A 53,929-nucleotide genomic window follows, 5' to 3' on the forward strand; every position below is an offset into this window, starting at 1 on the left:
AGGAGTACCGGGACTTCATCAGCCTGGAGGCGGGGGCCAGCGCGGCGCGGACGGTGGAACTCTCGGTGGTGCCGGGCCTGTTGCAGACCGCCGACTACGCCCGCGCGGTGACCCGGGCCGCCCTGGGCGGGCTGCCGGAGCCGAAGGTGGACGCGCTGGTCGAGGTGCGGATGGCCCGGCAGGCGGTGCTGCGGGCCGATCCCCCGCTGGAGCTGAGCGCCGTGCTGGACGAGGCGGTGCTGCGCCGGCAGATCGGCGGCCCGGGGGTGATGCGTCAGCAGCTGCGGCACCTGGTGGAGGTGGCGCAACTGCCCCAAGTCCACCTCCAGGTACTGCCGTTCACCGTGGGAGGTCATCTCGGCCTGACCGGACCGTTCGTCATCTTCTCATTTCCGAACATCGCCGATCTGGATGTGGTGGTACTCGACCATTTGACGAGTAGCCTCTATCTGGAGCGGAAGGAAGACCTTGAGGCGTACAGCGCCGCGTTCCGCACCATCCAGGCGCACGCCCTCCCGCCCCGTGACTCGTCGGATCTCATCACCTCACTCGCTGACGACGCGTAAGGAGGCACCTCGGTGTCCGCAACCCCCTTATCCCCCGGCGGACTTCCGCACAGCGTCCGGTGGCGGCGGAGCAGCCGCAGCACCGGAATGAACAACTGCGTGGAAATGGCCGCCCTGTCCGGCGGCCTGCTGGCCGTCCGCGACTCCAAGCGGGCGGACGGCCCGGCCGTGCTCTTCACCGGGCCGGCCTGGGGCGGCTTCCTCGCCGCCGTACGGACGGACGTGGCCGGGTGACGTCCTACCGCTGAACCGCCTCCGTGGCCCCGGCCGGAGCGGTCCGCAGGACCGCCTCGACGGCCCGGCCGATCTCCTCCCCCGTGAGATCCGCCCGAGCCGTCAGCCGCAGCCGGGAGATGCCGTCCGGCACCGACGGCGGACGGAAGCACCCCACGGAGAGTCCCTCCTCGCGGCAGTCGGCGGCCCAGCGCAGTGCCGCCGCGGCCGACGGGGCCCGCACCGACACCACGGCCGCGTCCGGCCTGGCCGCGGTCAGGCCGGAGGCGGTGAGCCGCCCGTACAGCTCGGCGGCCACCTCCCGGACCCGGTCCGCGCGCTGGGGCTCGCGCCGCAGCAGACGCAGGCTCGCCAGCGCCGCCCCCGCGGCGGCCGGGGCGAGCCCGGTGTCGAAGATGAAGGCGCGGGCGGTGTTGACCAGGTGCCGGATCACCCTGGCCGGCCCCAGCACCGCTCCGCCCTGACTGCCCAGCGACTTGGAGAGGGTCATCGTCGCGACCACCCCGGGCGCCCCCGCGAGCCCGGCGGCGTACAGGGCGCCCCGGCCCCCCTCGCCCAGCACCCCGAGCCCGTGCGCGTCGTCCACGACCAGGGCAGCGCCCGCCTCCCGGCAGGCGGCGGCGTACCCGGCGAGCGGGGCGGCGTCCCCGTCGACCGAGAAGACGGAGTCGGTCACCAGCAGGGCGCGGCCGAAGTGGCCGCCGAGGGCCTTGCGGACCTGCTCCACGTCACCGTGCGCGCTCACCTCGACCTCCGCCCGCGAGAGCCGGCAGCCGTCGACGATCGAGGCGTGGTTACCGGAGTCGGAGACGACCAGGGCGTCCCGGCCGCTCAGCGCGGTCACGGCGGCGAGGTTCGCGGCATAACCGGACGAAAGCACCAGAGCCGCCTCGAAACCGGCGAAGTCGGCCAGTTCCCGCTCCAGTTCGGTGTGCAGCTCCGTCGTCCCCGTGACCAGGCGCGATCCGGTGGCCCCGGCGCCCCAGCGCTCGGCCGCCGCACAGGCGCCGCGTACGGTCTCCGGGTGCCGGGAGAGGCCGAGGTAGTCGTTGCTGGCGAGGTCCAGGAGGGGCGAGTCGGCCGGGCGCGGGCGCAGGGTCCGCACCAGCCCCGCCTCCTCGCGCCGCCGCTCCGCGCCGTCGATCCAGGCGAAGACGTCCTCGTGCTGCGGGGTGGGCTGGGTCATCGGGGTCCTCGCGTCGCGTCTCACGATGTGTCTCGCGTTTTGTCGGCAGTCGACAGATCTGCTCGACCCTATCCGGACGTCGCCCGAGGGGCCGGTGTGGCGATCCACACACTCCCATCCGGCCATGTTGTCCGATCTCTCCTTGGCCGGGAGTGGTCGCGTGGGACAGGATCGGGCGCATGGACCTGCTGAACACCCTGGTGGACAAGGGGCTGCGGCGCGAGCTGCCGACCCGTGAAGAGGCGCTCGCCGTTCTGGCGACCTCCGACGACGAACTGCTCGACGTGGTGGCCGCGGCCGGCAAGGTGCGCCGCCAGTGGTTCGGGCGCCGCGTCAAGCTGAACTACCTGGTCAACCTGAAGTCGGGGCTCTGCCCCGAGGACTGCTCGTACTGCTCCCAGCGCCTGGGGTCGAAGGCCGAGATCCTCAAGTACACCTGGCTGAAGCCCGATGAGGCGTCCCAGGCCGCGGCGGCCGGGGTCGCCGGCGGCGCCAAGCGGGTCTGTCTCGTGGCGAGCGGCCGCGGTCCGACCGACCGCGACGTGGCCCGCGTCGGCGAGACCATCGCCGCCATCAAGGAGCAGAACGAGGGCGTGGAGGTGTGCGCCTGTCTGGGTCTGCTCTCCGACGGCCAGGCCGAGAAGCTGCGCGAGGCGGGCGCCGACGCCTACAACCACAACCTCAACACCTCCGAGGCCACGTACGGGCAGATCACCAAGACGCACACCTACGCCGACCGCGTCGACACCGTGCAGAAGGCCCACGCGGCGGGTCTGTCGGCCTGCTCCGGCCTGATCGCCGGTATGGGCGAGAGCGACGAGGACCTGGTCGACGTCGTCTTCTCGCTGCGCGAGCTGGACTCCGACTCCGTGCCGGTCAACTTCCTGATCCCCTTCGAGGGCACCCCGCTGGCCAAGGAGTGGAACCTCACCCCGCAGCGCTGCCTGCGGATCCTGGCGATGGTCCGGTTCGTCTGCCCGGACGTGGAGGTCCGCATCGCCGGCGGCCGCGAGGTGCACCTGCGCTCGTTGCAGCCGCTCGCGCTGCATGTGGCCAACTCCATCTTCCTCGGCGACTACCTCACCAGCGAGGGCCAGGCCGGCCAGGCCGACCTCGACATGATCGCGGACGCCGGCTTCGAGGTGGAGGGCGCCGGGACCACGACCCTGCCCGCCCACCGCGCGGACGCCGCCCAGGCCGCGGCCGCCGCCCACGCGGGCGGTGTGTGCGGCTCGGCCGCGGGCTCCGGCGGCTGCGGCCCGGCGGCGGACGCGCAGGCGCCCGGCTGCGGTTCGGCCTGCGGCGGCTGCGCGGGCCACGCCGAGGAGGCCCCGGCCGTGGCGCAGGCCCCCGCGCAGGCGGCGGCTCCGGCTCAGGCCGAGCCGGGCGAGGTGCGCTCGGACCTGGTGGCGGTGCGCCGCCGCGGCGCGGGGACGGATCTCGCCCCCAATGCGTGATCCGTACCCCCTGCACGACCCGCTCGACCCCGGCTCCGCCACGGCCGGCCTGCTGGCCCTGGACCGCCGGCACGTCTGGCACCCGTACGGACCGATGCCCGGGCGGCAGGAGGCCCTCGTGGTCTCCTCCGCCTCGGGGGTCCGGCTGCGCCTGGCCGCGCCGGCGCAGGGGCAGCGGGAGCTGGTCGACGGGATGTCCTCCTGGTGGTCGGCCATCCACGGCTACAACCACCCGGCGCTCAACGAGGCGGCCACCGCCCAGCTGGGCCGGATGTCGCACGTGATGTTCGGCGGGCTCACCCACGAGCCCGCCGTCCGGCTGGCCGCCCGGCTGGTCGAGATCACCCCGCCCGGGCTGGAGCACGTCTTCCTCGCCGATTCGGGATCGGTGTCCGTCGAGGTCGCCGTGAAGATGTGCCTGCAGTACTGGCGCTCGCTGGGGCGGACGGGCAAGACCCGGCTGCTGACCTGGCGCGGCGGCTACCACGGGGACACCTGGCAGCCGATGTCCGTGTGCGACCCCGAGGGCGGGATGCACGAGCTGTGGCAGGGCCACCTGCCGCGGCAGGTCTTCGCGGACCCGCCGCCCGGGGACTTCGACTCCCCCGTGGACCCCGCGTACACCGCCCACCTGCGCTCCCTGGTCGCCGCGCACGCGGACGAGCTGGCCGCGGTGATCGTGGAGCCGGTGGTGCAGGGCGCGGGCGGTATGCGCTTCCACAACCCGGGCTACCTGCGGGTGCTGCGCGAGCTGTGCGACGAGTACGGGGTGCTGCTGGTCCTCGACGAGATCGCGACCGGGTTCGGCCGTACCGGCGAGCTCTTCGCGGCCGGCCACGCCGGGATCACCCCGGACGTGATGTGCCTCGGCAAGGCCCTGACGGGCGGGTACCTCACGCTCGCCGCCACCTTGTGCACCGGGAAGGTCGCCGAGGGGATCTCGCGGGGCGAGGTGCCGGTGCTGGCGCACGGGCCCACCTTCATGGGCAACCCCCTCGCCGCCGCCGTGGCCCTGGCCTCCGTGGAGCTGCTGCTCGGCCAGGACTGGGCGGGCGAGGTCAAGCGCATCGAGACGGGCCTGCGCGAGGGCCTCGCGGCGGCCTCCGGGCTGCCGGGGGTGAAGGACGTACGGGTGCTGGGCGCCATCGGTGTGATCCAGCTCGACCACCCCGTGGACGTCTGGGCCGCGACCCGGGCCGCCGTCCGGGAGGGCGTGTGGCTGCGCCCGTTCCGCGACCTGGTCTACATGATGCCGCCGTTCGTCACCGGTGACGCCGATGTCGCCCGTATCTGCCGCGCGGCCGTGGCCGCGGCCCGGGAGGGATGAGATGTCCGTGATCGTCGTGTCCGGTACGGGCACGGAAATCGGCAAGACGGTGGTCACCTCGGCCGTCGCGGCGGCGGCCGTGGCCGCCGGGCACTCGGTGGCGGTGCTCAAGCCCGCGCAGACGGGCGTGGGGCCGGACGAGCCGGGCGACGCCGCCGAGGCCGTCCGTCTGGCCGGCCCGGCGGTGACGGCGCGGGAGCTGGCCCGCTACCCCGAGCCGCTCGCCCCCGACACGGCCGCCCGGCGCTCCGGGCTGCCGACGCTGGCCCCCGAGCGGATCGCGGAGGCGGCGCGGGAGCTGGCCGCGACGCACGACCTGGTTCTGGTGGAGGGCGCGGGCGGGCTGCTGGTCCGCTTCGACGAGGAGGGCCACACCCTGGCCGACGCGGCGCGGCTGCTGGCGGCGCCGGTGCTGGTGGTGGCCCCGGCGGGGCTCGGCACGCTCAACTCCACGGCCCTGACGGCGGAGGCCCTGAGCGCACGGGGGCTGCACGGGCTCGGGGTGGTGGTGGGCAGCTGGCCGGACTCCCCCGACCTGGCCTCCCGCTGCAACCTGGCCGACCTCCCGCAGGTCTCCGGCCTCCCCCTCCTGGGCGCCGTCCCCCAGGGCGCGGGCACCCTGCCCCCGCCCGCCTTCCGCGAGGCCGCTCCCACCTGGCTGGCCCCGGCGCTGGACGGCACGTGGTCGGCGGACGCCTTCCTGGCCGCCTGGCCGGCCTGACCCCGCCCGGCCCGGGGCCCGCACGGACGGGCGCCGGGCCGGGGAAGCGGTTCTCCGGCGGTTTCGCGGCACGGCGGGGTGGGGAACAGGCCCCGGAGGGTACACGTGTGTCCGCCCGTCAGCCCCCGATCCGCGCCCGGAGGCCGCCCATGCCCGCACCAGCGCCCGATCCCGTCCACCACCCCTGCTTCGCCCGGTTCTACGCCCGCGCCAGCGCGGCCGCCGAAAGCCACGCCGGGATGGCGGCCCTGCGCGAGGAGCTCCTGCGGGGGGTGTCCGGCCGCGTCATCGAGATCGGCGCCGGCAACGGCCTGAACTTCGCCCACTACCCGCGCTCCGTCTCCGAGGTCGTGGCCGTCGAACCGGAACGCACCCTGCGCCGCCTCGCGGCGTCCGCCGCGCTGCGCGCCGAGGTGCCGGTGGACCTCGTACCGGGGGTCGCCGAGGCCCTCCCGGTCAAGAGCGAGGCGTTCGACGCCGCGGTCGCCTCACTGGTGCTGTGCACGGTACGGAACCTGCCGCGCTCCCTCAGCGAACTGCACCGGGTACTCCGCCCCGGAGCCGAGCTGCGGTTCCTGGAGCACGGGGTGGCCCCCGGCCCCGGCATGGCCTGCGTGCAGCGGGCGCTCGACCGTACGGTGTGGCCGCGCCTGTTCGGCGGCTGCCACACCGCCCGGGACCCGCTCGCCGCGATCGAGGCGGCCGGCTTCCGGATCGTCTCGCACCGCTCCTTCCGCCTGCCCGAGCGCGGTCCGGCCCTCCCGACCTCGTACTGCGTCATCGGCTCGGCCCGGCGCTCCGACGACTGACGGGCAGCCGGAGCCTTTGCCTTTCCTTTACGATGAGGGGACAGGGCCCGCCCGGGCCCCTCGGAAGCCCTCCAGGCCCTCCGAGCCTCCCCCGGCCGAAAGGTGTGAGCGTCCGCCCATGGGCGAGCCTCCCAGTCCCACGCGACATCGCGCGACACCCGTCCCTCTGGCCGATCATGGGACGGAGGTGATCGACCGATGACCGAAGTGGTCCTGCTCGTCGTGGCGCTGCTGCTCTGCCTCGCCTGCGGGGTGTTCGTCGCCGCCGAGTTCTCGCTGACCACCGTCGAGCGCAGTGAGCTCGAAGGGGCCGTCGAGCGCGGCGAGCGCGGCGCGGACAGCGCGCTGGCGGCCGTCCGCAGCCTGACCTTCCAGCTCTCCGGCGCCCAGCTCGGCATCACCGTGACCGGCCTGGTCATCGGCATGCTCTCCAAGCCGTCGCTCGCCGCGCTGCTCACGGGCCCGTTCGAGGCCCTCGGCCTGCCGCCCTCCGCCGCCGCCTCCACCGCCCTGGTCCTCGCCACCGTCGTGTCGACCGTGGTGCTGATGGTCGTCGGCGAGCTGGTCCCCAAGAACTGGGCGATCTCCTCCCCGCTGGCCATCGCCAAGCGCGTGGCGACCATGCAGCGGGTGTTCAGCCGCGCTTTCAGGCCCCTGATCAGCCACCTCAACTCCACCGCCAACCACCTGGTCCGCCGGCTGGGCCTGGAGCCCGCCGAGGAGCTGGCCTCCGCGCGCAGCCCCGAGGAGCTGGTGGCCCTGGCCCGGCACTCCGCCAAGGCGGGCGCGCTGGAGAAGGACACGGCCGAGCTGTTCGTGCGGACCCTGAACCTGGCCGATCTGACCGCCGAGAACGTGATGACCCCGCGCGTGCAGGTCACCGCCCTCGACGTGCAGACCACCGCCGAGGACGTGGCCAACGCGACCATGGCCACCGGCCTGTCGCGCTTCCCCGTCTACCGGGGCAGCCTGGACACCGTCGTCGGGACGGTCCACATCAAGGACGTGCTGGCCCTGCCCGCCGAGGAGCGCCGCCACCACCCGGTGTCCCGGCTGCTGCGCGAGCCCCTCCTGGTGCCCGAGTCGCTGACCGTGGACCGGCTGCTGGACCGGCTCTCCGGCCGGCAGACGATGGCCGTGGTGATCGACGAGTACGGCGGCACGGCCGGCGTGGCCACCCTGGAGGACATCGTCGAGGAGGTCGTCGGCGAGGTGCGCGACGAGCACGACCCGCACGAGACCGCCGACCTGGCGCCCGCCGGAACGGACGAGTCCGGCCGCGCCCTGTACGCGGCCGACGGCGCGGCCCGCACCGACCAGCTCCGGCGGATCGGACTGCGCGTGCCGGAGGGCCCGTACGAGACCCTGGCCGGACTGATAGCCGCCGAGCTGGGCCGGATCCCGGCCGTCGGGGACGGGCTGGAGCTGGACGGCTGGCGCCTGGACGTGGTGGACGCGAGCGGCCGCCGCGCCGCGCGCGTGCTGCTGCACGCGCCCGCCGACCTGCCCGATACCGAGGACCCGGAGGGGGAGCGATGACCGCGGTACAGCTGCTGATCGGCCTGGCGACGCTGGTCGTCAACGCCTTCTTCGTCGGCGCGGAGTTCGCGCTGATCTCGGTCCGGCGCAGCCAGATCGAGCCGTATGCCGAGCAGGGCGACCGGCGGGCCCGCGCGGTCGTGTGGGGCCTGGAGCACGTGTCGGCGCTGATGGCGGCGGCCCAGCTGGGCATCACCCTGTGCACCCTGGTGCTGGGCGTGGTCGCCGAGCCGGCCATCGCCCACCTGCTGAGCCCGCTGCTCGATGCCGTCGGGGTGCCGTCCGGCGTGGCGCACGCGATCTCCTTCGTGGTCGCGCTGGCCCTGGCCACCTACCTGCACATGCTGTTCGGCGAGATGGTGCCCAAGAACGTCGCACTGGCGGAGCCGGTGCGCACCGCGCTGCTGCTGGGCCCGCCGCTGGTGGCGATGACCCATGCGCTGAGGCCCGTCATCTTCTCGGTCAACGCCTTCGCCAACACCCTCCTGAGGCTGTTGCGGGTCGACGCGAAGAGCGAGGTCGCGGCCACGTTCTCGGACGACGAGCTGGCCCGAATCGTCAAGGACTCCAGCGATGCCGGGCTGATCGACGGCCGGGCGAGCGCACGGCTGCACGACGCGCTGGAACTGGGGCGCCGGCCGGTCGCCGATGTGGTGCTGCCGGTGGACCGGGTGGTCACGGCCCGGCAGGGCATCACCGCCGCCGGACTGGAGCGGCTGTCGGCCCAGTCGGGCTACTCCCGCTTCCCGGTGGTCGACGGCCAGCGGCGGATCCTGGGCTACCTGCACGTCAAGGACGCCCTGGACGTGGTCGAGCGCGACGAGCCCTTTTCGGTGCGGGCGCTGCGCCCGATCGCCCAGGTACGGGCGGAGACCCCGCTGGACGACGTCCTGACCGCCATGCGGGCCGGTCGCACGCACCTGGCGGCGGTCCTCGGGGCGGGCGGGGCCATGACGGGGCTGGTGACGATGGAGGACGTGCTGCGCGAGCTCTTCGGCAAGCCGGCCTCGGCCTAGAGCCGAGCGCCTTCTCCCCGGCCCGGGCCGCACGGTCGGCGTACCGCCCGGTAGCATCGCTGGGCCATGGGGATGAATGTGTCGTACACCAGTTTCGTCGCGGTCGGTGATTCCTTCACGGAGGGGATGTCCGACCTGCTGCCCGACGGCTCCTACCGGGGCTGGGCCGACCTCCTCGCCACCCGGCTGGCGGCGCGGGAGCCGGGCTTCCGCTACGCGAACCTCGCGGTGCGCGGGAAGCTGATCGGGCAGATCGCCGAGGAGCAGGCCCCGGCCGCCGCGGCGATGAGCGCGGATGTGGTGACGCTGGTGGGCGGCCTGAACGACGCCCTGCGGCCCAAGGTGGACATGGGGCGGGTCCGGGGTCACCTGGAGGCCGCGGTGGAGCTGCTGGCGCCGTCCTGCGAGCGGCTCGTCCTGATGCGCTCGCCGGGCCGGAGCGGTCCGGTGATGGAACGGTTCCGGCCGCGCATGGAGGAGCTCTTCGGCATCCTCGAAGAGCTCTCCGCCCGCCACGGGGCCCTGCTGGTGGACCTGTACGGGGCCCCGGCGCTGGGTGATCCGCGGCTGTGGGACGCCGACCGGCTGCACCTGACGGGCGAGGGCCACCGGCGGGTGGCGGAGGCCGTCTGGCAGGCCCTGGGCCTGCCCGCCGAGGAGGACTGGGCGCGGGCGCTCCCGCCGGCCGCCGTCCCGGGGTGGGGCGTGCGGCGTACCGAGGACCTGCGCTTCGCGAAGCGGCACCTGCTGCCCTGGATCGGCCGCCGGCTGACGGGCCGCTCCTCGGGCGACGGCCGCCCGCCGAAGCGGCCGGAGCTTCTGCCGTACGGGACCCCGCCGCTCTTGTAGCAAGCCACAATTGCCTGCGGTGCCCCTACCTGCGCAAACGCACAGCTCCGGCCCCAGTAGAATCCCTACACGTGACAGCCAAGCCCCGCATCCCCAATGTCCTGGCCGGCCGCTACGCCTCCGCGGAGCTCGCCGTCCTGTGGTCCCCCGAGTACAAGGTGACGCTGGAGCGGCGGCTGTGGCTCGCCGTCCTGCGCGCCCAGAAGGACCTCGGCATCGAGGTCCCGGACGCCGCCCTCGCCGACTACGAGCGCGTCCTGGAGACCGTCGACCTCGCCTCCATCGCCGAGCGCGAGAAGGTCACCCGGCACGACGTGAAGGCCCGGATCGAGGAGTTCAACGCCCTCGCCGGCCACGAGCACGTCCACAAGGGCATGACCTCCCGCGACCTCACCGAGAACGTCGAGCAGCTGCAGATCCGGCTCTCGCTGGAGCTGGCCCGCGACCGCACCGTCGCCGTCCTGGCCCGCCTGGGCAAGCTCGCGGGCGAGCACGCCGAGCTGGTCATGGCCGGCCGCTCCCACAACGTCGCCGCGCAGGCCACCACCCTGGGCAAGCGCTTCGCGACCGCCGCCGACGAGCTGCTGGTCGCCTACGACCGCCTGGAGAACCTGCTCCAGCGCTACCCGCTGCGGGGGATCAAGGGCCCGGTCGGCACCGCCCAGGACATGCTCGACCTGCTGGGCGGCGACGCCGCCAAGCTGGCCGACCTGGAGCAGCGCATCGCCGCCCACCTCGGCTTCTCGCACGCCTTCACCTCGGTCGGCCAGGTCTACCCCCGCTCCCTCGACTACGACGTGGTCACCGCCCTGGTGCAGCTGGCCGCCGCCCCGTCGTCGATCGCGAAGACGATCCGCCTGATGGCCGGCCACGAGCTGGTGACCGAGGGCTTCAAGCCCGGCCAGGTCGGCTCCTCGGCGATGCCGCACAAGATGAACACCCGCTCCTGCGAGCGCGTGAACGGCCTCATGGTCATCCTGCGCGGCTACGCCTCGATGACGGGCGAGCTGGCCGGCGACCAGTGGAACGAGGGTGACGTCTCCTGCTCCGTCGTCCGCCGGGTGGCCCTGCCGGACGCCTTCTTCGCCTTCGACGGCCTGCTGGAGACCTTCCTGACGGTCCTCGACGAGTTCGGCGCCTTCCCGGCCGTCGTGGCCCGCGAGCTGGACCGCTACCTGCCGTTCCTCGCGACCACCAAGGTCCTGATGGGCGCGGTGCGCGCCGGTGTGGGCCGCGAGGCCGCGCACGAGGTCATCAAGGAGCACGCCGTCGCCTCCGCCCTGGCCATGCGCGAGCAGGGCGCCGAGCGCAACGAGCTCCTCGACAAGCTCGCGGCCGACGAGCGGATGCCGCTGGACCGCGCGCAGCTGGACGCCCTGATGGCCGACAAGCTGTCCTTCACGGGCGCCGCGGGCGACCAGGTCGCCGGCGTGGTCTCGCGCATCGAGGCCATCGCCAAGGAGCACCCGGAAGCCGCCGGCTACGCCCCCGGGTCGATCCTCTGACCCCCGAAGAGCTCGAAGCCGCCCGTGACCGCGTCCTCCCGGATGTGGTCGCGGGCGGTCTGCGCGTGCTGTTCTGCGGTATCAACCCGGGCCTCCTCTCCGCCGCGACGGGCCACCACTTCGCCCGCCCCGGCAACCGCTTCTGGCCGGTCCTGCACCTGTCCGGCTTCACGCCCCGGCGACTGGCCCCCGCCGAGCAGGAGGAGCTGCTCTCCTACGGCCTCGGCATCACCAACGTCGTCGCCCGGGCCACCGCCCGCGCCGACGAGCTCAGCGCCGAGGAGTTCCGCGAGGGCGGCCGGATCCTGACGGCCAAGGTGGAACGCCTGCGCCCCCAGTGGCTGGCCGTGGTCGGCATAACCGCGTACCGCACGGCCTTCGGCGAGAAGAAGGCCAACGTCGGCCCCCAGGAGCGCACCATCGGCGCCACCCGCGTCTGGGTCCTCCCCAACCCCAGCGGCCTCAACGCCCACTGGACGGCCGCCACCATGGCCGATGAGTTCGCCCGCCTCCGCGAGGCCGCGGAAGGTTCCCAGGGCTTCTAGGGCGGGTCGACCACGGTGACCACCGCCGTCAGCAGGTACGGGAACTCCTTGTCCCACTGCGCGACGTACGCCACCAGCCACTGCTCCCCGACCCGCCACAGGTGTACGTGGTCGGTGGTGTTGCATATCCCGTCCCAGGGCTCCGGTATCCCTTCCCCTTCGAGCTCCCGGTCCAGCAGGGAGCCCACCGCGAACACCTGCGGCTCCCCCCACCGGTCGGTCAGCGCCTGGGTCAGCGCCCCGTACTCGGCGGCGATCTGGTCGGCCGCCTCCTGTCGGCCCGAACCGTCGTCGTCCCAGAAGTCCCGGGTGCGGCCGAGCGTGACCAGGTGGTGTCCCGGGCCGCCGCCGTAGGCCGGCCCGTCTTCCGGCGCGGTCGGGAAGGCCGTGGCCCGGAGCCGGTCGATCGTGTCGAGATGCTCTGCCGTGGTCATGTCGTCAGTATCCCGGCGACCACTGACAACTGGCCCTGCGTCAGGCCGCCCTGCGCCGCACCGCCATCCAGCCGCCGGCCAGCGCGACACCGGCCCACAGCGCCAGGACGCCCAGCCCGCTCCACGGCCCCAGATGACCCCCGGCCTGGCTGTGCATCACCAACTGCCCCGCCCGGTCCGGCAGGAACTCGGCCACACCGCCGGAGGCAGCGCCGACGACGAAGGACACCATCAGGACGAAGGGTATGAGCAGGCTCAGCACGAGCGCTCCGCTGCGGAGCAGAGCGGTCAGCCCAGCCGCGAACAGGGCGATCAGAGTGAGGTAGAGGCCGCTGCCCACGATGGCCCGGTAGCTGCCCCGATCGCCGAGGTGGAGGGCGTACGGACCCATGAGGGCCTGGCCGGCGACGAAGGTGAGGAAGCCGGTGACCTGGCCCACGGCCAGAGCCAGTCCGCCGATCACCGCCATCTTCGACAGGTAGAACCGGGTACGGCTCGGCACGGCCGCGAGCGAGGTGCGCAGGGCGCCGTTGTGGAACTCGGCCGACAGGGCGGTCGCACCGAAGGCCATGGCGGCGATCTGACCGAAGAGGATGCCGTAGTAGGCGGCGAAGAGGGGGTCCTCCCCCAGGGCGCCCTTCTCGGCCCGGCCTATCGCGGCGGCGGCCAGCGCCTGGATGCCGACCGTCGCGGCCAGGATAAGGATCAGCGCGGTGGAACTGCCGCGCAGGGACCGTATCTTGATCCACTCCGAGTGCAGGACGGGGCGGGTGGGCAGAGCGGTGCTCATGGCGAAGCCTCCTTCGGGGTGGGGGGTCAGCGGGTGGCGGTGAACTGGGCGTGCTCGGCGGTCAGGTCGAGGTACGCCTGCTCCAGCGAGGCCCGCTCGTCGGAAAGTTCCAGCACGGGTATCCCCGCGCCGGCGGCGAGCCGGCCGAGCCGCTCGGCCTGTATGCCCTCGACGGTCCAGCCCCCGCCGTCGGCGCCGGCCAGCTCGAACCCCTCCCGGCCCAGGGCCTCCCGGAGCCGGGCCGGCTCGGAGGTGCGCAGCCGCACCCGCGGGGCGCTGCGGGCGTCGATGAACTCCTCCATCGAGGTGTCGGCCAGCAGCCGGCCGCGCCCGAGGACCACCAGGTGGTCGGCGAAGGCCGCGGTCTCCGACATCAGGTGGCTGGAGACCAGGACCGTGCGGCCGTCCGCGGCCAGGTCGCGCAGCAGCTCGCGGATCCAGACGATGCCCTCCGGATCGAGGCCGTTGGTGGGCTCGTCCAGCAGCAGGACCTCCGGGTCGCCGAGCAGGGCCGAGGCGATGCCCAGGCGTTGGCGCATGCCGAGGGAGAAGGAGCTGATCCGCCGCCCGGCCACCGAGGCGATGCCCGCCTGCTCCATGACCGCCTGTACCCGGCTCGCCGGAATCCGGGCGGCGGCAGCGAGCATCCGCAGGTGGTCCCGCGCGGTCCGTCCCCCATGGGCCGCCTGGGCGTCCAGGAGCGCTCCGACCCGGCGCAGCGGGTCGCGGAGTTCGCGGTAGCGCTGTCCGCCGACCGTGGCCGTGCCCGAGGTCGGGCGGTCCAGGCCGAGCAGCAGACGCATCGTCGTCGACTTCCCGGCCCCGTTGGGCCCGAGGAAGCCGGTGACCCGTCCGGGCAGGACGTCGAAAGTGAGGTGGTCGATGGCCGGTGAGGGGCCGTAGACCTTGGTCAGTTCGCGGAATTCGATGCTGTTCATGGCTCAAGACTCCTCGCCGGCCGCTCCCCCTCCCTCCCCCATGCGAGGGTGCCGTCTCCCCCGTACGGGGGAGACGCCCGGTCACCAGGCGCTGCCACGATGAGGTCATGTACCGACTCCTGCGTGCCCCGTTCCAACCGGTGACCTATTCCCGCTGGTTGCATCTGTGCGTACCCGTGCTGCTGCTGGCGGTGTGGATGTTCATAGGGCCCGGCACGCCGTGGATGCCGCTGCTGATCGTGGCGCCGTTCGGCTTCGTGCCCTGGGTGCGGATGGCCGAGGGGCTCCAGGCGCGGTTCCTGCTCGCCCCGTACGAGCGGGACGGGGCCGGGGGCACGATCAGCGCGGAGCCGTCCGCGCGCTGGGGTGACCGCTGGAGGACCCTCCTGTGGCTGGAGGTCAGGATGGTTCTCTCCTCGGTCGCCCTGTTCGCCACGGTTTGGCTGCCGGTCACCAGCGTCGACCTCATCGGGTTCGCCAGCGGGTACGGGCCCCGTGGTGGACCGGAGTGGCTGCTGCCGTCCACGATCAGCCCCTGGGCCGCGGCCCTCCTGGCACCCCTGCCCCTGCTCCTGCTCCTGGTGGTCGTGGTCCTGCTCGGGGAACTGGTCACCCTGCTGGCCGGCCGGCTGCTGGGGCCGTCGGCCGCCGAGCGGCTGTCGGCGCTGGAGGCGCGTACGGAGCAGCTGCTGGAGCGCAACCGCATCGCGCGGGAGCTGCACGACTCCATCGGGCACGCGCTGACCGTCGCCGTGGTCCAGGCGGGCGCCGCCCGGGCCGCCGGGGACCCGGAGTTCACCGACCGGGCGCTGAGCGCCATCGAGGAGACGGGGCGGGCCGCGCTGGAGGACCTGGAGCGGGTGCTGCTGGTGCTGCGGGAGTCCGCGCAGCCGGCCTCGCAGCGGCCGACGCTGGCGGAGGCGGACCGGCTGCTGGAGTCGGCCCGCGCCTCGGGGGCCCCGGTGGAGGCCGAGCTCAGGGGCCCGCTGGAGAAGCTGCCCGGCCCCGTCACCCGTGAGGGGTACCGGATCCTGCAGGAGGCGCTCACGAACGTACTGCGCCACTGCGGCCCCGTTCCGGTCCGGGTGCGGGTGGCGATGGCCGGGGGTCGGCTGGAGCTGGAGGTGACGAACCCGCTGCCGGAGCTGCCCCGCGTCAGTGCGGGCGGGGGAAGCGGGCTGCGCGGGATCCGGGAGCGGGCGTCACTGCTCGGCGGCGAGGCCGAAACCGGTCCGTACGAAGGCGGTTGGAGAGTGCTCGCGCGGCTTCCGCTGGAGCGAATACGCTGATCGGATGCCGGTTACCGTACTGCTCGTCGATGACGAACCCCTGGTGCGTGCGGGTCTGCGCGCCGTCCTGGACGCCCAGCCCGACATCGAGGTGGTGGGTGAGGCCGCGGACGGGGCCTCGGTCATCCCCCTGGTCCGTCAACTGCGGCCGGACGTGGTGGCGATGGACGTGCGGATGCCGCTGCTCGACGGGATCGAGGCGACCCGGGCGGTCCTGCGGTCGGTGGACTCACCGCCGAAGATCATCGTGGTGACGACCTTCGAGAACGACGAGTACGTCTACCAGGCGCTGCGGGCGGGGGCGGACGGGTTCCTGCTGAAGCGGGCCCGGCCGGCGGAGATCGTGCACGCGGTGCGGCTGGTGGCGGAGGGGGAGACGCTGCTGTTCCCCGCGGCCGTGAGGTCCCTCGCCGCCGAGTACGGGAACCGGCAGGCCCGGGCGGTCCTGGAGCGGGCCGCGCTGACCGAGCGGGAGGAGGCGGTCCTGCGGCTGATGGCGCGGGGGCTGACCAACGTGGAGATCGCCCGGGAGCTGATCGTCGGCACGGAGACGGTCAAGTCGCATGTCAGCGCGATCCTGGGCAAGCTGGGGGCGCGTGACCGGACCCAGGCGGTGATCACGGCGTACGAGTCGGGATTCGTCTCCCCGGCCTGAGGGGGGCCGCTTCTCGCCGCCGTTCCGCAGGCGCAGTACGATCCCGCTGACAGGGCCGCTAGCTGGGAGGACACACGTTGGGGCAGCTGACCGGCGGGGATCCCTCTCTGCTCAGGCGAATCAATTCGGCCGTGGTGCTGCGCGCGCTGCGCGCGGCCGAGGCGCCGACCCTCACCGACCTCACCCGGGTGACCGGGCTCTCCCGGCCGACGGTCGAGGGGGTGGTGGAGGGTCTGATGGGCGCCGGCCTGGTCGTCGAGGCCGACGCGGAGGAAGGCGCGCGGCGGCAGGGGCGTCCGGCAAGGAGGTTCCGCTTCCGGGCGGAGGCCGGTCATCTGCTGGGGATCGAGATCGGCTCGCACCGGGTCGCGGTGCTGCTGTCGGGGCTCGACGGCCGGGTGATCGGGGCCGGTACGAAGGACGTGGCCGAGACCGCGTCGGCCGACGAGCGGCTGGAGCGGGTCCGGGCGGCGGTGGCCGATCTGCTGCGCCGGGCCGGTATCCCGCGTGACTCGCTGCGGGCGGTCGGGGTCGGCAGCCCCGGCATCGTGGAGGCCGACGGCACGGTCCGCCTCGGGACGGCCCTGCCCGGCTGGACCGGGCTGCCCCTCGGGGAGCGGTTGCGTCGCTCCTTCCGCTGCCCGGTGCGGGTGGAGAACGATGCCAACGCGGCGGCCGTCGCGGAGCACTGGAAGGGCGCGGCGCGGGACACGGACGACATCGTGTTCGTCATGGCCGGCCTCAGTCCGGGCGCGGGCTCCCTGATCGGCGGCCGGCTGCACCGGGGCTTCGGCGGGGCGGCGGGCGAGATCGGCGCGCTACACCTGCTGGGACGGGAGGCCACCCCCGAGCGGCTGCTGTCGACCACGGGCGAACCGCTGCATCCGCTGGACGAGTCGGCGGTCGCCGAGGTCTTCGCGAAGGCCAAGCGGGGCGACGGACGGGCGGTGGCCGCGGTGGACCGGTTCCTCCAGCGGCTGGTGCACGACGTGGCGGCGCTGGTGCTGGCGATGGATCCGGAGCTGGTGGTGGTCGGCGGCTGGGCGGCCGGCCTGGACGGGGTACTCGATCCCCTGCGGCGGGAGCTGGAACGTTACTGCCTGCGACCGCCCCGCGTGGCTCTGTCCCTGCTCGGCGAGGCCGCGGTGGCCACGGGGGCGCTGCGGCTCGCGCTGGACCACGTGGAACAGGAGCTGTTCGCTGTGGAGAAAACCGTCACGGCCCGCTGACCCCGTCGGCCGGGCGGCAGGGACGATCCCGCCGCGGAGGCGAGCGTCACCGCTGGCTGGTCCCCGCCGGCCCGGCGGCAGGAACTCCGGCTCTGAGGCGCGCGTCACCGCCCGCTGACCCCGTCGGACCGGCGGCAGGAGGTCCGGAGGCAGGAGGTCCGGCGCCGAGGCTAGCGTTACCACTGGCCGGCCCCGCCGGCCCGGCGGCAGGAGGGTTCCGGTTCGGAGGCGACGTCACCGTCGGCTGGGTGACAGCGGCGGTTCCGCGCGGAGGTCACCGTCACCGCCGGCCGGACGGCAGGGACGGCCCGGCATAAAGAAGACCGTCACCACCAGCTGATCCCGTCGGCCGGGCGGCACGGGCGGTCCCCGGCGCGGAGAAGACCGACGTCACCGGTTGCCCTGCCAGCCGGGCAGCTGCGGCCGTTGCGGCTGGGAGAACACCGTCACCGCCCGCTGACCCCGGCGGCCGCGCGACGGGGGCGGCTCCGGACTCGGGGTCGCTGCCGTGGCGCGGAGCGTCGGCCGGGATTCCTCCGTGCGCCGGCCGTCTCACGTGCCGGGCCGGCGGGAAGGAGCCCGCCGGACGGAAAGGGTTCCGGGGGAGGCCGGTCCAGGCACTCCCCCGCTCAGGTGCCCCCGTACGTCCGGCGGCGGGGAGTGCCCGGCCGGTCGTCAGGACGCCGCGCGGGTTTCCGTGATTTCCATGCCCGAGTCGCCGAAGGTCAGGCGGCAGGTGTCGGCGCGGTAGGTGGCCACGGAGACCGCGGCCGTCCCCTCGGCGGTGAAGTAGCGGGTGGTCACCACGAGCACCGGGGCGCCCGGCAGCCGGTCCAGCTCCTTGGCGTCGTCGGCGCGGGCGGAGCCCAGCTCGACCGAGCGGTCCTGCCCGTCGAGCGCGAGCCGCTGGAGTTCCCGCAGCACGGCGCGCGCCCGCGCGGGCCCGGCGGGGGCGTCGATGGCGGAGAGCCCGGGCACGGAGGCGGCGGGCACGTACAGCAGTTCGGCGGCGACGACCTGGCCCTGCGTGACCCGGGTCCGCCGGACGGTGTGGACGGGCAGGCCGGCATCGGTGCCCAGCAGCGCGAGGACCGCGCCGGCCGGAACGGCCTCGACCGCGTCGACGGCCTCCCAGCCGTCGGCGTCCTCACCGGGCCAGCCCTGCCCCGTACTGCCGACGGCGACGCCCACGCGCGGCGGGGCGACGGTCGTGCCGACCCCGCGGCGGCGCTGCAGGCGGCCTTCGAGTTCGAGCTGCTCCAGGGCCTGCCGCAGGGTGGCGCGGGCGACTCCGAAGCGCGCGGCGAGCTCACGCTCGTTCGGCAGGATCTCGCCGACCGCGAAGTCCCGGTCCAGCGCCTCGCTGAGCACGGTCTTCAGGTGCCAGTACTTCGGCTCCGGTACCGATTCGAGCTGCGTGGTCCCCACCCTGACTCCTCCTGCGATCGCCGCCGTCGCATCGCCGTGTCCGGCGCCGGTCTCCGCGGCAGTCACCGCGGCGGCTCCGTGCCGCAGTTCCGCGTCCTTGTTTATTAAAGGTTCCTGCACTATCCCTGCGACGATAGGACGGCGCACCACCTTGGTCAAGACCAATCCTCGTCTCCCGGCGGGGCAGATCGGGCATATGTAGCAAGACGTTCACAGGATGTTCGCGCCGCCGGGACCCCCACGGCCCCGCCCGAGCCCACGCCCGTGATCGGCTGACGGGTGTTCACCCACGGTTCGCGTGGGCGTCCCGGCCGGTCCGGTGTGCGACGGCACACTGGTCCGGCCGTCCCCCCTGCCGCCCCTGGAGCCGCACCCATGGCCTCGATGCCGCACACCCGAAGGTCCCTGCTCGGCGGATCGCTCGCCGTCCCGGTGGGCCTGGCCCTCTCCACGGCTCTCGCCACGCCCGCGCTGGCCGCCTCCCCGAGGGTCCCCGCCTTCACCCGCTCCGGCCGCCCGGCCGCCCTCTGGGGCGTCCAGTCCGGGGAGATCACCGCCCACTCGGCCACCGTCTGGACGCGCTCCGACCGGCCGGCGCGGATGTACGTCGAGACCTCCCCGAGCGAGTCGTTCCGCTACGGCGTCCGCCGCCACGGAGGTCCCTTCCTCGGCCCGGCCACCGACTTCACCGGCACCACCACCCTGCGCGACCTGCCCCCCGGCCGGCAGATCCACTACCGGGTCGTGCTCACCGACCCCGACGACCCCCGGCGGTGCAGCGAGCCGGTGCGCGGCAGCTTCCGCACCACCCCCGTCTCCCGCCGCCAGAACGTGCGCTTCCTGTGGTCGGGGGACCTCGCGGGCCAGGGCTGGGGCATCAACCCGGAGCTCGGCGGATACCGCGTCTTCGACGAGATGCGGCTGCGCGACCCCGACTTCTTCCTCTTCAGCGGCGACACGATCTACGCCGACGGCCCCCTGAAGGCCGCCGTGCCACTGCCCGACGGCCGCGTCTGGCACAACGTCACCACCGAGGAAAAGGCCAAGGTCGCCGAGACCCTCGCCGAGTTCCGCGGGAACTTCCGCTACAACCTCCTCGACCACAACCTCCGCGAGTTCTACGCCCAGGTCCCGGTCCTCGCCCAGTGGGACGACCACGAGGTGCGCAACAACTGGTACCCGGGCCAGCTGCTCGACGACCCGCGCTACGCCGTCAAGGACGTCGACACCCTCGCCGCCCGCGCCCGCCAGGCGTTCGGGGAGTACTTCCCCGTGACCGACCTGCGCGGCGGGCGGGCCGAGGGCCGGATGTACCGGGTGCTGCGGCACGGCCCGCTGCTGGACGTGTTCGTGCTCGACATGCGCACCTACCGCGACGCCAACTCCCCCGGCCGCCAGACCGAGGACCCCGTGGGCATCCTCGGGACCGAGCAACTGGCCTGGCTCAAGCGGGAGCTCTCGCGCTCCCGGGCGACCTGGAAGGTGATCGCCGCCGACATGCCGCTGGGCATCGTGGTCCCGGACGGGGCCACCGACTTCGAGGCGGTCGCCCAGGGGGACCCCGGGGCCCCGCTCGGGCGTGAACTCCAGATCGCCGACCTCCTGCGCCACATCAAGCACCAGCACATCACGGGCACCCTCTGGCTCACCGCCGACGTCCACTACACCGCCGCCAACCACTACGCCCCCGAGCGCGCGGCCTTCGCCGACTTCGCGCCGTTCTGGGAGTTCGTCTCCGGCCCCATCGGCGCGGGCGGCTTCCCGGCGGGCAGGCTGGACGCGACCTTCGGAGCGCGGACGGAATACGTCCAGTCGGCGCCCGCCGCCAACATGTCCCCGGCGGAGAACCCGCCGTACTACGGCGAGGTGGAGATCGACGGCGACAGCGGGGAGCTCACGGTGCGGCTGCGCCGCCAGGGAGGCGGCGTCCTCTTCACCCGGGTGCTCCAGCCGGGCCGTGTCGGACAGGTGTGACAGCACGCCGGACAGGTGCGTCACCACAGGGGGCCCACGGCGTCCCCCAGCGGAAACCGGCCGGAAAACCAGAAGAAACCGGAGAAACCGGCCAGAGTGACACTTAACCAGTCGGTCACAGACCGTTCGTGATCACGCAACACCCGAACGCAACAGTGGGTGCATGACTGACCGTAACCCTGCCCCGCGCGCCCCGCGTCCCCACCGCCACCACTGGCGCCGGGACCTCGTCGAACTCGCCGCGCTCTTCTGCGCCGTGGCCGTCGCCGACGGCATCGCCAACCTCGTCGCGCACGGCCCCCGCGGCCCGCTCCTGCTGGTCGTCTCGGCCGTCGCGCTCCTGGTCACGGCGGGCTTCCACACCTGGTGGGCCCGCCGTCACAGCCATGCGCCGCCGCCGCAGGCCCCGGCCCCCTCGGATCCGGCCCCGGCGGCGGCGCGGCCGGCTCCGGCGGCCACCGCACCGGCCGCCGCGGTCCTCTGGCGGATGCGGACGACCGTACGCGACGAGCCCGGCAGCCTCGCGGCGCTGTGCACGGCCCTCGCCCGCAGCGGCGTGGACATCCTCACCCTCCAGACCCACCCCCTCCCCGAGGGCGGCACCGTCGACGAGTTCCTGCTGCGCGCCCCCCAGCACCTGGCCACCCCCGAGCTGACCCGCGCCGTCGCCCAGGCCGGCGGACGCAGCACCTGGATCGAACGCGCCGACGCCCACGACCTGGTGGACACCCCCACCCGGGTCCTGGGCCTGGCCACCCGCACCGCCCTGGACGCCGCCGAACTCCCCCTCGCCCTGCGCCAGCTGCTCGGCCGCTGCACCATCCAGTCCATCCCCGCCACCACCCTCTCCGGCCGCCCCAACACCGGCGGCGACGCCCCCGTCGAGGGCGTCCTGGAGGCCACCGTCATGCGGCTGCGCGACCCCTCCGGCGGTGCGATCACCGTGGAGCGGCCCCACCTGCCCTTCACCCCCACCGAGTTCGCCCGCGCCCGGGCCCTCGTCGAGCTCGACGCCCGCCTCGGCCCCCGCGTCCCGCGCAGCCGGCACGTGCTGACCCTGCCCGAGGGCAACGAGATCACCGTGCGCCGCGCCGACGGCTCCGACCTGGCGGCCGCCCGCGCCATGCACGACCGGTGCAGCGACCGCACCCTCGCCCTGCGCTACCACGGGCCCGTCGCCGACGCCGACCGCTACCTCGGCCACCTGCTCAGCCCCCGCTTCGGCCGCACCCTGGCCGCCACCACCGCCTCCGGCCGGCTCGTCGCCCTCGGCCACCTGCTGTGGGACGGGGACGAGACGGAGGTCGCGCTGCTCATCGAGGACGACTGGCAGCGCCGGGGCATCGGTTCGGAGCTGCTGCGCCGGCTGCTCACGATGGCCGCCGAAGCCGGCTGCGACAGCGTGTACGCCGTCACCCAGGCGTCCAACACCGGCATGGTCGCCGCCATGCGCGGCCTCGGCCTGCCCCTCGACTACCAGATCGAGGAGGGCACCCTGGTGATCACGGCCAGGCTGGAGCCCTCGCGGGCCGGCCGGCGTCCGGAATCCGGACTCCGTCAGGAGAACAAGCCCGTATGGTGATGACGTAGGGGGGCCGTCGTTGCGAAGATGTGCGCATGTCAGACACCCTCCCTCGTGACAGCGACAGCGCAGCCCTCCTGCCCCGCCAGGTGGCCGATGCCTATGTCGACGAACTCATCGCCATCAACCCGATCGTGGGCACCTACCTCGGTGTGGCCGCCAGCTCCGGCAAGCTTCCGGACTTCTCCCCGGCCGGCCGCGCCGAGGCCGCCGGCCTCGCGCGCAGGACCCTGGCACGGCTCGACGAGGCCGAGCGGCTGCCCGGCGCCGCCGCCGACGTCGAGCGCCGCTGCGGCCGCCTGCTGCGCGAGCGCCTGAACGCCGAACTCGCCGTCCACGAGGCCGACGAGGACCTGCGCGCGGTCAGCAACATCCACTCCCCCGCCCACGAGGTCCGCGAGGTCTTCACCCTCACCCCGGCCGACACCGAGGAGGACTGGGCGGCCATCGCCGAGCGGCTGCGCGCCGTCCCGGCCGCCTTCGCCGGCTACCGCGAGAGCCTCGCCCTCGGCCTGGAGCGGGGGCTCCTCGGCGGTCCCCGCCCCACCGCCACCTTCATCGGCCAGCTCACCACCTGGGCCGGCGGGAACGGCCAGGACGGCGACGCCGAGCGGGACTTCTTCGGGGAGTTCGCCTCCGCCGGCCCCGACTCCCTGCGCGCCGAGCTGGACGCGGCGGCCGCCGCCGCGACCGCCGCCGTGGTGGAACTCCGCGACTGGATGCGGGACGTGTACGCCCCGGCCGTCGCCGGCGCCCCGGACCCGGTGGGCCGCGAGCGCTACGCCCGCTGGTCGCGCTACTTCAACGGCACCGACCTCGACCTGGACGAGGCGTACGCCTACGGCTGGGCCGAATACCACCGCCTGCTCGCCGAGATGAAGGCCGAATCGGCCAAGATCCTCCCGGACGAGGAGAACCCCTGGAACGTCCTGCGCCACCTGGACGAGCACGGCACGCACATCGAGGGCGTGGACGAGGTCCAGGCATGGCTCCAGGGCCTGATGGACGAGGCCATCGAGAACCTCGACGGCACCCACTTCGAGCTCGCCGAGCGGGTCAAGCGGGTCGAGTCGAAGATCGCCCCCCCGGGCGGCGCCGCGGCCCCGTACTACACCAACCCCTCCGAGGACTTCTCCCGCCCGGGCCGCACCTGGCTGCCCACCATGGGCCAGACCCGCTTCCCCGTGTACGACCTGGTCTCCACCTGGTACCACGAGGGCGTTCCGGGCCACCACCTCCAGCTGGCGCAGTGGACGCACGTGGCCGACCAGCTGTCGCGCTACCAGGCGAGCGTCGGCCTGGTCAGCGCGAACGCCGAGGGCTGGGCCCTGTACGCGGAGCGTCTGATGGACGAGCTGGGCTACCTCAAGGACGCCGAGCAGCGGCTGGGCTACCTGGACTGCCAGATGATGCGTGCCGCCCGCGTCATCGTGGACATCGGCATGCACCTGGGGCTGGAGATCCCGGCGGACTCCCCGTTCCACCCCGGCGAGCGCTGGACCGTGGAGCTGGCGCAGGAGTTCTTCGCACGGCACAGCGGGCGGCCGGCGGAGTTCATCGAGAGCGAGGTGACCCGCTACCTGTCGATGCCGGGGCAGGCGATCGGCTACAAGCTGGGCGAGCGCGCCTGGCTGCTGGGCCGGGACAACGCCCGCGCCGCGCGCGGTGATTCCTTCGACCTGAAGGCGTGGCACATGGCGGCGCTGTCGCAGGGTTCGCTGGGCCTGGACGACCTGGTGGACGAGCTCTCCCGGCTCTGACGCCTCCCCCCGTGCGGCGACGGCCGCCCGCTCCCCGCACCGGGGGCGGGCGGCCGTCGCCGTACGTACCGGCGGGGCTTCAGCAGCCGCAGTCGTCGGAGTCGGTCGGGGCGGTCAGCGGGTCGGCCTCCGGGCGCCGCTGGCTGCCCTGCCAGGTCTCGACCTCGAAGCCCTCGCGGATCCAGTACTCGATCCCGCCGAGCATCTCCTTGACCTGGAACCCGAGTTCGGCGAGGGCGAGGGCGGAGCGGGCGCCGCCGTTGCAGCCCGGGCCCCAGCAGTAGGTGACGACGGGGAGGTTCTTGTCGAGCAGCTTCCCGGCCTGTTCGGGGATCAGGGCGGTGGGCAGGTGGATCGCGCCGGGCACGTGGGCTTGGTCCCAGGAGGGGGTGGAACGGGAGTCGACCAGTTGGAAGCCGAGGTCGGCGCCCCGCTCGCGGTGCGCCGCGAAGGCGGCGGCGACGTCGGACACGTCCGCGTGGAAGGCGAGGCTCGCCGCGAAGTAGGCGGCGGCCGCGGCCGGGCTGGCCGGGGGCACCCGCAGGACGGGGTTGGCGGGGGCGGGGGCGGTCGTGTGGTTCGTCGTCATGGCTCAGAATCTACGAACCGTTGATCATCCCGGGAAGTGGGATTCCCCGGCCTTCGGCTTGTTCCACCGGGGAATCCCCTGTTAGACCTGCCGCATGACCGGCACCTCCCCCGACCCCACCGACTGGCGCATTCTCACCGCCCTCCAGCAGGACGGCCGGGCCAGCTTCACCGAACTCGCCCGCACCGTCTCGATGTCGGCGAGCGCCGTCACCGAACGGGTCCGCCGGATGGAGGAGGCCGGGATCATCACCGGCTACACGGCGGTCGTCGACCACGAGAAGCTGGGCAAGGCCATCATGGCGCTGGTGCGGCTGCGCTATCCGCACGGCAACTACAAGCCGTTCCACGATTTCCTGGACGCGACGCCGGAGATCCTGGAGGCCCACCACGTCACGGGCGACGACTGCTTCGTCCTCAAGGTGGCCACCCGGTCGATGGCGCACCTGGAGGAGGTCACCGGCCGGATCGCGGGCCTGGGCCCGGTGACCACCAGCATCGTGTACTCGTCCCCGCTCGCGCGGCGGCCGCTCAGTCCGTGACCCCCGCCGTGCGGTGGCGCACCACCGAGCCGCCGCGCTGCTTGACGATCTCCAGCTGGGCCTGGACCCGGGTGCGCAGGTCGCCGACGTGGCTGACGATGCCCACGCTGCGGTCGCGCTCGCGCAGGCTGTCCAGGACGTCGAGGACCTCGTCCAGGGCCTGGTCGTCCAGGCTGCCGAAGCCCTCGTCGATGAAGAGGGTGTCCAGCCGCATGCCGCCCGCCTCGTCGGTGACCACGTCGGCCAGCCCCAGCGCCAGGGCCAGGGAGGCGAAGAAGGTCTCGCCGCCGGAGAGGGTGGCGGTGTCCCGCTCGCTGCCGGTCCAGGCGTCCACCACGTGCAGCCCCAGCCCGGAACGTCCGCGTCCGCCGGAGCGGGCGTCGGAGTGGACGAGGGTGTAGCGGCCGGCGGACATGCGCAGCAGGCGTACGGAGGCGGCGGCCGCGACCTGCTCCAGGCGGGCGGCCAGGACGTACGACTCCAGCCGCATCTTGCGCTCGTTGTCGGCGGAGGTGCCGGCGGTGAGCGCGGCGAGCCGGGCCACGCGCTCGTACGCCTCGCGCAGCGGGCCCAGGGCGCGCAGCTCCTGTTCGGCCTGCCGGGAGAGCCGGTCCAGTTCGGCGCAGCGCACCCGGGCGGCGTCCACGGCCGAGCCGGCCGTGCGCAGCCGGGCGGCGGCCCGCTCGGCGGCGGCCTCGGCGGCGGCGGGGTCGGCCGGGGGCAGGGCGGCGGCGGCCGCGGTGCCGGTCTCGGCGCGGCGGTCGGCGAGCATGGCCTCCTCGGCCTGCCAGGCGTCCAGCCGGTGCTGGAGGGCGGTGCGCTCGTACTCGGGGAGGACGGCGTCGGCGGCCTCCTCGGTGGTCGCGAAGCCGGCCTTGAAGGCGGCGTCGGCCAGCTGGCCGTCGGCTTCCTTCAGCCGGGCGGCGGTGGCCTCGGCGCGGCGGAGCGCGGCGGCGGCCGTGGTGACCATCCGGATGCGGTCCTCCAGGGTGCGGGCGCGGGCCGCGACGCTGGGCGAGTCGCCCCGGACGAGGACCAGTTCGGCCTCCAGGGCGGTCTGCTCCCGGTCGAGGGCCTCGCGCCGGGAGACCCGGGCGGCGGCCCGGCGTTCGGCTTCGAGCCGTTCGGAGCTGCGCGCCTCGTGCTCCCGTTCGGCGCGGGCGAGGCGTTCGCGGGCGGCGTGCAGCCCGGCGGCCTCGGCCTGGGCGGCGGCGTGGCGGTCGGTCAGGTCGGCGGTGAGGGCGAGGAGTTCGGCGGTGGTGGCGTCCCCGGCGGCGCCGGCCGCCTCGGCCTCGGCCTCCCGGACGGCGGCCAGGCGGCGTTCGACGGCGGCCCGGCGTTCCTCGGCCTGCTCGAAGCAGGCGTGGGCGGCGTCCTCGGCCTCCCGGTCCACGTGCCCGGGTGCGGGGCGGGCCGGAGCGGGGTGCTGCTGCGATCCGCACACGGTGCAGGGCTCTCCGGCGACGAGGGCCTGGGCCAGCTCGGCGGCGATACCGCGCAGCCGGGCTTCCTTCAGCTCCAGCCAGTCCTCCTTGGCGGCGTACGACTCCTCGCGTACGGAGTCCAGCTCGCGGGCGGCGGCTTCGGCGTCGGCGGCGAGGGCGTCGCGGCGCCGGGCGGCGGCCAGCTGGATCCGGGCGGGCTCCAGGCGGCCGGCGAGCTGCTCGGCGAGGGTGAGGGCCTGCTGGGCGGCGTCGACCCGCTCCAGCAGGGCGGCGCGGGTCGACTCCCAGCGGGCCAGCCACTCGGCGGACTCCTGGTGCTGCTCCTCGGCGTCGCGGGACTCCCGCTCCAGCGTGGCGCGCTCACGGCCGATCTCGGCGCTGCGCTGTTCCGCCCGCTGGGCGGCGCCGGCCGCGCCGAGGTCCTCGCGCAGGCGCTGCTCGACGGCGCCGAGCTGCTCGGCGCCGGCCCCGGCGAGGGCGGGGGGCAGCTCCGCCCGGGCGAGGGTCTCGGCGCGCGCGGCGGTGAGGTGGGCGGCGGCCGCGGCCCCGCGCAGTTCCAGGGCGGGGGCGACGAGGGCGCCCCGGCGGGCCCGGTCCAGCAGCTCGCGCACCCGCTGCCGTTCCGGCTCGGCCTGCGCGAGCAGGGCGGCCCGGCGGGCGGTCTCGGCGTGGCGGTGCTGGAGCCGGTCGAGTTCCCGGGCCTCCTCGGCGGCGCGCCGGGCCGCGGCGTGCCGGCTCTCGGCGGCGGCCAGCGCGTACTCGGCGACGGTGAGCCGCTCGCGGGCGCTGCACCGGGCCACGGCCGCCCAGGCCCGGACGGCGCCGGCGAGGCCGGGGTCGCCGGGCTGGTGGGCGGGCAGCGGCCAGGCCCGCAGGTCGGCGCTCTCCCCGGCGGCCTGGGCGAGGCGCTGGGCGGCGGCGAGCACCTTCTCGTCGCCGGCCCGGACCTTGGCCTCGGCACTCCGGCGGTGCTCGGCGAGCAGGGTCTCGACGGCGGCGAAGCGGCGGGTGTCGAAGAGCCGGCCCAGGAGCCGGCCGCGGGCTTCGGCGCCGGCCCGCAGGAACTGGGCGAACTCGCCCTGCGGGAGGAGGACGACCTGGCAGAACTGCTCCCGGCTCATGCCGAGGAGCTGTTCGATCTCCTCGCCTATCTCCTGGTGGGAGCGGCTGAGCGCGGTCCAGCCCGCGGGCGTGTGCTCGCGCAGCCAGGTCTGGGCCTTGTCCTTGGTGGTACCGGTGCCGCGTTTTTTGGGCCGTTCCTGTTCGGGGCGCCGGGTGATCTCCAGACGACGGCCGCCGACGGTGAGTTCGAGGGTGACCTCGGTGGGGGTGTCGGGGGCGGCGTGGTCGCTGCGCAGGGTGGTGCCGGGGGCCTGGCGGGCACCGGGTACGGAGCCGTAGAGGGCGTAGCAGACGGCGTCGAGCACGGAGGTCTTGCCGGCGCCGGTGGGGCCGTGCAGCAGGAAGATCCCGGCGCCGGAGAGGGCGTCGAAGTCGATCCGCTGGGGGGCGGCGAAGGGTCCGAAGGCGGTGACCTCCAGCCGGTGCAGCCTCATCGGAGGGCCTCCCGGCGGCCGTCCTCAGCCGTCGCCTGGACGCGGACCGCGTCGAAGGCCCCGCGCAGTACGGCCCGTTCGGCCTCGTCGGCGCTGCCCCCGCCGCGGACGTGCGCGACGAAGTCCTCGGCGATCTCCTGGTCGCTGCGGCCCCGCAGCCGCTGGGCGTAGGAGGCCGCGCCGTCGTCCTCGCGGCCCTCGGGGTCGAAGGCGAGGCTGAGGGTGTGGGGGAAGCGGGCGGTGAGCCGGGCCATCGGGTCCTGGGGGCGGACGGGGTCGGTGAGGGTGGCCTCCACCCAGCTGTCCTCGTGGCCGGTGAGCGCGGGGTCGTCCAGGAGGTCCTCCAGGCGCCCGCGCAGCCGGGCGAGGGGACGGGGGACGGGGGTGTCGACCCGCTCGGCGGTGAGCTCCCCGGCGGGGCCGAGTTCGACCAGCCACATGCTCTTGCGGTGGTTCGCCTCGGAGAAGGAGTAGGCGAGCGGGGAACCGGAGTAGCGGACCCGTTCGTTGATGGTCTGGCAGCCGTGGAGGTGGCCGAGGGCCGCGTAGTCCACCCCGTCGAAGAGGGAGGCGGGTACGGCCTCGACCCCGCCGACGGCGATGTCGCGTTCGCTGTCACTGGCCTGCCCGCCGGTGACGAAGGCGTGGGCGAGGACGACGGAGCGGGTGCCGGCGGGCCGGCCGGCCAGGTCGGCGCGGACCCGGTCCATGGCCGCGCCGAGCACGGCCTCGTGGCTGACCTTCCGTGCCGCGAACTCCTCCTTGACCAGGGCCGGTTCGAGGTAGGGCAGCCCGTAGAAGGCCACGTCTCCGTGCACGTCGGCCAGCACCACGGGGTCGGCACAGCCGGCCGGGTCGGTCCTGAGGTGGATCCCGGCCCGGCCGATGAGCCCCGCGCCGACACCGAGCCGGCGGGCGGAGTCGTGGTTGCCGGAGATCATCACGGTGGGCACGCCGAGGTCGGCGAGCCGGTGCAGGGCCTGGTCGAAGAGGTCGACGGCGGGCAGCGGGGGCACGGCGCGGTCGTAGACGTCCCCGGCGACGAGCACGGCGTCGACGCCGTGCTCGCGTACGGCCTGGACGAGGTGGTCGATGAAGGCGGCCTGGGCTCCGAGCAGGTTCACGCGGTGGAAGGACCGGCCGAGGTGCCAGTCGGAGGTGTGCAGGAACTTCACTCGACCGCTCCGACCCGCACGCCCGCTCTCCTCCATGGCTTCCGCGCCGGCACCGCTGCGCGCCGGCCATCCAAGGTAACCCGTCAGGCGCCCCGCCCCGGCCGGAAGGGAGGATCCCTCCCGGTCCACGGGTTCAGCCCTCGCCGTACGCCTCTCCGCCGAGCTCGAAGCCGGCGCTTCCGGCGGTGGCGTCGTTCAGCCAGGCGCGGAAGGAGTCCACCTCCGCCTCCGGCAGGCCGATGTCGATCGCGACGGCCTCCCCGTAGCGCACGTCCAGCACGGCGCGGCCGGTGGAGCGCAGGTCGTTCTCCGTCTTGCCGGCCCGCTGGTGGTCGACGGTGACGGTGGCCAGCCGGTAGCGGTGGCGGGTGACGGTCCCGACCGCGTCGAGCGCCTCCCCGACGACCCCGCCGTACGCCCGGATCAGCCCGCCCGCGCCGAGCTTCACACCGCCGTAGTACCGGGTGACGACGGCCACCGCGTAGCGGATGTCGCGGCGGGTCAGCATCTGCAGCATGGGCACCCCGGCGGTGCCGCCGGGCTCGCCGTCGTCGCTGGCCTTCTGCACGGAGGCGTCGGCGCCGATCACGTAGGCGTAGCAGTTGTGCGTGGCGGTGGGGTGCTCGCGGCGGATGCGCGCGACGAACTCCTGTGCCTCCTGCTCGGTCGCGGCGGGCGCGAGCGAACACAGGAAGCGGGACCGGTTGATCTCCGCCTCGTGCGCCCCCTCACGGGCCACCGTCTCGTACTGATCTGCCTTCACCGCTCCACCCTACGGGGAATCGGACCGGCGCCCTGTCCGTTGTTCGGGCGGAACGGCCACCAGGCCATCAGGCCACCAGGGCAGCAGGCAGCAGGAGGCGGCGCGCGTGTACGGCGATCAGGAGACCATCCGCAGGATCCTCACCGAGCTCGGGGACACCTGGGCCGTGGTCGGGCTGTCCGGGAACCGGGGGCGGGCGGCCTACGGGGTGGCCGAGGTGCTCCAGCGGTACGGGAAGCGGGTGGTGCCCGTGCATCCCAAGGCGGAGAGCGTGCACGGCGAGCGGGGTTACGCCTCGCTGGAGGAGATCCCGTTCGCGGTGGACGTGGTCGACGTGTTCGTCAACAGCGCGCTGGCCGGGAAGGTGGCCGACGAGGCGGTGGCCGTCGGGGCCCGGGCGGTCTGGTTCCAGCTGGGTGTGGTGGACGAGGCCGCCTGCGCCCGGACCCGTGCGGCGGGGCTGGAGATGGTCATGGACCGCTGCCCCGCCATCGAGCTGCCCCGGCTGCACACGGCCCGGTAGCCGCCGCCCGTCAGCGAGGGCCCGCGGCGCCCTGGACGGGCGGGATCGAGACGGCCATCGTCGCTTCCATCGGCACCGCGCCCTCGTTGCGGTAGGCGTGCGGGACGTCCGCCTCGAAGGAGACGGCCCCGCCGGCCGGCACCACGTGGCGGTCGTCGCCGAGCTCCAGCGTGAGCTCCCCGGCCGTGACGTGCAGCATTTCGAACGTCCCGGCCGGGTGCGGGTCGGAGGCCGTGCCGTCGCCGGGCTCCAGCCGGTAGGTCCACATCTCCACCGGCCCCCGCCGGTCGTCGCCGAGCAGCATGCGCGCCTCGCTGCCCGGCTCGCCGGCCCACATGCGCACGCCCTCGCCCGGCAGCACCACCCGCAGCTGCGGGCTGCGCTCGTGGTCGAGGAGGGTGGTGATGCTCACACCGAGGGCGTCGGCCAGTTTGACCGTGGTGCCGACGCTCGGGTTCGTACGGGCCTGCTCGATCTGGATGATCATTCCCCGGCTGACCCCCGCGCGGGCCGCGAGCGCGTCCAGGGTGAAGCCGCGCTCGCCGCGCCACCGCTTGAGGTTCCGGGCGAGCGCCTGGGTGAGCTGTTCGAGATCCGACACCATTCCGTCCAATATTTTGGATGACACAGTTCAATAGGGTGAACTAACCTGCGGTGTATTCGATCCTGCACTCCACCGTTCACCGCACTGTACTGCGAGGTCCCGCCATGACCACCCTCTTCGCCCTGGCCACAGCCGTGCTGTGGGGCCTCGCCGACTTCGGGGGCGGGCTGCTGACCCGCCGCCTGCCGGCGCTCACGGTGGTCGTGGTCTCGCAGATCGCCGCCGTCCTCGTGCTCGGCACCGTCGTGATCGCCACCGGCGCCTGGCACGAGGCCGGGCCGCAGCTGTGGTTCGCGGTGGCGGCGGGCGTGGTCGGACCGGCGGCGATGCTCAGCTTCTACAAGGCGCTGGCCCTCGGCCCCATGGGCGTGGTCTCGCCGCTGGGCTCCGTCGGGGTGGTCGTCCCCGTCGGGGTGGGGCTGGCCCTGGGCGAGCGGCCCGGCCCCGGCCAGTTCGCGGGCATCGCGGTGGCCGTCGTCGGCATCGTCCTCGCGGGCGGCCCCGAGCTGCGCGGTGCGCCCGTACAGCGGCAGGCGGTGCTCCTCACCCTGGTCGCGGCCTTCGGCTTCGGCGCCGTGATGGCCCTCATCGCGCAGGCGTCCACCACCCTCACCGGGCTCTTCCTCGCGCTCCTGGTCCAGCGGGTCACCAACGTCGCCGTGGGCGGGGGCGCCCTGTGGGCGCAGACCCGGCGGGGCGTACCCGCGCTGCCCGAGGGCGCCGGACCGCGCCTGGTGTGGAGCCTGATGCCCGCCCTGGTCTTCATCGGCCTCGCGGACGTCGCCGCGAACGGCACCTACTCGGCCGCCGCCCACAGCGGCCCGGTCACGGTGGCCGCCGTGCTCTCCTCGCTCTACCCGGTGGTGACCGCCCTGGCCGCCTTCGCCGTGCTCAAGGAACGGCTGCGCGCGGTCCAGGCGGCGGGCGCCGGCCTGGCCCTGGCCGGTACGGTCCTGCTCGCGGCGGGCTGAGCCCCCGCCCGCGCGGCGGCTACTGCTCGGCTTCCGCCAGCCGGGCCAGCCCGCGCAGCTGCTCGGAGGTCACCCCGTCGGGGACCGGCACCGGCGCCGGGGTGCGCAGCGGCGGCTGCCAGCCCGTCTCCGGGTCCCAGCGGCGTACGATCCGGGCCGGCGCCCCCGCCACCACGGCGTGGTCCGGCACCTCACCCCGTACGACGGCCCCCGCGGCCACCACCACGTTGCGGCCCAGCTTCGCCCCGGGGAGGATCACCGCCCCGGTGCCCAGCCAGCAGCCCGGGCCGATCTCCACCGGGGCGCTGCGGGGCCACTGCTTGCCGACGGGCTCGTGCGGATCGTCGTAGCTGTGGTTGGTGGAGGTGATGTAGACGCCGGGCCCGCAGAAGGTGTCGTCGCCGATGCTGATGCGGGCGTCGGCGATGACGTGGCTGCCCCGGCCGAGGACCACGCCGTTGCCCAGCACCAGCAGCGGGTCGGGGCCGAGGTCGAGGCCGGGCATCATCCCGGCGGTCAGCGTGACCTGCTCGGCGATGATGCAGTGGCCGCCCATGCGGATCCAGGGCTCGCCGAAGACGGTGCCCTGCGGGAAGGCGAGGCGGGTGCCGTCCCCGATCGCGCCGAAGCGCAGCCGGCCGGGGTTCTCGGCGGTGACCGCACCGGCCCGCTGCATCCAGCGCCAGCCCGCGTGGACCGCGCGGCTGGCGACGCGGCGGCGCAGGGCCGCCAGGGATGAGAACGTGTTCTGGTTCTTCGGCACCCGGCCACGGTAGTGGGCCGCGCGCCGGACGTCCGGACCGCGTTCCTGTGATCTTCACCCCATCGCGGTCCCGGGCGGGGCCGTGCCCTACGGTGCCGGTAGCGCGGCATCCGGAAACAGAGGGAAACGATCATGACGAACCACACGGGCCAGGCGGGCCACCCGGGCCAGGGAGCTCTCATCGCGGCCGTGGGCGACCGGCACCCGGCCGTGGACCCGACGGCGTTCGCCGCCCCGACCTCGGTCGTGGTCGGCGACGTCACCCTGGCCGCGGGGGCCAGCGTCTGGTACTCGGCGGTGCTGCGCGGCGACTGCGGCCCGATCACGCTCGGCGCCGACAGCAACGTCCAGGACAACTGCACGCTGCACGTGGACCCCGGCTTCCCGGTGTCGGTCGGCGAGCGGGTCTCGATCGGCCACAACGCCGTGGTCCACGGCTGCACCGTGGAGGACGACTGCCTCATCGGGATGGGCGCGACCGTGCTGAACGGGGCCGTCATCGGCGCCGGTTCGCTGGTGGCCGCGCAGGCGCTGGTCCCGCAGGGCATGGTGGTCCCGCCGGGCTCCCTGGTGGCGGGCGTACCGGCCAAGGTGCGCCGGGAGCTGACCGCCGAGGAGCGTGAGCACATCAAGGTGAACGCCGCGATGTACACGGAGCTGGCCAAGCAGCACCGCGCCGCACTGGCACCGCAGGACTGACCAGGCCCGGCCGGCGGAGGCCCCGGGAGCCTCAGCCGGCCGGCCGGGGCCCGGGGAGCCTCAGTCGGCCGCGCCCGCCGGGGTCTTCACCGGCTCGGCCCCGGCGGCTTCCGCCCGGGCGGCGGCCGCCGCCTTCTTCATCCGGCCGCGCACCACCAGCGTCACGACGAGCCCGAGGAGCAGGGCCGCCACCAGCGCCAGCCAGGAGAACCGCTTCAGCCACGGCTCCGCGACGATGCCGACCGTGTAGATGACGGCGGTCGTACCGCCCGCCCAGAGGACACCGCCGAGGACGTTGGCGACCAGGAACCGCCAGTACGGCATGCGCAGGACGCCCGCGAGCGGCCCGGCGAAGATCCGCAGCAGGGCGACGAACCGGCCGAAGAAGACCGCCCACATCCCCCAGCGGTCGAACGAACGCTCCGCCACGGCCACCTGGTCCGGCCCGAAGTGCTTCGGGAAGCGCCGCCCCAGCTTCTCCAGCAGCGGCTTGCCCCCGCGCCGCCCGATCGCGTACCCGATGGAGTCGCCGACCACCGCACCCGCGATCGCGCACAGGCCGAGGACCACGGGGTCGATGTGCCCCTGCTGCGAGGCCAGCAGGGCGGCGCTCACGAGGATGATCTCCCCTGGCAGCGGGATGCCCAGGCTCTCCAGTCCGATGACCAGACCCACCAGGAGATAGACACTGATCGCCGGAATCGTCTCCAGCCATTCCTGGACGTGCACCGGTTCGCCCTCCCTCGTCGTCACCGGCGCGCCCCGGGGGCACACCGAACGAGCAGCCTATCCGCTCCCCGTCACGGGCTCGGCCCGCAGCACGGGTTCCCGGGGCGAACGGCCGGCGAACTCCTGATCAGGCGGTCGCGTGCGGCCGCAGGGTCCAGACGACCGTCATCTCGCCCGTGACGGCCTCGTCCTCGCGCTGGATGGCGATGGTGACGGGGAACTCGGGGCGGCCGCCCGCGTCGAGTTCCGCGACGACCTCGGCGGCCGGGCGGCCGAGGGTGGCGGTGGCCGTGACGACGCCCTTGGCGAGCTTCTTGTAGCCGATCTCGGCCTTGACGGCCAGCGGCACCGCGCGCGAGAGCTGCTCGCCGAAGGCGGCCAGGACGATGGCGCCGCTGGCGGACTCGGCCAGGGTGAACATCGCGCCGGCGTGCGGGCCGCCGACGTGGTTGTGGAAGTCGGGCTGGTCCGGGAGCCGGACGACGGCGCGCTCCGGGGTGGTCTCCAGGAACTCCAGGTTGAGGGTGCGGGCCATCGGCACGGTCTGGGCGAGAAGTTCGCCCACGTTCATCTGTTCTGCGCTCATGGCAGGCGATGTTACCCACGAGTAGATGAAGTTGGCCAGGGTTGGCGAGGGGGCGGACGTGGCTCCCGCGGGCCGCTCCCACTATGGTTACCGGCCATGTGGCCAGGACAGCAGCAGCCGCCCGGGGGACAGCAGGGCCCCCAGGACGCGCAACAGAACCCGTACCAGCAGCAGCCGGGACAGCCGAACCCGTACCAGCAGCAGCCCCAGCCGGGTTTCGGACAGCAGCAGCCCGGCTACGGCTACCCGCAGGCGGGCGGTTACCAGACCCCGCCGCCGGTCCAGCCCTGGGGCCAGCCGGCCCCGCAGCCCGCGCCCCAGCGGTCCGGCGGGAGCCCGTTCTCGACGAAGACCGTGGCCATCGTGGCGGCCTCGGCGGTGCTGGTGACGGCGGCCGTGACCGGCGCCTTCGTGCTCACCCGGGACGACAAGAGCAGCAAGCAGGCCAGCAACAAGCCGGCCGCGGCCTCCTCCGCCCCCGTCACCTCCGCGGCGCCGCCCGCCCCGAGCGGCAACCCGCGCGGCGACAGCGACGTCAAGCCCGTCATCCCGGGCTGGAAGGTGGTCATCAACCCCAAGCACGGCACCGCCTTCGACGTCCCGCCGGAGTGGAACGTGGCGGGCTCCGGGGTGATCGCCGGCTTCGAGGACACGGAGAAGCACGACGGCTCCCCCCTCGTCACCTTCTCCGCACCCGCCTTCCTCAAGGAGGACTGGTGCAAGGTGGACTCCAACAAGGACGGCAAGGAGGAGAGCTCCGGCCTGGCCGGCACCGGCACCAAGGGCGGCCAGGGCGCCAAGGACACCGCGGGAGCCGCGCACAGCGAGGCGGGCACCTGGGTGTTCGCCGCCTTCTCGCAGAAGCTGCCGAAGGACAAGGTCAAGATCTCCGAGTCCAAGGAGTACACGACCCTCTCCGGGCTCAAGGGGCACTACGCCACGGCGACCGTGAGCGACGTCCCCAAGGAGAACAAGTGCTCCTCGGACGGCAAGAGCATCGCCTTCAGCTTCCGCAACTCCAAGGGTGACTTCGCCAGCTGGGTCATGTGGGCCGCCGCCGGGGTCTCCGGCGAGGTGGACCAGGCGACCGAGGAGAAGATCATGAGCTCGGTCCGCCTCGTCGGCAACTGAGCCACCCCCACCCTCGGGCCGATTATCCGTTTTCCGGTTATTCGTTTGGATTCTCGGCCCGGGGCAGGGGATAGTCCCCCGGTGAGCACTCCCGACGCCGCCGCCCCGCGCCGCCTGCCCTCCTGGGCGGGCCGCAACTACACCCTGCTGACCGGCGCCGCGGTCGTGACGAACCTCGGCAGCCACGGAGCGCTCATCGCCTCCGCCTTCGCCGTCCTGGAGGCGGGCGGCTCCAGCGGCGACGTCGGCCTCGTCGCGGCCGCCCGTACGCTGCCCCTCGTCCTGTTCCTGCTTGTGGGCGGCGCCCTCGCCGACCGGCTCCCGCGTCACCACGTGATGGTCGCGGCCAACGCCCTCAACTGCCTTTCCCAGGCCGCCTTCGCGGTGCTGGTCCTGGCGGGCGACCCCCAGCTGTGGCAGATGATGCTGCTCACCGCGCTCTGCGGCACCGGCACCGCCTTCTTCAACCCGGCCGCCGAGGGCATGCTGCTCTCCAGCGTCTCCGGCGAGCACTCCCACCGCGCCTTCGCGCTCTTCCGCATGGCCATGAACGGCGCGGGCATCGGCGGCGCGGCCCTGGGCGGCGCGCTGATCGCCGCGATCGGCCCCGGCTGGGTGCTGGCGGTGGACGCCGCCGCCTTCGCGGTCGCCGGAGCCCTGCGCGCCTTCCTCGACGTCGGCCGCGTCGCCGAGCGCGCGCCGGGCGGCGGTCTGCTGGCCGACCTCCGCGAGGGCTGGGTGGAGTTCCGCAGCCGGCCCTGGCTGTGGAGCATCGTGCTCCAGTTCTCCGTGGTCGTCGCCGTCATCGGAGCCGCCGAGGCGGTGTACGGGCCCCTCGTCGCCCGCGACCGGCTGGGCGGGCCGGCCCCCTGGGGCCTGGCCCTGGCCTTCTTCGGCGTCGGCACCATCGCCGGCGCCGTGCTGATGATGCTGTGGAAACCGCGCCGCCTGCTGCTGGTCGGCACCTTGTGCGTGTTCCCGCTGGCGCTCCCCTCGGCGGGCCTCGCGGTGCCGCTGCCCGTGTGGGGGCTGTGCGCGGTGATGTTCGTCAGCGGCGTCGCCGTCGAGGTGTTCGGCGTGAACTGGATGACGACGATGCACCAGGAGATACCCGAGGACAAGTTCTCCCGGGTCTCCGCCTACGACTGGTTCGGCTCGGTCTCCATGCTCCCGCTGGCCACCGCCCTGGCCGGCCCGGCCGAGACCGCGTTCGGCCGTACCCCCGCGCTGTGGGGCTGCGCGGCCCTGGTGGTCATCCCCACCGCCCTGGTCCTCCTGGTCCCCGAGGTCCGCCAGATCACCCGCAGGCCGGCCCGCGTCGCCGCTGCCTCCGCCCCCGCGCCCGCGCCCGGTTCCAGCCCCGCGGGCGTCTGAGGGGCGGCCCGGCGCTCACCCCAGGCTGAACGCCCCCGCCGGCGGCTCCGGCGAGGCGACGGCGTCGGCGTCCGACACCACCGCCGCACCCCGCATGAACCGCCGCAGCCCCTCCCCCGACTCCACCCGCGCGGGAAAGGCGTCCCCGGCGCACCGCCGCCCCAGCGCGGCCACCGGCAGCGGCGCGCCGGACGCCAGCAGCACCGCGTTGCCGAAGCGCCGCCCGCGCAGCACACCCGGCTCGGCGATCAGCGCGAGCTCGGCGAACGCGGCGGCGAAGTTGGCCAGCTGTGCCTTGAGGAAGCCGAACGGCGCCCCGTCGGCCAGGTTCGCCGCGTAGAGCCCGCCGGGCCGCAGCACCCGCGCCGCCTGGCGGGCGTACTCCACCGAGGTCAGCTGCGCCGGCACCCGCGAGCCCCCGAACACGTCGGCGACCAGTACGTCCGCGCTCGCCGCCGGAGCCCGCTCCAGCCAGGCCCGCGCGTCGGCGGTGTGCACCTCCACCCGCGCCCCGGCGTCCAGCGGCAGGTGCTCGGCCACCAGCTCCACCAGCCCCGCGTCGAACTCGACCACGCTCTGGCGGGAGCCCGGCCGGGTCGCCGCCGCGTAGCGGGGCAGGGTCAGCGCGCCCCCGCCCAGGTGCAGCAGGTCCAGCGCCGCCCCCGGCTCCGCCGCGCAGTCCAGTACGTGCGCGAGGCGGCGTGCGTACTCGAACTCCAGGTACTCGGGCTCGTCGAGGTCCACGTAGGACTGCGGCGCCCCGTCGACGGTCAGCAGCCAGGCCCGCTCCCGGTCCACGTCCGGCATCAGCTTGGCGGTGCCCTGGCCCACTTCCCGGACCACCGGGATCTGTTCGTCGCTCACCCCACCATTGTCCGGCCCGCCGCCGGCCCCGGCCGTCCGGTGAGGTCCGGGTCACGGCGGGTGCCGCACCGGTCGGATAACCTCCCCGGATGTCCCTCCTCCTCGCGCCGTGGACGCGGCTGTCGCTGCTCGTCGTACTGCTCGTGGCGGCCGGGATTTGCGTCCTGGTCTACGAACCCCAGCGGCTGCTCTCCCAGGGCTGGCCCCCGCCCGGCCTCCCGGTGGGGGCGGCGGCGCTGCTGTTCGCGGGCGCGTACGGGCTGTGCACGGCGGCGTTCGTGCCGCGCCCGCTGCTGAACCTCGCCGCCGGAGCGGTCTTCGGCGCCCCCCTCGGGCTTCCCGCGGCCGTCGGCGGCACCGTCGTCGGTGCGGCGATCGCCTTCGGCCTGGGCCGCGCCATGGGCCAGGAGGCGCTCCGCCCGTTCCTGCGCGGACGCTGGCTGAAGGCGGCCGACGCCCAGCTCAGCCGGCACGGCTTCCGCTCCACGCTGGCCGTCCGCGTCCTCCCCGGGATCCCCTTCGCGGCCGCCAACTACCTGGCGGCGGTCTCCCGCTGCGGCTGGCTCCCGTTCCTCCTGGCCACGGCGCTCGGGACGGTGCCCAACACGGCCGCGTACGTGATCGCCGGGGCCAGCGCCGCCTCCCCCGGATCCCCCGCGTTCCTGGTCTCGACCGGGTTCCTCACCGTCTCCGGAGCGGTCGCGGCAGCGGTGGCCTGGCGCAGGCGGCACCGCCTCGCCGCCCCGACCGCGCCCGAGCCGGCCCCCGTACACCCCCCTGTGGTCGGGGCCGCCGCGACCGGGCCCTAGCATCGGACCCGAACTGTCCGACGATCACAAGGACGAGCACCCCCCGACATGAGCTGGTTCGAATCCCTAATCCTCGGTCTCGTCCAAGGTCTCACGGAGTTCCTCCCGATCTCCTCCAGCGCGCACCTGCGGCTGACCGCCGCCTTCGCCGGCTGGCACGACCCGGGTTCGGCCTTCACGGCCATCACCCAGATCGGCACCGAGGCCGCCGTGCTGATCTACTTCCGCAAGGACATCGCCCGGATCATCTCGACCTGGTTCCGCTCGCTGTACACCAAGGCGCTGCGCTCCGAGCAGGACGCGCGGATGGGCTGGCTGGTGATCGTCGGCTCGATCCCGATCGGCGTGCTCGGCGTCGCCTTCAAGGACCAGATCACCGGCCCGGCCCGTGACCTGCGGCTGACCGCCACCACCCTGATCGTGATGGGCCTCATCCTCGGCTTCGCCGACTGGCTCGCCTCGCGCGACGAACAGGGCGGCCGCCACCGGGTGGTGAAGCAGCGCAAGACCCTCAAGGAGCTGGGCGTCAAGGACGGCCTGATCTTCGGTGTGTGCCAGGCGATGGCGCTGATCCCGGGCGTCTCGCGCTCGGGGGCGACGATCTCGGGCGGTCTGCTGCTGGGCTTCACCCGCGAGGCGGCGGCCCGCTACTCCTTCCTTCTGGCCATTCCGGCGGTGCTGGCCTCGGGCGCGTTCGAGATCAAGGACGTGATCGAGAGCCCGGGCCACATCACCTGGGGGCCGACGATCTTCGCCACGGTGCTCGCCTTCTTCGTGGGCTACGCCGTGATCGCATGGTTCATGAAGTTCATCTCCAGCAAGAGCTTCATGCCCTTCGTCATCTACCGGATCCTGCTCGGCATCGCCCTGTTCGTGCTGATGGGCATGGGTGTGCTCGAAGCGGACGCCGGCGCGTCCGGCAGCTAGTCCGGTCACGCGTACGAGCCGAAGGCCGCCCGGGAACGTTCCCGGGCGGCCTTCGCGTCGTTGTGCCCTGAGAGACCTGGACGACGAGCAGCAGGGGGTGTCCCATGCGTCGGGTGGTACTGGAGCGGTTTCCGGCCGGGAGTCCGCGGGGCAGCTGGCCCGCGGAGGAGTACGCGGCCCAGCGGATGCGCGAGGGCGTGCCGGCGGAGGTGGTGATGGACCTGGCCAGTGACGCGTTCCTGGTCGTGGTCCGGCAGCGGGAGGTGCGTTCCGGCCGCTGAGCGGCGTCCGCGGGCCTCCGCGCCGCAGACCCCTTGGCCTCGTGGGCCGCCGGCCGCACACTGTCCCGATGACGCAGCGTGTGGACCTGGCGACGGTGATGGACCGGCTGGCGGTCGACGAGGTGGTCTCGGGGTACGCGGCGGCCGTCGACGACGGTGACTGGGCGGCCTACCGCGCCCTGTTCACCCCGGACGGGCGGGCCGACTACAGCTCGGCGGGCGGGGTGGCGGGCCCGGCCGGAGAGGTGGCCGACTGGCTCGCGCGGACCATGCGGCTGTTTCCGGTGCGCCAGCACTTCATCGTGAACCGGCGGATCCTGCTGGAGGACCAGGACGGCGACCGGGACACCGCCCGGGTCCTGGCCGACTTCCTGAACCCCATGCGTCTGGCGGCGGACGCCGGCCGGGACACCGCCCCGCACTTCGTCGCCGGCGGGCGCTACACCTTCGCGCTCGCCCGCACCCCGGAGGGATGGCGGCTCTCCGGGGTCACCGTGCACGAGAAGTGGCGTCAGATGCGGAGCTGAGGGGCACCCGGAGCGTGCGGGCGCGGCCCGCCGGATGCGGTCCCACACTGGAGGCGGAGGCACCTCATGGTCGCGGAGCTGAGCGGGCACAGCGGGCACAGCGGGCACAGGAGGCCCGCCTGGCCGGCCGGAGGGACCGGGCCGGACCGGCGGAGCGGGTCCGGCGGGCGCTACGGCCCCGCCCCGCGCCGGGGGCCCGGCCGGCGGTCGCGGTGGGGGCGGGCGGCCGGAGCGGTGGCCGCCGGGGCGCTGCCCTGCCTGGCCTTCCCCGCCCCGGCGCTGTGGTGGCTGGCGTACGTGGCGCTCGTGCCCTGGATGCTGCTGCTGCGCACCGCCCCCACCGGGCGCCGGGCGGCCCTGGAGGGCTGGCTGGGCGGGGCCGGGTTCATCGTGGCGGTGCACCACTGGCTGCTGCCGAGCCTGCACGTGTTCCTCGTGCCCCTCGCCGCGCTGCTGGGGCTGCTCTGGACGCCCTGGGCCCTGCTGGTACGGGAGTTGCTCGGCGGGGCGCCGCGTCCGGGGCGGGCGGCCGCCGCGCTGCTCCTGGTACCGGCGGGGTGGCTGCTGTCGGAGCTCGTCCGGTCCTGGCAGGGGCTGGGCGGGCCGTGGGGGCTGCTGGGGGCCAGCCAGTGGCAGGTGCAGCCCGCGTTGCGGCTGGCCTCCCTGGGCGGGGTGTGGCTGGTGAGCCTGCTGGTGGTGGCGGTGAACTGCGCGGTGGTGCTGCTGGTGGCCGTGCCGGGGGCGCGGGCCGCCGCGGTGGCCTCGTTGGCGGGGTGCGCGGTGCTGACGGGGGTGGTGTGGCAGTGGCTGCCGCGCCCCGAGGCGTCGGGCACGCTGCGGGTGGCCGTCGTCCAGCCGGGGCTGGTGGGCGGGGCGGACAGCGCCGAGCGGCGTTTCGCCGTCGAGGAGCGGCTCACCTCGCAGCTGGCGGGGACGCACCCGGATCTGGTGGTGTGGGGCGAGAGCAGCGTCGGCGCGGACCTGGCGGCGCGGCCGGACCTGGCGCGGCGGCTGGCGGAGCTGTCCTCGCGGGTCGGGGCCCCGCTGCTGGTCAACGTGGACGCCCGCCGCTCGGACCGGCCGGGGATATACAAGAGCTCGGTGCTGGTCGGCCCCCAGGGTCCCACCGGCGACCGGTACGACAAGATGCGGCTGGTGCCCTTCGGTGAGTACATACCGGCCCGGTCGGTGCTGGGCTGGGCCACCTCGGTGGGGAAGGCCGCGGGCGAGGACCGCAGGCGGGGCGAGGGGCCGGTGCTCATGGACCTGCCCGGCGGGGTCCGGATCGGGCCGCTGGTGTGCTTCGAGTCGGCCTTCCCCGACATGAGCCGGCACCTGGCCGACGACGGCGCCGGGGTCCTCGTCGCCCAGTCCTCGACCTCCACCTTCCAGCACAGCTGGGCACCGGCCCAGCACGCCTCCCTGGCGGCCCTGCGCGCCGCCGAGACCGGCCGCCCCGTGGTGCACGCCACCCTGACCGGGGTCAGCGCAGTCTTCGGCCCCTCCGGCGAGCGGATCGGCGAGGCCCTGCCCACCTCGGCCAGCACCGCGTCCGTGTACGAGGCGCCGCTGGCCCGGGGCACGACCCCCTTCGTCCGCTTCGGGAACTGGCCCGGCGGGGCCTGTCTGGCGGCGCTCGCCCTGTACTACGCGGCCCGGGGGGCCCGGGCGGTCAGGTTCACGCGGTCTGCTCCAGCGCCGTCAGCACCACCCGCTCGCACAGTTCGTGGGTGAGCAGCGCGTCCCGGGCGCTCAGCACCTTGCCGGTCCCCACGGCCTCCAGGAAGGTGTCCACGGCCTGCTCGATCCCGCGCTGGCGGGCCACCGGGACCCAGTCCCCGCGCCGGCGCACGGTCGGCTGGCCCTTGTGGTCGATGACCTCGGCGAGGTTGACGACCTGGCGCTTGGAGTCCTGTCCGGAGACCTCCAGGACCTCCTCGGTGGAGCCCGAGAGCCGGTTCATGATGCCGAGGGCGGTGAACCCGTCACCGGACATCTGGAGCACCACCTGTGACATCAGCCCCTCGCGCACCACCGCGCGGACGTCGATGTGGTCGGCCTCGCCGGGCAGCAGGAAGCGCAGGGTGTCGACGACGTGGATGAAGTCGTCCAGGACGAGGGTGCGCGGGTCCTCGGGCAGTCCGACCCGGTTCTTCTGCAGGACGATCAGCTCGCGCGGGTGGTCGGCGCACTGCGTGTACCCGGGCGCGTGGCGGCGGTTGAAGCCGACGAAGAGGGAGGTGCCGCGCTCCTCGGCCAGCTCGACCAGACGCCGCGAGTCGGCGAGCTCGTAGGCGAGCGGCTTGTCCACGTACGTGGGCACGCCCGCCTCCAGCAGCCGCTCCACGATCTCCGGGTGGACGCCGGTCGGAGCGTGCACGAAGGCGGCGTCGAGGCCCTGGGCGATCAGCGCGCCGAGCGAGGCGTGGCGGCGGCCCTCGGGGACGTGGTGGACCGCGCCGAGCCGTTCCAGCGTGGCGGGGGTGCGGGTCTGCAGGTGCAGCTCGACCCCGGGACGGGTGGTGAGGACGGGCAGGTACGCCTTCTGCGCGATGTCGCCGAGTCCGATGACGCCGACCTTCACCGGGAGCCTCCTGGTATGTGCCGTATGGGACGTGCGCAGCTTAATCGCTGGTCGGCGGCGGCGCGTTCGGCCAGGATGGCGGCCATGACGACCTCCCACGCAAACGACCGTACCGAGCCCTCCACCACCGCCGGCGAGCGGGAGATGCTCGACGGCTGGCTCGACTACCACCGCGCCACCCTCGCCTGGAAGTGCGAGGGCCTCTCCGAGGAGCAGCTGCGCAGCACCCCGCTGCGGCCCTCCGCGCTGAGCCTGCTGGGCCTCGTCCGGCATATGGCGGAGGTGGAGCGGTACTGGTTCCGGGAGATCTTCCTGGGCGAGGATCTGCCCGACCTGTACAGCACCGCGGAGAACCGGGACGGGGACTTCGAGTTCACCGACGCCGACACCTGGACCGACGCGCAGAAGGTCTGGCGCGAGGAGGTCGAGCTGGCCCGGGGCGCGGCGGCCGGCCGCTCCCTGGACGCGGCCTCGGACCCGGCGAGCCACCACCGGGGCGAGGCGTTCAGCCTGCGCTGGATCTACACGCACATGATCGAGGAGTACGCCCGCCACAACGGGCACGCCGACCTGCTGCGCGAGCACATCGACGGGGTCACGGGCGACTGACCGGGGACCGGCCGCGGCGGGCGCTGTCCGCCGGACACCCCCTCCGCGTCACCCGTGCGGGGTCAATATCGGCTCAGGGTTTTCACAACGGGGCCCTGGCACATCAGAGTTGCCCGGGTGCATCCAACCCGAACCTCGACGAAACTGCTCCTCGGAGCCGCCTGCGCCGTCTCGGCGGTCTCGGCGGTCTCCGGCTGCGTGAACGTGAGCCCCGCGCCGATGCGGCCGGCGGGCTCCCCCTCGGAGGGGGTGCCGCCCCGGCACGAGCCGCGCGGGGGCCTAGGGGCGTCGCCGGTGGTGGTCCAGGCGCCCGCCCTGGAGGCACTGAAGGCGGTGCCCCGGGACGGCGTCGCCCGGCCGTCGGCCCCCACGGCCGCCGGCCGGGGCACGGGACGCACCGGGCCCGGGGCCGCGGCGGAGGCCGCACCGGGCGGGCGGCCCGTCCCGGACATCCCGGAGCCACGGGGGCACGCCGGGCACGCCGAGCGGCTCCCCGCGGGCCTTCCCGAGGCGGTACGGCCCGACGCCCAGGTGCCGCGCGAGCTGGCGCGGGAGCTGCCGGTCCGCCCGGCGGACGTGTGCGCGCTGGGCCGCCGGCACGGGCACTGGAAGCCGGACAGCCCGGAGTCCCGCGTCTGCGCCGGCGTCCACGAGGGCTGACCGGCGGCCCGGAGGGCTCAGACCCGGCGGAAAGCTCAGGGCGACTGCTCGGGGAACGGCCGGGATCCCGGCCCCGGCTCCGCCTCCAGCCGGCGCTCCAGCCGGGCGATGGCGTCCCGCACCCCTGCGCCGTACCGGTCGTCGGGCAGGGCCCGGGTGGCGGCGCGAGCCCGGGCGAGGTGCCCCCGGGCCGCCTCGGGCCGGCCCAGCTTGAGGTAGTCGGCCGCGAGGCTGAGGTGCAGCGAGGGGTAGAAGACCCGCACCGCCTCCCCGAGCCCGTCGGCGGCGCCCAGGGCCCGCAGGTCCCAGGCCAGTTCGTCGGCGGGGTCGTCCTGGGCGTCGGCCATGTAGTGGGCGAGCGTGCAGCGGTGGAGGGAGTCCCCGTCCTCACCGATCTCGGACCAGATCTCGTTGAGCCGGTTGCGGGCCTCCTCGCGGTCTCCCGCGTGCAGCAGGATGACCGCCTGGCCGATCCTGGTCATGACGGCGTCCTCCGACGCCTCCTGCTGCTGCTCCGTCAACGGGGCCTCCGGCTCGCTCCGCCGGACCTGGTCCGGTCCGATCATCAAGAAGCTAACCGCAGGCACCGGCTCCGGCGCCTAGGCGCGGTCGGGTGTCAGCCCAGGTCCGGGATCCGCCAGTCGATCGGCTCATGGCCCTGGGCGGCGACGGCCTCGTTGATCTGCGTGAAGGGCCGGGAGCCGAAGAACTTCTTGGCCGACAGCGGCGAGGGGTGGGCGCCCTTGACGATGACGTGCCGCTCCTGGTCGATCAGCGGGATCTTCTTCTGGGCGTAGGCGCCCCAGAGCACGAACACGCAGGGGTCGGGCCGCTCGGACACGGCGCGGATCACCGCATCGGTGAACTTCTCCCAGCCCTTGCCCTTGTGCGAGTTGGGCTCGGCCTCGCGGACGGTGAGGACGGCGTTGAGCAGGAGGACGCCCTGCTGGGCCCACGGCATCAGGTACCCGTTGTCCGGGATCTCCAGGCCGAGCTCCTCCTTCATCTCCTTGTAGATGTTGCGCAGCGAGGGCGGGGTCCTGACCCCGGGCCGCACGGAGAAGCACAGGCCGTGCCCCTGGCCGGCGCCGTGGTACGGGTCCTGGCCGAGGACGAGCACCTTCACCTTGTCGAACGGCGTGGCCTCCAGGGCCGCGAAGACCTGCTCGCGCGGCGGGTACACCGGCCCGTTCGCCCGCTCCTTCTCGACGAACTCGGTGAGTTCCTTGAAGTAGGGCTGGTCCAGCTCCCCGCCGAGGACGGGGAGCCACGACTCGGGCAGCATCTGGGTCACGTCGACAACCTCCGGTACACGTTCCTGCAACTCCTCAGAACCTACCGGGCACCACTGACAACGCCGCGCCCCGGGCGGCCGTCCCGCCCGGGGCCGCCGTCACCAGCTGGTCTTGCGGTACAACTCCCACATCTGCATGGCGGTCTGGGGGTCCAGGGCCCGCTCGGCCCCGGCGATGTCCTCGCGGGCGCCCACGTACAGCTTGCCCTGCCACAGCGGCAGCAGCCGGACGTCCTGCGCGAAGATCTGCTGGGCCTGCTCGAACTCCCTCACGCCGGCCGCGCGGTCGTCCTCGCGGCGGGACTTGGGCAGGATCTCGTTCTGGATCGTGGCGTTCTCGTACGGGGTGCCGACCGCGTTCTCCTTGCCGACGAAGGGCGCGATGAAGTTGTCCGGGTCCGGGAAGTCGGGGAACCAGCCGCGGCCGAAGACGGGGTACTGGCCGGTCTTGTAGCCGACCTGGAAGTCCTTCCAGGGCTTGCCCCGCAAGGTGATCTTGAAGAGGCCGCTCTCGTCGAGCTGCCGCTTGAGCTCGGTGAACTCGTCGGCCGTCGAGCCGCCGTAGCGGTCGGTGGTGTACCAGAAGGTCAGCTCCACGGGGGTGGTGATCCCGGCGGTCTGGAGGAGCTTGCGGGCCTTGTTGACGTCGGCGTTGCCGTAGAGGTCGTAGAAGGGCGTCTTGTGGCCGACGACCCCCTTGGGGACCATCGAGTACAGCGGCTCGGCCGTGCCCTGGTAGACCTTGGTGACGAGGGCCCCGCGGTCGATGATCTGCGCGATGGCCTGGCGCACCTGCACCTTGGCGACCTGCGGGTCCTGGGGGTTGAAGACCAGGTAGCGGATCTCGGCGCCGACGTTCTCGACGACCTGGACGCCCTTGTCGTGCGAGGCGGGGCTCTGGAGGTCCTTGATCTCCGGCGCCGACAGCCCTCGGTAGGTGGCGTCGATCTCCTTGTTCTTCAGGGCCGCGACCATCTCGTCGGACTTCTTGAAGTAGCGGATGGTGACGCCGTCGTTGCGGCGGTTGGCGAAGCCCTGGTAGCCCTCGTACTGGTCGAGGACCGCCTCGGAGCCCTCCTTGTACGAGCTGAGCAGGTACGGGCCGGAGCCGGTGACCTCGCCGTCCGTGCGCAGCTTGTCGGCCGGGTACTCCTTCGGCGCGACCAGCGAGGCGGCGGGCGAGCCGAGGACGTACGGGAAGGTGGCGTCGGGGGTCTTCAGGTGGAAGACGACCGTGAGCGGGTCGGGGGCCTCGATCTTGTCCAGGCTCTCGAAGAGGCCCTTGGGGCCGACCTGGGAGTTGATCGTCCTGATGCGGTCGAGGGAGTGCTTGACCGCCTTGGAGTCGAGCGGCTCGCCGTCGGAGAACTTCAGGCCCTTGCGCAGGGTGCACCGGTAGGCCATGTTCGCCGTGTCGGTGAAGTCGCAGCTCTGGGCGGCGTCGGGCTGCGGCTTGGTGCTGCCCGTCGGGAAGGCCAGGAGGGTCTGGTAGATGTTCCGGTAGAGCTCCCAGGAGCCGTCCCAGGCGTTGGCGGGGTCGAGGGTGCTCGGTGCGCTCGTCGTGCCGACGGTGATCCTTTTCGCGGCGGCGTCGGAGTCGTCCGAAAGCAGACCGCATCCGGCGACCAGGGATATGGACGCAAGGGCCGCAGTGATCTGCAGGCTTCTGGTCCGGTTGAACACGTGCACGCTCCTCGATCAGCCACCGGGTGCGGCAGACCCTACCTCAGAGCTTCACTTTTCCAATGGGCAGGTTTAGTGAGGCTCTTGACCGTTTTCGCGCGCGTTCGATACGTATTTGCCTCCCGTCGGGAGGCAAATACGTCCGGTTATCGGTCAGTGCACACCGGCATTCAGGAACATTCCCCCGTCGACCACGAGCGTCTGTCCGGTAATCCATTCCGCTTGTGCAGATGTAAGAAATGCGGCCGCGCCCCCGATGTCCTCCGGGACCCCGAGCCGGCCGAGCGGATAGGCCGCCGACGCCTCCTGCTCGCGGCCCTCGTAGAGCGCCTGGGCGAACCTCGTCTTGACCACCGCCGGCGCGATCGCGTTGACCCGTACCCCGGGCGCCATCTCGTGCGCGAGCTGGAGCGTGAGGTTGATCATCGCCGCCTTGCTCATCCCGTACGCCCCGATGAAGGGCGAGGCGGAGACCCCGGCGATGGAGGCGATGTTCACGATCGCCCCGCCGTTGTCCTTCTGCCAGGCGTGCCAGGTGCGCTGGGCGAAGCCCAGGGCGGAGATCACGTTGGTCTCGAAGACCTTGCGCGCCACCTGGAGGTCCAGGTCGGCGATCGGCCCGAAGACCGGGTTGGTGCCCGCGTTGTTCACCAGGAAGTCGACGCGGCCGAAAGCCTCCATAGCCCGGTCCACGGCGGCGGCCTGGTGGGCATCGTCGTGTGCCTTTCCGGCCACACCGAGCGCCCGGTCGGCCCCGAGCCGTTCCACGGCTTCCTTGAGCGCCTCCTCGTTGCGCCCGGTGATCACCACCCGGTCGCCCCGGGCGACCAGCGCCTCGGCGATCCCGTAGCCGATGCCCCGGCTCGCCCCGGTGACCAGCGCGACCTTGCCGCTGTCCGTGCCGTGGGCCGTGCCGCTGTCCGTGCCGTTGTGCGTCATGCCGTACGCCCTGCCTCTCCGGGTGTGTCGTCAGTTGAGCGGGCCGCCGGCCACGTAGAGCACCTGGCCGGAAATGAAGCCCGCGGCCTCGCCGGTGAAGAAGGCGATGGCGTGGGCCACGTCCTCGGGGAGGCCCACGCGCTGCACGGGGATCTGCGAGGCGGCGGCGTGCTGGAACTCCTCGAAGCCCATGCCGACGCGGGCGGCGGTCTGCGCGGTCATCTCGGTGGCGATGAAGCCGGGGGCGACGGCGTTGGCGGTGATGCCGAACTTGCCGAGCTCGATGGCCAGGGTCTTGGTGAAGCCCTGGAGGCCGGCCTTGGCGGCGGCGTAGTTGGCCTGGCCGCGGTTGCCGAGGGCGGAGCTGCTGGAGAGGTTCACCACGCGCCCGAACTTGGCCTCCACCATGTGCTTCTGGCAGGCCCGGGCCATCAGGAACGCACCGCGCAGGTGGACGTTCATGACGGTGTCCCAGTCGGTGTCGCTCATCTTGAAGAGCAGGTTGTCGCGGAGCACGCCCGCGTTGTTCACCAGGATGGTCGGGGCGCCCAGCGTGCTCGCGACCCGCTCGACGGCCGCCTCCACCTGAGCGGCGTCGGAGACGTCGCAGCCGACCGCCAGGGCCCTGCCGCCGGCCGCCGTGATCGCCTCCACGGTGTCCTTGCAGGCCGCCTCGTCGAGGTCGAGCACGGCGACGGCCCGGCCTTCGGCGGCCAGGCGCAGGGCGGTGGCCGCGCCGATGCCCCGGGCGGCCCCGGTGACGATCGCGACGCGCTGCTCGGTGGTGGACATGCTGGTTCTCCTCGCCCTTGAGAGACGGCCGCCCCAGGTGAGCGACCGCTTAGTACCTTCAGCTGAGGAGACGCTAGGAGTCGCGGCACCCGGTGTCAACGGGGCCGCTCCGTCAGCGGACCAGCAGGTCCAGCAGGCGCTCCACCTCCGCGGCGGGATCGGCCGTCAGACCGGTGTGCACCGGCCCCGGCTGGACGACCGTGCTGCGCGGGGCGATCAGCCAGCGGAACCGCCGCCCCGGGTCGTCGCCCGCCGCCTGGCCCGCCCGCTCCCCGCCCGCGCACAGCCCCTCGACGGCGCGCAGCGCGGCCCGGACCCCGGCCACGTCGGCCCGGGGGTCCAGGGCGAGGAGCTTGGCCTCGTCGAGGTGGGTGCGCGCGGCGACGTAGGAGTGCGCCCGGCAGTAGACGATGACGCCGGCGTTGAAGCACTCGCCGCGCTCCATCCGGGGCACCACGCGCACCAGCGCGTATTCGAACACGTCCCGCTTGCTCACTGGTCGCCGCTCTTCTGCTGGTTCTCGTTCTCGTTCTTGCCCCTGCCCGTGCCGGGCTGGGGAGGGAGGCGCTCGGCGAGCCAGCCCGGCGGCCCGGACTGCGGCCTGACCTCGGCCTCCATGGTGATCCTCTCGTGGATCGTCGCCGCGCGCGGCAGCAGCGCCTCCACATAGGCGCGTCGCACCGCGTCGGGCGAGTCGAAGCCGGGCTCGTCGACGAGCCACTCGTCGGGGACGTCGGCCGCGACCTCGGTGAGCAGCTCCTCGGTCACCCGGGGGGCCAGCTCGGCGGCGGCCGCCGCGATGTCCGGGCCGACGGGGGCCAGGACGTGGTCGGAGGCGTTGTAGGGCTTGGCCGCGGCGGCCTGGGCGGTGGGCCAGTTGTGGTGCCAGATCATCGTGGCGCCGTGGTCGATGAGCCAGAGGTCCCCGTGCCAGACCAGCATGTTCGGGTTGCGCCAGGACCGGTCGACGTTGTTGATCAGCGCGTCGAACCAGACGACGCGTCCCGCCTCGACGGGGTCGGCCCGGTAGGCGAGCGGATCGAAGCCGATCGACCCGGGCAGGTAGTCCATGCCCAGGTTGAGGCCGCCGCTGGCCTTGAGCAGCTCCTGCACCTCCTGGTCGGGCTCGCCGAGCCCGATGACGGGATCGAGCTGCATCTGCACCAGCCGCGGCACCCGCAGCCCCAGCCGCTGCGCGAGCCGCCCGCAGACGACCTCGGCGACCAGCGTCTTGCGGCCCTGGCCGGCTCCGGTGAACTTCATGACATAGGTACCGAGATCATCGGCCTCGACGATCCCCGGAAGCGAGCCGCCCTCCCGCAAGGGAGTGACATAGCGGGTCGCCGTCACTTCTGTGAGCATATGCGCAGATTATCCGTTCGTAAGCCCTTGCGGTCCAAGGGGCGTTCCTCCCCGCCAGGGTAGGCGTCGTGATCCGCGCTCCCCGGAACCGGCCGCGGGACGCGGGAGTTGACGGCCCTCCGGGGTAGACGACCGCCTGGCGAAAGGACGGGCCTGATGGGCGAGATGTTGATCGGAACGTGTTCCTGGACGGACAAGGCCCTTGTGGCCGGCGGCTGGTACCCGCCCGGGCGGCGCGACCCGGAGGGGCGCCTGCGGCACTACGCCGAACGGTTCCCCGTCGTGGAGGTCGACGCCGGCTACTACGCCCTCCCCAGCGTGCGCAACAGCATGCTCTGGGCTGAACGCACCCCGCCGGGCTTCCGCTTCGACGTCAAGGCGTTCTCCCTGCTCACCGGACACCCCACCCGCACGGCAGCCCTCCCCGCGGACCTGCGCGGCTACGGCGCCGGGGACCCGGAACTCCTCGACGAGGTCTGGCACCGTTTCGGCGCGGCGCTGCGGCCGCTGGAGGAGGCCGGCCGGCTGGGCGCCGTACTCTTCCAGTTCCCGCCCCGGTTCACTCCCGGCCCGGGGGCCGAGGCGGTGCTGCACCGCACCAGGAAGCGGGCGTCCCGCTGGCCGATGGCCGTGGAGTTCCGCCACCCGGACTGGTGGCGTGAGGACCGGCGGGAACGCACCGCCGCCCTGTTGCGGGACCTGGGCGCCACCGCGGTGGCCGTCGACACGGCGCAGGGGCTGCCCACCTCCATGCCCCCCGTCACGCCGGTGACCTCCCCGGCGCTCGGCGTCGTCCGCTTCCACGGCCGCAGCGCCGCCTGGGGGACCGGCAGCAAGGAGGACCGTTTCCGGCACGCGTACGACCGGGCGGAGCTGCGGGAGTGGCTGCCGCGCCTGCGTTCCCTGGCGAGCCGGGTGGAAGAGCTGCACGTCCTGTTCAACAACTGCTGCGGCGACGCCGCCGTACGCGCCGCCGAAACCCTGCGCGGCCTCCTGGATCCCCACGAGGCGGCCGCCCCGCGCGACGCGGGGGTCAGGGGTGCGCGGACCACTGGGAGAGCAGTTCCGCGGTCGTGGTGACGGATGCCACCAGGGCCAGGGTGTTGCGGATCACCTCGGTGGTGCAGGAGGCGGGGACTCCGGCGATGGCGTCGGCCGGGACCACGACCTCGTAGCCTAGGTTGACGGCGTCGAAGACGGTGTTCGGGATCGCGATGTTCGAGGAGACCCCGGTGACGACGAGGGTGCGGATGCCGAGGTTGCGCAGCAGGGGGTCCAGGTCGGTTCCGGCCATCGGGGAGAGTCCGTGCAGCCGGCGTACGACCAGGTCCCGGCCGTCCACGGTGAGCGGGGCGGCGATCTCCACCGCCCGGCTCCCGGTCAGCTGGCGCACGGGCAGCTTCCCGGCGGCGCGGAACAGCCGTGCGTTGGTACTGGCCCCGAGCCCGTCGGGGCGCCGCTCCGCGACCGCGTGCACCACCTGCACCCCGGCCGCGCGCGCCGCCGCCACCAGGGCGGCCACCCGGCCGAGCATCCCCGATTCCCGCGCCGCCGCGGCCAGTTCGGGCAGGGCGCTCTCCTTGCCCACGACCCCGTTCTGGCATTCGACGGTGAGCAGGGCCGTGGTGGCGGGATCGAACTCCGGCATGGCTCCCCCTGGTGCGCCGACGCGAGAGCACGCATGATTCCTGACACACAGTCAGATGTGAAGGGTGCGGTGCGCATGGACGCAAGGAGCACGGACGGGCCCGCGACGCAGCGGCGGGGCCGTCGCATCATGATGACCGGCGAGGAGGTGGACGTCTTCCTGCGCGAGCAGCGGACCTGCCGGGTGGCCACGGTCTCCCCGGACGGCCGCCCGCACGTGGGCGCCCTGTGGTTCGCCTGGGACGGCACCTCGCTGTGGCTGTACTCGATCATCCGCAGCCGCCGCTGGTCCGACCTGCGCGAGGACCCGCGGATCTCGGTGGTGGTGGACGCGGGAGAGGAGTACGGGCAACTGCGCGGGGTCGAACTGTCCGGCACGGCCGTCTTCGTCGGCGAGGCGCCGCGCACCGGTGAGCCCTGCCCGGAGCTCGCGGAGGCGGAACGCCTGTTCCCGGTGAAGAACTTCGGCATCGAGCAGATGCCGTACGACGGGCGACACGCCTGGATCCGGCTGACCCCGGAGTCGGTCGTCTCGTGGGACTTCCGCAAGCTCTAGGGAGACGCCGCTAGACCCGGGCGGCGGCCCCCTCCAGGGCTTCGACGGCCGCGCGCAGGGAGGGGCGCCGGTCGGCGTCCGCGCGCCAGACGGCGTACACGTGACGCCGTACGGTGTCACACACCGGCAGCAGGCGCACCCCCGGCGGAACCGGCCCCCGGCCCAGCCGGGGTGTCACGCACACGCCCAGCCCGGCTTCGACGAAGGCGAGCTGGGTGTGGTGCTCCTCGGCGATGTGCGCGACGCGCGGCTCGACGCCCACGCCGCGCAGGGTGAAGACCAGCCATTCGTGGCAGAACTGCCCCTCGTTCCAGGAGATCCAGTCGTCCTCGGCGAACTCGGCGAGGGTGACCTGCGTCCGGCCGGCCAGCGGGTGGTCCGCCGGGACCGCGATGTCGGCGGCGTCGTCGAGGAGGTGGAGCCGGGTCAGCTCGGCGGGGACCGGCATGCGCTTGTTGTGCCAGTCGATGGCCAGGGCCATGTCGAGGTCGCCCCGGACCACGGCGGCCATGCTCTCCTCGGGCACCATCTCGCGCACCAGCACCCGCAGCCCGGGGTGGCCGGCCCGCAGGGCGGTCAGGGCCTGGGGCAGCAGCCCGCGCATGGCGGTGGGGAACGAGCCGATCCGCAACTCCCCCACCGCACAGCCGCGCTGGGCCTCGACATCGGCCTGGGCGCGCTCCACCTGGGAGATGATCCGGGCGGCGTGGTCGGCGAGGAGCCGTCCGGCGTCGGTGAGCCGGATCCCGCGGCCGTTCTTGGACAGGAGGGGCTGGCCGACCTCCCGCTCCAGCTTGGCCATCTGCTGCGAGACCGCCGAGGTGGTCACATGGAGGCCGCAGGCGGCCCCACTGACCGAGCCGTGGCGGGCGAGGGCGTCGAGGGTGCGCAGGCGCTCCAGGTTCAACATGTAAGCGATGCTACGGCGTTGCCCGCAGAAAGTCTCGCTTGTCCTACGAGGTCGGGCGGACCAGAGTAGGGCCCATGAGCGCACCGACCGCCCCGCACCCCGCCCCGTCCACCTCCTCCGCCCCGTCCGCCCACCGCGGGACCGGCCGTTCCCGCGCCCTCGACTGGCGCGTACGTTTCGCGCTGCTCTCGGTGGTGTGGGGC

General features: G+C 73.8%; 57 protein-coding genes (2 of these 57 running past the window's edge). 33 read left to right on the plus strand and 24 right to left on the minus strand.

What is annotated here, in order from left to right:
* Positions 1-566: the 3' portion of a helix-turn-helix transcriptional regulator gene (locus ABZ716_RS21280; protein ID WP_358960831.1), read on the plus strand. It extends 319 nt beyond the left edge of the window; 566 of the gene's 885 nt are visible here — the last part of the coding sequence; its start codon lies beyond the left edge, outside the window; its stop codon occupies positions 564-566.
* 12 nt (positions 567-578) lie between these two features.
* Entirely contained in the window at positions 579-800 is a 222-nt protein-coding gene (locus tag ABZ716_RS21285) for a DUF397 domain-containing protein (RefSeq protein ID WP_358813611.1), read from the plus strand.
* A 4-nt stretch (positions 801-804) separates the two neighbouring features.
* Here ABZ716_RS21285 and ABZ716_RS21290 read toward each other — a convergent pair whose 3' ends face one another.
* The gene (locus ABZ716_RS21290; RefSeq protein ID WP_358960834.1) at positions 805-1,986 is read right to left on the minus strand and encodes an 8-amino-7-oxononanoate synthase; all 1,182 of its coding nucleotides are present in this window, start codon (positions 1,984-1,986) and stop codon (positions 805-807) included.
* Positions 1,987-2,165: 179 nt separating this feature from the next.
* Here ABZ716_RS21290 and bioB point away from each other — a divergent pair, with 179 nt between their 5' ends.
* The 9 genes from bioB to mug all read left to right on the plus strand — a co-directional run bounded on the left by bioB (position 2,166) and on the right by mug (position 11,754).
* Complete coding sequence (gene bioB, locus ABZ716_RS21295) at positions 2,166-3,443, plus strand: biotin synthase BioB (RefSeq protein WP_358960836.1); 1,278 nt, start codon at positions 2,166-2,168, stop codon at positions 3,441-3,443.
* 94 nt (positions 3,444-3,537) lie between these two features.
* On the plus strand, positions 3,538-4,770 hold the full coding sequence (locus tag ABZ716_RS21300; RefSeq protein WP_358960907.1) for an adenosylmethionine--8-amino-7-oxononanoate transaminase: 1,233 nt from the start codon (positions 3,538-3,540) through the stop codon (positions 4,768-4,770).
* A gap of 1 nt (position 4,771) precedes the next feature.
* Complete coding sequence (gene bioD / locus ABZ716_RS21305; protein ID WP_358813614.1) at positions 4,772-5,491, plus strand: dethiobiotin synthase; 720 nt, start codon at positions 4,772-4,774, stop codon at positions 5,489-5,491.
* 149 nt (positions 5,492-5,640) lie between these two features.
* Complete coding sequence (locus tag ABZ716_RS21310) at positions 5,641-6,300, plus strand: methyltransferase domain-containing protein (RefSeq protein WP_358960839.1); 660 nt, start codon at positions 5,641-5,643, stop codon at positions 6,298-6,300.
* Between the two features lie 198 nt (positions 6,301-6,498).
* Positions 6,499-7,839 carry a hemolysin family protein gene (locus ABZ716_RS21315; RefSeq protein ID WP_358960841.1) on the plus strand — a complete coding sequence of 447 codons (1,341 nt, stop codon included), beginning with the start codon at positions 6,499-6,501 and terminating at the stop codon, positions 7,837-7,839.
* Positions 7,836-8,855: a hemolysin family protein gene (locus tag ABZ716_RS21320; RefSeq protein ID WP_358960844.1), complete on the plus strand. Its 1,020-nt coding sequence runs from the start codon at positions 7,836-7,838 to the stop codon at positions 8,853-8,855. The genes ABZ716_RS21315 and ABZ716_RS21320 overlap by 4 nt, the downstream gene beginning before the upstream one ends.
* A gap of 66 nt (positions 8,856-8,921) precedes the next feature.
* Complete coding sequence (locus ABZ716_RS21325) at positions 8,922-9,704, plus strand: SGNH/GDSL hydrolase family protein (RefSeq protein ID WP_358813617.1); 783 nt, start codon at positions 8,922-8,924, stop codon at positions 9,702-9,704.
* A 71-nt stretch (positions 9,705-9,775) separates the two neighbouring features.
* A complete protein-coding gene (gene purB / locus ABZ716_RS21330; RefSeq protein WP_358960846.1) occupies positions 9,776-11,209 on the plus strand; it encodes an adenylosuccinate lyase in 1,434 nt (477 codons plus the stop codon).
* Positions 11,206-11,754 carry a G/U mismatch-specific DNA glycosylase gene (mug, locus tag ABZ716_RS21335; RefSeq protein ID WP_358960910.1) on the plus strand — a complete coding sequence of 183 codons (549 nt, stop codon included), beginning with the start codon at positions 11,206-11,208 and terminating at the stop codon, positions 11,752-11,754. The genes purB and mug overlap by 4 nt, the downstream gene beginning before the upstream one ends.
* Here the strand turns inward: mug and ABZ716_RS21340 are convergent.
* From ABZ716_RS21340 to ABZ716_RS21350, 3 genes are read right to left on the minus strand one after another with little or no spacing between them, the layout of a single operon-like run.
* Positions 11,751-12,188 carry a hypothetical protein gene (locus tag ABZ716_RS21340; RefSeq protein WP_358960849.1) on the minus strand — a complete coding sequence of 146 codons (438 nt, stop codon included), beginning with the start codon at positions 12,186-12,188 and terminating at the stop codon, positions 11,751-11,753. The two genes, mug and ABZ716_RS21340, sit on opposite strands and share 4 nt — an antisense overlap.
* Before the next feature lie 40 nt (positions 12,189-12,228).
* Entirely contained in the window at positions 12,229-12,978 is a 750-nt protein-coding gene (locus tag ABZ716_RS21345; protein WP_358813620.1) for an ABC transporter permease subunit, read from the minus strand.
* Positions 12,979-13,004: 26 nt separating this feature from the next.
* Entirely contained in the window at positions 13,005-13,916 is a 912-nt protein-coding gene (locus ABZ716_RS21350; RefSeq protein WP_358960852.1) for an ATP-binding cassette domain-containing protein, read from the minus strand.
* 107 nt (positions 13,917-14,023) lie between these two features.
* Between ABZ716_RS21350 and ABZ716_RS21355 the strand changes: the two genes are divergently transcribed.
* From ABZ716_RS21355 to ABZ716_RS21365, 3 genes are all read left to right on the plus strand, one after another.
* Positions 14,024-15,205: a histidine kinase gene (locus ABZ716_RS21355; protein WP_358960854.1), complete on the plus strand. Its 1,182-nt coding sequence runs from the start codon at positions 14,024-14,026 to the stop codon at positions 15,203-15,205.
* Positions 15,206-15,209: 4 nt separating this feature from the next.
* Positions 15,210-15,860, plus strand: coding sequence for a response regulator transcription factor (locus tag ABZ716_RS21360; RefSeq protein WP_355970693.1), 651 nt, complete (start codon positions 15,210-15,212; stop codon positions 15,858-15,860).
* A gap of 77 nt (positions 15,861-15,937) precedes the next feature.
* On the plus strand, positions 15,938-17,089 hold the full coding sequence (locus ABZ716_RS21365) for an ROK family transcriptional regulator (RefSeq protein ID WP_358813624.1): 1,152 nt from the start codon (positions 15,938-15,940) through the stop codon (positions 17,087-17,089).
* 675 nt (positions 17,090-17,764) lie between these two features.
* Here the strand turns inward: ABZ716_RS21365 and ABZ716_RS21370 are convergent.
* Complete coding sequence (locus tag ABZ716_RS21370; protein ID WP_351888167.1) at positions 17,765-18,517, minus strand: GntR family transcriptional regulator; 753 nt, start codon at positions 18,515-18,517, stop codon at positions 17,765-17,767.
* 384 nt (positions 18,518-18,901) lie between these two features.
* Here ABZ716_RS21370 and ABZ716_RS21375 point away from each other — a divergent pair, with 384 nt between their 5' ends.
* The 3 genes from ABZ716_RS21375 (at position 18,902) to ABZ716_RS21385 (ending at position 23,833) form a co-directional block, all read left to right on the plus strand.
* On the plus strand, positions 18,902-20,491 hold the full coding sequence (locus ABZ716_RS21375; RefSeq protein ID WP_358960913.1) for an alkaline phosphatase D family protein: 1,590 nt from the start codon (positions 18,902-18,904) through the stop codon (positions 20,489-20,491).
* Between the two features lie 163 nt (positions 20,492-20,654).
* On the plus strand, positions 20,655-22,073 hold the full coding sequence (locus ABZ716_RS21380) for a GNAT family N-acetyltransferase (protein ID WP_358813626.1): 1,419 nt from the start codon (positions 20,655-20,657) through the stop codon (positions 22,071-22,073).
* A 35-nt stretch (positions 22,074-22,108) separates the two neighbouring features.
* A complete protein-coding gene (locus ABZ716_RS21385; RefSeq protein ID WP_358813627.1) occupies positions 22,109-23,833 on the plus strand; it encodes a DUF885 domain-containing protein in 1,725 nt (574 codons plus the stop codon).
* A gap of 79 nt (positions 23,834-23,912) precedes the next feature.
* Here the strand turns inward: ABZ716_RS21385 and ABZ716_RS21390 are convergent, their stop codons facing one another.
* Positions 23,913-24,422 (minus strand): rhodanese-like domain-containing protein, encoded by a 510-nt coding sequence (locus ABZ716_RS21390; protein ID WP_358813628.1) that lies wholly within the window; start codon positions 24,420-24,422, stop codon positions 23,913-23,915.
* Positions 24,423-24,516: 94 nt separating this feature from the next.
* On the opposite strand from ABZ716_RS21390, the gene ABZ716_RS21395 reads away from it, so the two are divergent.
* Entirely contained in the window at positions 24,517-24,963 is a 447-nt protein-coding gene (locus ABZ716_RS21395; protein WP_358960857.1) for an Lrp/AsnC family transcriptional regulator, read from the plus strand.
* Here the strand turns inward: ABZ716_RS21395 and ABZ716_RS21400 are convergent.
* From ABZ716_RS21400 to ABZ716_RS21410, 3 genes are all read right to left on the minus strand, one after another.
* Positions 24,953-27,964 (minus strand): SMC family ATPase, encoded by a 3,012-nt coding sequence (locus ABZ716_RS21400; RefSeq protein WP_358960859.1) that lies wholly within the window; start codon positions 27,962-27,964, stop codon positions 24,953-24,955. The two genes, ABZ716_RS21395 and ABZ716_RS21400, sit on opposite strands and share 11 nt — an antisense overlap.
* The gene (locus ABZ716_RS21405; protein ID WP_358813631.1) at positions 27,961-29,139 is read right to left on the minus strand and encodes an exonuclease SbcCD subunit D; all 1,179 of its coding nucleotides are present in this window, start codon (positions 29,137-29,139) and stop codon (positions 27,961-27,963) included. The genes ABZ716_RS21400 and ABZ716_RS21405 overlap by 4 nt, the downstream gene beginning before the upstream one ends.
* A gap of 133 nt (positions 29,140-29,272) precedes the next feature.
* Positions 29,273-29,902 (minus strand): YigZ family protein, encoded by a 630-nt coding sequence (locus ABZ716_RS21410; RefSeq protein ID WP_358960862.1) that lies wholly within the window; start codon positions 29,900-29,902, stop codon positions 29,273-29,275.
* A gap of 106 nt (positions 29,903-30,008) precedes the next feature.
* Between ABZ716_RS21410 and ABZ716_RS21415 the strand changes: the two genes are divergently transcribed.
* A complete protein-coding gene (locus ABZ716_RS21415; protein WP_358960864.1) occupies positions 30,009-30,425 on the plus strand; it encodes a CoA-binding protein in 417 nt (138 codons plus the stop codon).
* A 10-nt stretch (positions 30,426-30,435) separates the two neighbouring features.
* Here ABZ716_RS21415 and ABZ716_RS21420 read toward each other — a convergent pair whose 3' ends face one another.
* Entirely contained in the window at positions 30,436-31,026 is a 591-nt protein-coding gene (locus ABZ716_RS21420) for an XRE family transcriptional regulator (protein ID WP_358813664.1), read from the minus strand.
* A gap of 107 nt (positions 31,027-31,133) precedes the next feature.
* On the opposite strand from ABZ716_RS21420, the gene ABZ716_RS21425 reads away from it, so the two are divergent.
* Complete coding sequence (locus tag ABZ716_RS21425) at positions 31,134-32,000, plus strand: EamA family transporter (RefSeq protein ID WP_358813634.1); 867 nt, start codon at positions 31,134-31,136, stop codon at positions 31,998-32,000.
* Between the two features lie 19 nt (positions 32,001-32,019).
* Here the strand turns inward: ABZ716_RS21425 and ABZ716_RS21430 are convergent, their stop codons facing one another.
* Positions 32,020-32,763 (minus strand): acyltransferase, encoded by a 744-nt coding sequence (locus tag ABZ716_RS21430; protein WP_358960867.1) that lies wholly within the window; start codon positions 32,761-32,763, stop codon positions 32,020-32,022.
* A gap of 132 nt (positions 32,764-32,895) precedes the next feature.
* Between ABZ716_RS21430 and ABZ716_RS21435 the strand changes: the two genes are divergently transcribed.
* Positions 32,896-33,462 (plus strand): gamma carbonic anhydrase family protein, encoded by a 567-nt coding sequence (locus ABZ716_RS21435; RefSeq protein ID WP_358813635.1) that lies wholly within the window; start codon positions 32,896-32,898, stop codon positions 33,460-33,462.
* A 60-nt stretch (positions 33,463-33,522) separates the two neighbouring features.
* Here the strand turns inward: ABZ716_RS21435 and ABZ716_RS21440 are convergent, their stop codons facing one another.
* Positions 33,523-34,191 (minus strand): DedA family protein, encoded by a 669-nt coding sequence (locus ABZ716_RS21440; RefSeq protein WP_351888301.1) that lies wholly within the window; start codon positions 34,189-34,191, stop codon positions 33,523-33,525.
* A gap of 127 nt (positions 34,192-34,318) precedes the next feature.
* A complete protein-coding gene (locus ABZ716_RS21445) occupies positions 34,319-34,777 on the minus strand; it encodes a DUF4442 domain-containing protein (RefSeq protein WP_351888206.1) in 459 nt (152 codons plus the stop codon).
* 96 nt (positions 34,778-34,873) lie between these two features.
* Between ABZ716_RS21445 and ABZ716_RS21450 the strand changes: the two genes are divergently transcribed.
* Together ABZ716_RS21450 and ABZ716_RS21455 are read left to right on the plus strand one after the other, a co-directional pair.
* Positions 34,874-35,908, plus strand: coding sequence for a hypothetical protein (locus ABZ716_RS21450; RefSeq protein WP_358960869.1), 1,035 nt, complete (start codon positions 34,874-34,876; stop codon positions 35,906-35,908).
* Between the two features lie 81 nt (positions 35,909-35,989).
* Entirely contained in the window at positions 35,990-37,282 is a 1,293-nt protein-coding gene (locus ABZ716_RS21455; RefSeq protein ID WP_358960871.1) for an MFS transporter, read from the plus strand.
* A gap of 15 nt (positions 37,283-37,297) precedes the next feature.
* Here ABZ716_RS21455 and ABZ716_RS21460 read toward each other — a convergent pair whose 3' ends face one another.
* Positions 37,298-38,089, minus strand: a complete 792-nt coding sequence (locus ABZ716_RS21460) for a fused MFS/spermidine synthase (RefSeq protein ID WP_358813665.1) — start codon at positions 38,087-38,089, stop codon at positions 37,298-37,300.
* A gap of 146 nt (positions 38,090-38,235) precedes the next feature.
* On the opposite strand from ABZ716_RS21460, the gene ABZ716_RS21465 reads away from it, so the two are divergent.
* The 5 genes from ABZ716_RS21465 (at position 38,236) to lnt (ending at position 42,424) form a co-directional block, all read left to right on the plus strand.
* Positions 38,236-38,955 carry a VTT domain-containing protein gene (locus ABZ716_RS21465; protein ID WP_358960874.1) on the plus strand — a complete coding sequence of 240 codons (720 nt, stop codon included), beginning with the start codon at positions 38,236-38,238 and terminating at the stop codon, positions 38,953-38,955.
* 48 nt (positions 38,956-39,003) lie between these two features.
* Positions 39,004-39,882, plus strand: coding sequence for an undecaprenyl-diphosphate phosphatase (locus tag ABZ716_RS21470; protein WP_358813639.1), 879 nt, complete (start codon positions 39,004-39,006; stop codon positions 39,880-39,882).
* A 104-nt stretch (positions 39,883-39,986) separates the two neighbouring features.
* Positions 39,987-40,163 (plus strand): hypothetical protein, encoded by a 177-nt coding sequence (locus tag ABZ716_RS21475; RefSeq protein ID WP_351888221.1) that lies wholly within the window; start codon positions 39,987-39,989, stop codon positions 40,161-40,163.
* A 68-nt stretch (positions 40,164-40,231) separates the two neighbouring features.
* The gene (locus tag ABZ716_RS21480; protein ID WP_358960877.1) at positions 40,232-40,690 is read left to right on the plus strand and encodes a nuclear transport factor 2 family protein; all 459 of its coding nucleotides are present in this window, start codon (positions 40,232-40,234) and stop codon (positions 40,688-40,690) included.
* Positions 40,691-40,924: 234 nt separating this feature from the next.
* On the plus strand, positions 40,925-42,424 hold the full coding sequence (gene lnt, locus ABZ716_RS21485) for an apolipoprotein N-acyltransferase (protein WP_358960879.1): 1,500 nt from the start codon (positions 40,925-40,927) through the stop codon (positions 42,422-42,424).
* Here the strand turns inward: lnt and ABZ716_RS21490 are convergent.
* A complete protein-coding gene (locus ABZ716_RS21490; protein WP_358960882.1) occupies positions 42,369-43,274 on the minus strand; it encodes a Gfo/Idh/MocA family oxidoreductase in 906 nt (301 codons plus the stop codon). The genes lnt and ABZ716_RS21490 overlap by 56 nt on opposite strands.
* A gap of 84 nt (positions 43,275-43,358) precedes the next feature.
* On the opposite strand from ABZ716_RS21490, the gene ABZ716_RS21495 reads away from it, so the two are divergent.
* On the plus strand, positions 43,359-43,883 hold the full coding sequence (locus ABZ716_RS21495) for a DinB family protein (RefSeq protein ID WP_358960884.1): 525 nt from the start codon (positions 43,359-43,361) through the stop codon (positions 43,881-43,883).
* Between the two features lie 117 nt (positions 43,884-44,000).
* Entirely contained in the window at positions 44,001-44,543 is a 543-nt protein-coding gene (locus ABZ716_RS21500; RefSeq protein ID WP_358960886.1) for a hypothetical protein, read from the plus strand.
* Positions 44,544-44,578: 35 nt separating this feature from the next.
* Here the strand turns inward: ABZ716_RS21500 and ABZ716_RS21505 are convergent, their stop codons facing one another.
* From ABZ716_RS21505 to ABZ716_RS21535, 7 genes are all read right to left on the minus strand, one after another.
* Positions 44,579-45,109 (minus strand): hypothetical protein, encoded by a 531-nt coding sequence (locus tag ABZ716_RS21505; RefSeq protein WP_358960889.1) that lies wholly within the window; start codon positions 45,107-45,109, stop codon positions 44,579-44,581.
* 50 nt (positions 45,110-45,159) lie between these two features.
* Positions 45,160-45,828 carry a uracil-DNA glycosylase gene (locus tag ABZ716_RS21510; protein ID WP_351888307.1) on the minus strand — a complete coding sequence of 223 codons (669 nt, stop codon included), beginning with the start codon at positions 45,826-45,828 and terminating at the stop codon, positions 45,160-45,162.
* A gap of 108 nt (positions 45,829-45,936) precedes the next feature.
* Complete coding sequence (locus ABZ716_RS21515) at positions 45,937-47,520, minus strand: ABC transporter substrate-binding protein (RefSeq protein WP_358813645.1); 1,584 nt, start codon at positions 47,518-47,520, stop codon at positions 45,937-45,939.
* Between the two features lie 153 nt (positions 47,521-47,673).
* Positions 47,674-48,459 carry an SDR family oxidoreductase gene (locus ABZ716_RS21520; protein WP_358960891.1) on the minus strand — a complete coding sequence of 262 codons (786 nt, stop codon included), beginning with the start codon at positions 48,457-48,459 and terminating at the stop codon, positions 47,674-47,676.
* Between the two features lie 30 nt (positions 48,460-48,489).
* Positions 48,490-49,251, minus strand: a complete 762-nt coding sequence (fabG, locus tag ABZ716_RS21525; RefSeq protein WP_358813647.1) for a 3-oxoacyl-ACP reductase FabG — start codon at positions 49,249-49,251, stop codon at positions 48,490-48,492.
* A gap of 112 nt (positions 49,252-49,363) precedes the next feature.
* Positions 49,364-49,747: a DUF3037 domain-containing protein gene (locus ABZ716_RS21530; protein WP_351888250.1), complete on the minus strand. Its 384-nt coding sequence runs from the start codon at positions 49,745-49,747 to the stop codon at positions 49,364-49,366.
* Positions 49,744-50,613 (minus strand): HipA family kinase, encoded by an 870-nt coding sequence (locus tag ABZ716_RS21535; protein ID WP_358813648.1) that lies wholly within the window; start codon positions 50,611-50,613, stop codon positions 49,744-49,746. The genes ABZ716_RS21530 and ABZ716_RS21535 overlap by 4 nt, the downstream gene beginning before the upstream one ends.
* A gap of 156 nt (positions 50,614-50,769) precedes the next feature.
* Here ABZ716_RS21535 and ABZ716_RS21540 point away from each other — a divergent pair, with 156 nt between their 5' ends.
* Positions 50,770-51,693, plus strand: a complete 924-nt coding sequence (locus ABZ716_RS21540; protein ID WP_358960893.1) for a DUF72 domain-containing protein — start codon at positions 50,770-50,772, stop codon at positions 51,691-51,693.
* Here ABZ716_RS21540 and ABZ716_RS21545 read toward each other — a convergent pair.
* Positions 51,647-52,261 carry an isochorismatase family protein gene (locus tag ABZ716_RS21545; RefSeq protein ID WP_358960895.1) on the minus strand — a complete coding sequence of 205 codons (615 nt, stop codon included), beginning with the start codon at positions 52,259-52,261 and terminating at the stop codon, positions 51,647-51,649. The genes ABZ716_RS21540 and ABZ716_RS21545 overlap by 47 nt on opposite strands.
* A 75-nt stretch (positions 52,262-52,336) precedes the next feature.
* Here ABZ716_RS21545 and ABZ716_RS21550 point away from each other — a divergent pair, with 75 nt between their 5' ends.
* Entirely contained in the window at positions 52,337-52,816 is a 480-nt protein-coding gene (locus ABZ716_RS21550; RefSeq protein WP_358813651.1) for a pyridoxamine 5'-phosphate oxidase family protein, read from the plus strand.
* Positions 52,817-52,826: 10 nt separating this feature from the next.
* On the opposite strand, the gene ABZ716_RS21555 is transcribed toward ABZ716_RS21550, so the two are convergent.
* Positions 52,827-53,726: a LysR family transcriptional regulator gene (locus tag ABZ716_RS21555; RefSeq protein WP_358813652.1), complete on the minus strand. Its 900-nt coding sequence runs from the start codon at positions 53,724-53,726 to the stop codon at positions 52,827-52,829.
* A gap of 74 nt (positions 53,727-53,800) precedes the next feature.
* Between ABZ716_RS21555 and ABZ716_RS21560 the strand changes: the two genes are divergently transcribed.
* On the plus strand, positions 53,801-53,929 hold the start of the coding sequence (locus ABZ716_RS21560) for a DMT family transporter (RefSeq protein WP_358813653.1). It continues 837 nt past the right edge of the window; the window shows 129 of its 966 coding nt (coding positions 1-129); it begins with the start codon at positions 53,801-53,803; its stop codon lies beyond the right edge, outside the window.

The sequence above is a fragment of the Streptomyces sp. NPDC006687 genome (assembly GCF_040636215.1).
In the GTDB taxonomy this organism is placed as follows: Bacteria; Actinomycetota; Actinomycetes; order Streptomycetales; family Streptomycetaceae; genus Streptomyces.

What these genes read in the sequence shown, in the direction of transcription:
- ABZ716_RS21290 (WP_358960834.1), bottom strand. Translation starts at nt 1,986, where the DNA reads ATGACCCAGCCCACCCCGCAGCACGAGGACGTCTTCGCCTGGATCGAC.
- bioB (WP_358960836.1), top strand. Translation starts at nt 2,166, where the DNA reads ATGGACCTGCTGAACACCCTGGTGGACAAGGGGCTGCGGCGCGAGCTG.
- ABZ716_RS21300 (WP_358960907.1), top strand. Translation starts at nt 3,538, where the DNA reads ATGCCCGGGCGGCAGGAGGCCCTCGTGGTCTCCTCCGCCTCGGGGGTC.
- bioD (WP_358813614.1), top strand. Translation starts at nt 4,772, where the DNA reads ATGTCCGTGATCGTCGTGTCCGGTACGGGCACGGAAATCGGCAAGACG.
- ABZ716_RS21310 (WP_358960839.1), top strand. Translation starts at nt 5,641, where the DNA reads ATGCCCGCACCAGCGCCCGATCCCGTCCACCACCCCTGCTTCGCCCGG.
- ABZ716_RS21315 (WP_358960841.1), top strand. Translation starts at nt 6,499, where the DNA reads ATGACCGAAGTGGTCCTGCTCGTCGTGGCGCTGCTGCTCTGCCTCGCC.
- ABZ716_RS21320 (WP_358960844.1), top strand. Translation starts at nt 7,836, where the DNA reads ATGACCGCGGTACAGCTGCTGATCGGCCTGGCGACGCTGGTCGTCAAC.
- ABZ716_RS21325 (WP_358813617.1), top strand. Translation starts at nt 8,922, where the DNA reads ATGGGGATGAATGTGTCGTACACCAGTTTCGTCGCGGTCGGTGATTCC.
- ABZ716_RS21340 (WP_358960849.1), bottom strand. Translation starts at nt 12,188, where the DNA reads ATGACCACGGCAGAGCATCTCGACACGATCGACCGGCTCCGGGCCACG.
- ABZ716_RS21345 (WP_358813620.1), bottom strand. Translation starts at nt 12,978, where the DNA reads ATGAGCACCGCTCTGCCCACCCGCCCCGTCCTGCACTCGGAGTGGATC.
- ABZ716_RS21350 (WP_358960852.1), bottom strand. Translation starts at nt 13,916, where the DNA reads ATGAACAGCATCGAATTCCGCGAACTGACCAAGGTCTACGGCCCCTCA.
- ABZ716_RS21355 (WP_358960854.1), top strand. Translation starts at nt 14,024, where the DNA reads ATGTACCGACTCCTGCGTGCCCCGTTCCAACCGGTGACCTATTCCCGC.
- ABZ716_RS21360 (WP_355970693.1), top strand. Translation starts at nt 15,210, where the DNA reads ATGCCGGTTACCGTACTGCTCGTCGATGACGAACCCCTGGTGCGTGCG.
- ABZ716_RS21375 (WP_358960913.1), top strand. Translation starts at nt 18,902, where the DNA reads ATGCCGCACACCCGAAGGTCCCTGCTCGGCGGATCGCTCGCCGTCCCG.
- ABZ716_RS21380 (WP_358813626.1), top strand. Translation starts at nt 20,655, where the DNA reads ATGACTGACCGTAACCCTGCCCCGCGCGCCCCGCGTCCCCACCGCCAC.
- ABZ716_RS21385 (WP_358813627.1), top strand. Translation starts at nt 22,109, where the DNA reads ATGTCAGACACCCTCCCTCGTGACAGCGACAGCGCAGCCCTCCTGCCC.
- ABZ716_RS21390 (WP_358813628.1), bottom strand. Translation starts at nt 24,422, where the DNA reads ATGACGACGAACCACACGACCGCCCCCGCCCCCGCCAACCCCGTCCTG.
- ABZ716_RS21395 (WP_358960857.1), top strand. Translation starts at nt 24,517, where the DNA reads ATGACCGGCACCTCCCCCGACCCCACCGACTGGCGCATTCTCACCGCC.
- ABZ716_RS21400 (WP_358960859.1), bottom strand. Translation starts at nt 27,964, where the DNA reads ATGAGGCTGCACCGGCTGGAGGTCACCGCCTTCGGACCCTTCGCCGCC.
- ABZ716_RS21425 (WP_358813634.1), top strand. Translation starts at nt 31,134, where the DNA reads ATGACCACCCTCTTCGCCCTGGCCACAGCCGTGCTGTGGGGCCTCGCC.
- ABZ716_RS21435 (WP_358813635.1), top strand. Translation starts at nt 32,896, where the DNA reads ATGACGAACCACACGGGCCAGGCGGGCCACCCGGGCCAGGGAGCTCTC.
- ABZ716_RS21445 (WP_351888206.1), bottom strand. Translation starts at nt 34,777, where the DNA reads ATGAGCGCAGAACAGATGAACGTGGGCGAACTTCTCGCCCAGACCGTG.
- ABZ716_RS21450 (WP_358960869.1), top strand. Translation starts at nt 34,874, where the DNA reads ATGTGGCCAGGACAGCAGCAGCCGCCCGGGGGACAGCAGGGCCCCCAG.
- ABZ716_RS21460 (WP_358813665.1), bottom strand. Translation starts at nt 38,089, where the DNA reads ATGCCGGACGTGGACCGGGAGCGGGCCTGGCTGCTGACCGTCGACGGG.
- ABZ716_RS21465 (WP_358960874.1), top strand. Translation starts at nt 38,236, where the DNA reads ATGTCCCTCCTCCTCGCGCCGTGGACGCGGCTGTCGCTGCTCGTCGTA.
- ABZ716_RS21470 (WP_358813639.1), top strand. Translation starts at nt 39,004, where the DNA reads ATGAGCTGGTTCGAATCCCTAATCCTCGGTCTCGTCCAAGGTCTCACG.
- ABZ716_RS21475 (WP_351888221.1), top strand. Translation starts at nt 39,987, where the DNA reads ATGCGTCGGGTGGTACTGGAGCGGTTTCCGGCCGGGAGTCCGCGGGGC.
- ABZ716_RS21480 (WP_358960877.1), top strand. Translation starts at nt 40,232, where the DNA reads ATGACGCAGCGTGTGGACCTGGCGACGGTGATGGACCGGCTGGCGGTC.
- ABZ716_RS21495 (WP_358960884.1), top strand. Translation starts at nt 43,359, where the DNA reads ATGACGACCTCCCACGCAAACGACCGTACCGAGCCCTCCACCACCGCC.
- ABZ716_RS21505 (WP_358960889.1), bottom strand. Translation starts at nt 45,109, where the DNA reads ATGATCGGACCGGACCAGGTCCGGCGGAGCGAGCCGGAGGCCCCGTTG.
- ABZ716_RS21510 (WP_351888307.1), bottom strand. Translation starts at nt 45,828, where the DNA reads ATGCTGCCCGAGTCGTGGCTCCCCGTCCTCGGCGGGGAGCTGGACCAG.
- ABZ716_RS21520 (WP_358960891.1), bottom strand. Translation starts at nt 48,459, where the DNA reads ATGACGCACAACGGCACGGACAGCGGCACGGCCCACGGCACGGACAGC.
- fabG (WP_358813647.1), bottom strand. Translation starts at nt 49,251, where the DNA reads ATGTCCACCACCGAGCAGCGCGTCGCGATCGTCACCGGGGCCGCCCGG.
- ABZ716_RS21535 (WP_358813648.1), bottom strand. Translation starts at nt 50,613, where the DNA reads ATGCTCACAGAAGTGACGGCGACCCGCTATGTCACTCCCTTGCGGGAG.
- ABZ716_RS21540 (WP_358960893.1), top strand. Translation starts at nt 50,770, where the DNA reads ATGGGCGAGATGTTGATCGGAACGTGTTCCTGGACGGACAAGGCCCTT.
- ABZ716_RS21545 (WP_358960895.1), bottom strand. Translation starts at nt 52,261, where the DNA reads ATGCCGGAGTTCGATCCCGCCACCACGGCCCTGCTCACCGTCGAATGC.
- ABZ716_RS21550 (WP_358813651.1), top strand. Translation starts at nt 52,337, where the DNA reads ATGGACGCAAGGAGCACGGACGGGCCCGCGACGCAGCGGCGGGGCCGT.
- ABZ716_RS21555 (WP_358813652.1), bottom strand. Translation starts at nt 53,726, where the DNA reads ATGTTGAACCTGGAGCGCCTGCGCACCCTCGACGCCCTCGCCCGCCAC.